The sequence below is a fragment of the Streptomyces nymphaeiformis genome (genome assembly GCF_014203895.1).
Lineage (GTDB): Bacteria > Actinomycetota > Actinomycetes > Streptomycetales > Streptomycetaceae > Streptomyces > Streptomyces nymphaeiformis.
In genome coordinates this window covers 57,672-113,805 of the sequence record NZ_JACHJY010000017.1, presented here as the reverse complement: position 1 = coordinate 113,805, position 56,134 = coordinate 57,672, and the positions used below count along the sequence as shown (strand labels likewise).

At 69.5% G+C, this 56,134-nt stretch carries 47 protein-coding genes and 8 pseudogenes (1 of these 55 running past the window's edge); 29 read left to right on the top strand and 26 right to left on the bottom strand.

The genetic code is table 11. The features are described from left to right. Positions 1–1,322 precede the first annotated feature (1,322 nt). Both GGE06_RS40045 and GGE06_RS40040 read left to right on the top strand, forming a co-directional pair. Entirely contained in the window at positions 1,323–2,081 is a 759-nt protein-coding gene (locus GGE06_RS40045) for an SCO4225 family membrane protein (protein WP_184933124.1), read from the top strand. Between the two features lie 402 nt (positions 2,082–2,483). After that, positions 2,484–3,014: a hypothetical protein gene (locus GGE06_RS40040; protein ID WP_184933123.1), complete on the top strand. Its 531-nt coding sequence runs from the start codon at positions 2,484–2,486 to the stop codon at positions 3,012–3,014. Positions 3,015–3,024: 10 nt separating this feature from the next. Here GGE06_RS40040 and GGE06_RS40035 read toward each other — a convergent pair whose 3' ends face one another. After that, positions 3,025–4,650, bottom strand: a complete 1,626-nt coding sequence (locus tag GGE06_RS40035) for an ISL3 family transposase (RefSeq protein WP_246533053.1) — start codon at positions 4,648–4,650, stop codon at positions 3,025–3,027. Between the two features lie 366 nt (positions 4,651–5,016). On the opposite strand from GGE06_RS40035, the gene GGE06_RS40030 reads away from it, so the two are divergent. Next, positions 5,017–5,754 (top strand): VOC family protein, encoded by a 738-nt coding sequence (locus GGE06_RS40030; RefSeq protein ID WP_184933121.1) that lies wholly within the window; start codon positions 5,017–5,019, stop codon positions 5,752–5,754. Positions 5,755–5,820: 66 nt separating this feature from the next. Here GGE06_RS40030 and GGE06_RS40025 read toward each other — a convergent pair whose 3' ends face one another. Then, on the bottom strand, positions 5,821–6,162 hold the full coding sequence (locus tag GGE06_RS40025; RefSeq protein WP_116163742.1) for a hypothetical protein: 342 nt from the start codon (positions 6,160–6,162) through the stop codon (positions 5,821–5,823). Between the two features lie 192 nt (positions 6,163–6,354). After that, a complete protein-coding gene (locus GGE06_RS40020; RefSeq protein ID WP_184933120.1) occupies positions 6,355–8,361 on the bottom strand; it encodes an NACHT domain-containing protein in 2,007 nt (668 codons plus the stop codon). 426 nt (positions 8,362–8,787) lie between these two features. Here GGE06_RS40020 and GGE06_RS40015 point away from each other — a divergent pair, with 426 nt between their 5' ends. Continuing rightward, positions 8,788–9,081: a putative quinol monooxygenase gene (locus tag GGE06_RS40015; protein WP_116163746.1), complete on the top strand. Its 294-nt coding sequence runs from the start codon at positions 8,788–8,790 to the stop codon at positions 9,079–9,081. Between the two features lie 450 nt (positions 9,082–9,531). On the opposite strand, the pseudogene GGE06_RS40010 reads toward GGE06_RS40015, so the two are convergent. From GGE06_RS40010 to GGE06_RS40000, 3 genes and pseudogenes are all read right to left on the bottom strand, one after another. After that, positions 9,532–9,842: pseudogene (locus GGE06_RS40010) on the bottom strand (transposase); the annotation flags it as partial. 329 nt (positions 9,843–10,171) lie between these two features. Next, positions 10,172–10,843, bottom strand: coding sequence for a DUF2238 domain-containing protein (locus GGE06_RS40005; protein ID WP_184933119.1), 672 nt, complete (start codon positions 10,841–10,843; stop codon positions 10,172–10,174). Between the two features lie 458 nt (positions 10,844–11,301). Continuing rightward, positions 11,302–12,771 (bottom strand): MFS transporter, encoded by a 1,470-nt coding sequence (locus GGE06_RS40000; RefSeq protein WP_184933118.1) that lies wholly within the window; start codon positions 12,769–12,771, stop codon positions 11,302–11,304. 149 nt (positions 12,772–12,920) lie between these two features. On the opposite strand from GGE06_RS40000, the gene GGE06_RS39995 reads away from it, so the two are divergent. Next, complete coding sequence (locus GGE06_RS39995; protein ID WP_184933117.1) at positions 12,921–13,487, top strand: TetR/AcrR family transcriptional regulator; 567 nt, start codon at positions 12,921–12,923, stop codon at positions 13,485–13,487. 724 nt (positions 13,488–14,211) lie between these two features. Here the strand turns inward: GGE06_RS39995 and GGE06_RS39990 are convergent. Beyond that, positions 14,212–14,487 carry a hypothetical protein gene (locus tag GGE06_RS39990; RefSeq protein WP_181924755.1) on the bottom strand — a complete coding sequence of 92 codons (276 nt, stop codon included), beginning with the start codon at positions 14,485–14,487 and terminating at the stop codon, positions 14,212–14,214. Positions 14,488–14,787: 300 nt separating this feature from the next. Here GGE06_RS39990 and GGE06_RS39985 point away from each other — a divergent pair, with 300 nt between their 5' ends. Next, positions 14,788–15,420 carry a M15 family metallopeptidase gene (locus GGE06_RS39985; protein WP_184933116.1) on the top strand — a complete coding sequence of 211 codons (633 nt, stop codon included), beginning with the start codon at positions 14,788–14,790 and terminating at the stop codon, positions 15,418–15,420. 341 nt (positions 15,421–15,761) lie between these two features. On the opposite strand, the gene GGE06_RS39980 is transcribed toward GGE06_RS39985, so the two are convergent. Next, positions 15,762–16,592 carry a M55 family metallopeptidase gene (locus GGE06_RS39980; RefSeq protein ID WP_184933115.1) on the bottom strand — a complete coding sequence of 277 codons (831 nt, stop codon included), beginning with the start codon at positions 16,590–16,592 and terminating at the stop codon, positions 15,762–15,764. A 127-nt stretch (positions 16,593–16,719) separates the two neighbouring features. On the opposite strand from GGE06_RS39980, the pseudogene GGE06_RS43230 reads away from it, so the two are divergent. Next, positions 16,720–17,141 (top strand): annotated as a pseudogene (locus GGE06_RS43230) (transposase); the annotation flags it as partial. Positions 17,142–17,177: 36 nt separating this feature from the next. Here GGE06_RS43230 and GGE06_RS39970 read toward each other — a convergent pair. After that, positions 17,178–18,155, bottom strand: a complete 978-nt coding sequence (locus GGE06_RS39970) for an ArsR/SmtB family transcription factor (protein WP_116163761.1) — start codon at positions 18,153–18,155, stop codon at positions 17,178–17,180. Between the two features lie 89 nt (positions 18,156–18,244). Here GGE06_RS39970 and GGE06_RS39965 point away from each other — a divergent pair, with 89 nt between their 5' ends. Both GGE06_RS39965 and GGE06_RS39960 read left to right on the top strand, forming a co-directional pair. Next, positions 18,245–19,516, top strand: coding sequence for an MFS transporter (locus GGE06_RS39965; protein ID WP_184933113.1), 1,272 nt, complete (start codon positions 18,245–18,247; stop codon positions 19,514–19,516). 239 nt (positions 19,517–19,755) lie between these two features. After that, complete coding sequence (locus GGE06_RS39960) at positions 19,756–20,340, top strand: DinB family protein (protein ID WP_116163767.1); 585 nt, start codon at positions 19,756–19,758, stop codon at positions 20,338–20,340. A 159-nt stretch (positions 20,341–20,499) separates the two neighbouring features. Here GGE06_RS39960 and GGE06_RS39955 read toward each other — a convergent pair whose 3' ends face one another. Beyond that, complete coding sequence (locus GGE06_RS39955) at positions 20,500–21,018, bottom strand: hypothetical protein (RefSeq protein ID WP_116163770.1); 519 nt, start codon at positions 21,016–21,018, stop codon at positions 20,500–20,502. A gap of 226 nt (positions 21,019–21,244) precedes the next feature. On the opposite strand from GGE06_RS39955, the gene GGE06_RS39950 reads away from it, so the two are divergent. Next, positions 21,245–21,676, top strand: coding sequence for a hypothetical protein (locus tag GGE06_RS39950; protein ID WP_147321134.1), 432 nt, complete (start codon positions 21,245–21,247; stop codon positions 21,674–21,676). 83 nt (positions 21,677–21,759) lie between these two features. Here the strand turns inward: GGE06_RS39950 and GGE06_RS39945 are convergent, their stop codons facing one another. Both GGE06_RS39945 and GGE06_RS39940 read right to left on the bottom strand, forming a co-directional pair. Beyond that, the gene (locus tag GGE06_RS39945) at positions 21,760–22,212 is read right to left on the bottom strand and encodes a DUF2690 domain-containing protein (protein ID WP_116163774.1); all 453 of its coding nucleotides are present in this window, start codon (positions 22,210–22,212) and stop codon (positions 21,760–21,762) included. A gap of 433 nt (positions 22,213–22,645) precedes the next feature. After that, positions 22,646–23,101 (bottom strand): DUF2690 domain-containing protein, encoded by a 456-nt coding sequence (locus GGE06_RS39940; RefSeq protein WP_184933112.1) that lies wholly within the window; start codon positions 23,099–23,101, stop codon positions 22,646–22,648. A gap of 485 nt (positions 23,102–23,586) precedes the next feature. On the opposite strand from GGE06_RS39940, the gene GGE06_RS43225 reads away from it, so the two are divergent. After that, positions 23,587–25,686, top strand: a complete 2,100-nt coding sequence (locus GGE06_RS43225; protein WP_376773651.1) for an eCIS core domain-containing protein — start codon at positions 23,587–23,589, stop codon at positions 25,684–25,686. Here the strand turns inward: GGE06_RS43225 and GGE06_RS43220 are convergent. The 5 genes and pseudogenes from GGE06_RS43220 to GGE06_RS39905 all read right to left on the bottom strand — a co-directional run bounded on the left by GGE06_RS43220 (position 25,618) and on the right by GGE06_RS39905 (position 28,663). Next, positions 25,618–26,415: pseudogene (locus GGE06_RS43220) on the bottom strand (IS5 family transposase). The gene GGE06_RS43225 and the pseudogene GGE06_RS43220 overlap by 69 nt on opposite strands. A gap of 227 nt (positions 26,416–26,642) precedes the next feature. Beyond that, positions 26,643–26,807 (bottom strand): hypothetical protein, encoded by a 165-nt coding sequence (locus tag GGE06_RS39920; protein WP_184933111.1) that lies wholly within the window; start codon positions 26,805–26,807, stop codon positions 26,643–26,645. Between the two features lie 286 nt (positions 26,808–27,093). Beyond that, positions 27,094–27,513 (bottom strand): arsenate reductase ArsC, encoded by a 420-nt coding sequence (locus tag GGE06_RS39915; protein ID WP_116163781.1) that lies wholly within the window; start codon positions 27,511–27,513, stop codon positions 27,094–27,096. A 26-nt stretch (positions 27,514–27,539) separates the two neighbouring features. After that, complete coding sequence (locus GGE06_RS39910; protein WP_116163783.1) at positions 27,540–28,280, bottom strand: aquaporin; 741 nt, start codon at positions 28,278–28,280, stop codon at positions 27,540–27,542. Beyond that, the gene (locus GGE06_RS39905; protein WP_116163785.1) at positions 28,277–28,663 is read right to left on the bottom strand and encodes an ArsR/SmtB family transcription factor; all 387 of its coding nucleotides are present in this window, start codon (positions 28,661–28,663) and stop codon (positions 28,277–28,279) included. The genes GGE06_RS39910 and GGE06_RS39905 overlap by 4 nt, the downstream gene beginning before the upstream one ends. A gap of 105 nt (positions 28,664–28,768) precedes the next feature. Here GGE06_RS39905 and GGE06_RS39900 point away from each other — a divergent pair, with 105 nt between their 5' ends. From GGE06_RS39900 to GGE06_RS39890, 3 genes are all read left to right on the top strand, one after another. Further along, positions 28,769–29,287 carry an ArsI/CadI family heavy metal resistance metalloenzyme gene (locus GGE06_RS39900; protein WP_116163787.1) on the top strand — a complete coding sequence of 173 codons (519 nt, stop codon included), beginning with the start codon at positions 28,769–28,771 and terminating at the stop codon, positions 29,285–29,287. A gap of 87 nt (positions 29,288–29,374) precedes the next feature. Continuing rightward, positions 29,375–29,833 carry an SUKH-3 domain-containing protein gene (locus GGE06_RS39895; RefSeq protein ID WP_147321135.1) on the top strand — a complete coding sequence of 153 codons (459 nt, stop codon included), beginning with the start codon at positions 29,375–29,377 and terminating at the stop codon, positions 29,831–29,833. A gap of 138 nt (positions 29,834–29,971) precedes the next feature. Next, positions 29,972–30,463: a DUF4265 domain-containing protein gene (locus GGE06_RS39890; protein ID WP_184933110.1), complete on the top strand. Its 492-nt coding sequence runs from the start codon at positions 29,972–29,974 to the stop codon at positions 30,461–30,463. A 332-nt stretch (positions 30,464–30,795) separates the two neighbouring features. On the opposite strand, the gene GGE06_RS39885 is transcribed toward GGE06_RS39890, so the two are convergent. After that, positions 30,796–31,131, bottom strand: a complete 336-nt coding sequence (locus tag GGE06_RS39885; protein ID WP_184933109.1) for an SCO4225 family membrane protein — start codon at positions 31,129–31,131, stop codon at positions 30,796–30,798. A 323-nt stretch (positions 31,132–31,454) separates the two neighbouring features. On the opposite strand from GGE06_RS39885, the gene GGE06_RS39880 reads away from it, so the two are divergent. The 4 genes and pseudogenes from GGE06_RS39880 to GGE06_RS39870 all read left to right on the top strand — a co-directional run bounded on the left by GGE06_RS39880 (position 31,455) and on the right by GGE06_RS39870 (position 34,379). Next, positions 31,455–31,892, top strand: coding sequence for an HIT family protein (locus GGE06_RS39880; RefSeq protein WP_184933108.1), 438 nt, complete (start codon positions 31,455–31,457; stop codon positions 31,890–31,892). A 502-nt stretch (positions 31,893–32,394) separates the two neighbouring features. Beyond that, positions 32,395–33,195 carry a maleylpyruvate isomerase family mycothiol-dependent enzyme gene (locus tag GGE06_RS39875; protein ID WP_184933107.1) on the top strand — a complete coding sequence of 267 codons (801 nt, stop codon included), beginning with the start codon at positions 32,395–32,397 and terminating at the stop codon, positions 33,193–33,195. A 432-nt stretch (positions 33,196–33,627) separates the two neighbouring features. Next, a pseudogene (locus GGE06_RS43925) lies at positions 33,628–33,735 on the top strand (IS5 family transposase); the annotation flags it as partial. A 32-nt stretch (positions 33,736–33,767) separates the two neighbouring features. Further along, a complete protein-coding gene (locus tag GGE06_RS39870) occupies positions 33,768–34,379 on the top strand; it encodes a transposase (protein ID WP_312883477.1) in 612 nt (203 codons plus the stop codon). Positions 34,380–34,540: 161 nt separating this feature from the next. Here GGE06_RS39870 and GGE06_RS39865 read toward each other — a convergent pair whose 3' ends face one another. Continuing rightward, positions 34,541–34,942 (bottom strand): PH domain-containing protein, encoded by a 402-nt coding sequence (locus GGE06_RS39865; RefSeq protein WP_147321137.1) that lies wholly within the window; start codon positions 34,940–34,942, stop codon positions 34,541–34,543. Between the two features lie 133 nt (positions 34,943–35,075). Here GGE06_RS39865 and GGE06_RS39860 point away from each other — a divergent pair. From GGE06_RS39860 to GGE06_RS39850, 3 genes and pseudogenes are all read left to right on the top strand, one after another. After that, positions 35,076–35,874: pseudogene (locus GGE06_RS39860) on the top strand (IS5 family transposase). Positions 35,875–35,984: 110 nt separating this feature from the next. Next, positions 35,985–36,224, top strand: a complete 240-nt coding sequence (locus tag GGE06_RS39855; protein ID WP_116163801.1) for a hypothetical protein — start codon at positions 35,985–35,987, stop codon at positions 36,222–36,224. A gap of 62 nt (positions 36,225–36,286) precedes the next feature. Next, a pseudogene (locus tag GGE06_RS39850) lies at positions 36,287–37,218 on the top strand (IS5 family transposase). Between the two features lie 4 nt (positions 37,219–37,222). On the opposite strand, the gene GGE06_RS39845 reads toward GGE06_RS39850, so the two are convergent. Continuing rightward, positions 37,223–37,657 (bottom strand): hypothetical protein, encoded by a 435-nt coding sequence (locus GGE06_RS39845; RefSeq protein ID WP_116163802.1) that lies wholly within the window; start codon positions 37,655–37,657, stop codon positions 37,223–37,225. A 169-nt stretch (positions 37,658–37,826) separates the two neighbouring features. Beyond that, a complete protein-coding gene (locus GGE06_RS39840; RefSeq protein WP_116156925.1) occupies positions 37,827–39,035 on the bottom strand; it encodes an IS701 family transposase in 1,209 nt (402 codons plus the stop codon). 70 nt (positions 39,036–39,105) lie between these two features. On the opposite strand from GGE06_RS39840, the gene GGE06_RS39835 reads away from it, so the two are divergent. Continuing rightward, positions 39,106–39,537, top strand: a complete 432-nt coding sequence (locus tag GGE06_RS39835; protein ID WP_116163807.1) for a hypothetical protein — start codon at positions 39,106–39,108, stop codon at positions 39,535–39,537. 165 nt (positions 39,538–39,702) lie between these two features. On the opposite strand, the gene GGE06_RS39830 is transcribed toward GGE06_RS39835, so the two are convergent. Further along, positions 39,703–40,479 carry a hypothetical protein gene (locus GGE06_RS39830; RefSeq protein WP_116163809.1) on the bottom strand — a complete coding sequence of 259 codons (777 nt, stop codon included), beginning with the start codon at positions 40,477–40,479 and terminating at the stop codon, positions 39,703–39,705. Positions 40,480–40,782: 303 nt separating this feature from the next. On the opposite strand from GGE06_RS39830, the gene GGE06_RS39825 reads away from it, so the two are divergent. Beyond that, the gene (locus GGE06_RS39825; protein ID WP_184933106.1) at positions 40,783–41,928 is read left to right on the top strand and encodes an SMI1/KNR4 family protein; all 1,146 of its coding nucleotides are present in this window, start codon (positions 40,783–40,785) and stop codon (positions 41,926–41,928) included. A gap of 72 nt (positions 41,929–42,000) precedes the next feature. On the opposite strand, the gene GGE06_RS39820 is transcribed toward GGE06_RS39825, so the two are convergent. Beyond that, entirely contained in the window at positions 42,001–42,750 is a 750-nt protein-coding gene (locus tag GGE06_RS39820; protein WP_116163813.1) for a transposase family protein, read from the bottom strand. A gap of 94 nt (positions 42,751–42,844) precedes the next feature. Between GGE06_RS39820 and GGE06_RS39815 the strand changes: the two genes are divergently transcribed. After that, complete coding sequence (locus tag GGE06_RS39815; protein WP_281402417.1) at positions 42,845–43,657, top strand: tyrosine-type recombinase/integrase; 813 nt, start codon at positions 42,845–42,847, stop codon at positions 43,655–43,657. A 325-nt stretch (positions 43,658–43,982) separates the two neighbouring features. Beyond that, a pseudogene (locus GGE06_RS39810) lies at positions 43,983–44,953 on the top strand (IS630 family transposase); the annotation flags it as partial. A 60-nt stretch (positions 44,954–45,013) separates the two neighbouring features. On the opposite strand, the gene GGE06_RS39805 reads toward GGE06_RS39810, so the two are convergent. Continuing rightward, on the bottom strand, positions 45,014–45,391 hold the full coding sequence (locus tag GGE06_RS39805) for a nuclear transport factor 2 family protein (RefSeq protein ID WP_116163817.1): 378 nt from the start codon (positions 45,389–45,391) through the stop codon (positions 45,014–45,016). A 383-nt stretch (positions 45,392–45,774) separates the two neighbouring features. Between GGE06_RS39805 and GGE06_RS39800 the strand changes: the two are divergent. The 3 genes and pseudogenes from GGE06_RS39800 to GGE06_RS39790 form a co-directional block, all read left to right on the top strand. Further along, a pseudogene (locus GGE06_RS39800) lies at positions 45,775–46,073 on the top strand (acyl-CoA dehydrogenase); the annotation flags it as partial. Positions 46,074–46,153: 80 nt separating this feature from the next. Further along, entirely contained in the window at positions 46,154–47,845 is a 1,692-nt protein-coding gene (locus GGE06_RS39795) for a serine/threonine-protein kinase (protein ID WP_220378556.1), read from the top strand. A gap of 842 nt (positions 47,846–48,687) precedes the next feature. Beyond that, complete coding sequence (locus GGE06_RS39790) at positions 48,688–49,392, top strand: hypothetical protein (protein WP_184933105.1); 705 nt, start codon at positions 48,688–48,690, stop codon at positions 49,390–49,392. Between the two features lie 233 nt (positions 49,393–49,625). On the opposite strand, the gene GGE06_RS39785 is transcribed toward GGE06_RS39790, so the two are convergent. Continuing rightward, complete coding sequence (locus tag GGE06_RS39785; protein ID WP_246533051.1) at positions 49,626–50,579, bottom strand: helix-turn-helix domain-containing protein; 954 nt, start codon at positions 50,577–50,579, stop codon at positions 49,626–49,628. 91 nt (positions 50,580–50,670) lie between these two features. On the opposite strand from GGE06_RS39785, the gene GGE06_RS39780 reads away from it, so the two are divergent. Further along, a complete protein-coding gene (locus tag GGE06_RS39780) occupies positions 50,671–54,894 on the top strand; it encodes a S8 family serine peptidase (protein WP_184933104.1) in 4,224 nt (1,407 codons plus the stop codon). A 483-nt stretch (positions 54,895–55,377) separates the two neighbouring features. On the opposite strand, the gene GGE06_RS39775 is transcribed toward GGE06_RS39780, so the two are convergent. Continuing rightward, on the bottom strand, positions 55,378–56,134 hold the 3' portion of the coding sequence (locus GGE06_RS39775) for a LacI family DNA-binding transcriptional regulator (RefSeq protein ID WP_116163823.1). 242 nt of this gene lie beyond the right edge of the window; only the last 757 of its 999 coding nucleotides appear in the window; its start codon lies off the right edge, out of view — the gene reads right to left on this strand; its stop codon occupies positions 55,378–55,380.

Sequence of the window (56,134 nt, the reverse complement as noted above, 5' to 3'; positions counted from 1 at the left end):
TGCCCATCATGCGCACGCTCACCGTGCGCGGCACACCGCCAGACCCGCATCCACCTCGCCGGGGGAACGCACCACGTCCGGGGCAAGCCAGGCAACCGGGCATTGCTGAAACTCGGTTACGTCGTCTTCTCGAACACTCTCGCTACTGACCTGCAAAACCAGGCCGCCCGACCGGTGGTTACCCCCTACTAGCGCGGGGATGGCCCCCACGTCTTGTGAGTCGGGTCGCCCGGAATTGGTTGCTCCTGGCCCGCGTGGGGGTGGTTTCGGGGTGTGGTGAGTGGTGGTGGACGTGGCTTACCGTGGCGAAGTCTGCTTATCACCACACCCGCCGCGGTTGTTCCCTGTTCCTGTGGGGCTGGTCCTTCGACGTCGGCGAGTTCGAACGCGGTTGGCCGACTGCTTCCCGCTCGTACGAAGATGGCCCCGACCCGATGGCGTTTTCCGTTGGCCTCTTCCTCTGCTCCCGGCATCCGCGGTGTTGGTCCCTTGGCCTTACCCATGACCTTGCCCAGGACGAGCTGCCAGTCGTAGTGCTTCCTGCCTGCACTGGGATGGTCTTCGACGAGGGATCGAAGTCGCGGGCGGGGGCACTGCTCATCGCGCCTGCGGGGATGGTCCCAGCGGCGAGGGCGCGCGGTCCAGACGCAGGCGGGCTGCTTCCCGCTTACGCAGGGCGACCCGGCCCGACCCGGGTGCCGTGTTCGTTTGCGTTTCCGCGTGCATCCTTTGACGGCCCTGGTGCTCGCCCCCGGCCCTTCCTCGCCGCTCTCGCCGTCTCCCGGGCTGCGGCGTCTCACTGCCGTTCTGGCCATGCCCTTCCCGGGGTCGGCACCGCCTGCCGCGGGGCTCCTGCTGCGCCTGATCCGTCTGCGCTCCCTTGGCTCGGTGCCTGCCTGGCCTGCCTCGCTTTCCGCCAGGGCTTTCCCGCCTGCACTGCCACCCCCAGCCGCCCGCTCTTACGTCCTCGAATGCGTTTGTACCCTCGGCCGGGTCGCCCACCGTCTGGCCTCCCGTACAGCCTCGCCCCGGCTGGCCGCCGCCCTGGCCATGTTGAGACTCGTTGAACTTCCCCACCCGGCGCTTACCGGTTTCCTGGACCTACTCACCTTGTCTCCCGCTCCTGGCGTGCTGTTCTGTGGACGGTGCCAGGCCGACGAACGGAACTCGGGGACGTTGCTGAGCCGACCACCGCAGAGTGAGGTCTTGCGCAGGTGCGTGAGGATGATGCGGTCCTGCCGGTGAGTACCCGTACTCATGCCGGAGCACGACCAGTGGTCCACGGTGGAGATCATCAACGGGACGACCCGAGGAAACCACCGATGCCGACTGCGTCCCACCCCCGCCGTGTCCCGCGCCTGCGCCGACTTCTTGCGCTTGCTTCGGGCAACCGGCTCGCCCGGGGCTATCTGGCGGTATTCGCCGTTTCCTTCACTGTCATGTTCCTCTTCCCGGAGAGCGACTTCGCCGGGAGCCCTCTGTTGCTGACGGCGACCCTCTCCCTCCTATGTGTGTTTCTCCCCCTCGACCCCGGTGCCGGGATCGAGGGGGCGGCCGAGGTGACGGCGGTCGCGGTCTTCGCCGTATGGCTCCTCCTGTGCGCCCTCGTGAACGCTGCCGTGCTCGGCGCCCTCGCCACGAGGGCCGCGACTGCCGCACCGGCCGGCGCGCGTGAGCCCCTCCCGCGCGCCGCGCACTCGGCCGAGCGGAAGAGAACGGACATGACCGGCCCTGCGCGCCCTCGCCCGCAGGGGGTCCGGGCTTTGCTGGCGCCCGCGGTGGACAACTGGCTCGCGCGTGGATACCTCGCCGTGGTCGCGGTGGCGCTGGGGTTCTTCCTGTGCGCCGCGTTCGTACTGCCGGACCCCGGGTTCGCCGGGATCTGGCCGCTCATGGCCACGGCGCCGTTCAGCATCCTCGCGATGGCGGTGTCCTCGCCCGTTGAGTACTACTCCTCGATCGCCTGGTTGAGCCCGTTGATCTTCTCCATCGGGGTGGCACTGTCCGGGCTGGTCAACGCCGTGCTGCTCGGCCTGCTCGCACGCAGGCTGCGGTCGCGGGAACCGCGCCCGGCCGTCTGAGGGAAGCGCCGGATCAGCCGACCGGGCCCAAGGCGTGCCGATTGAAGAGGCGCATGTTGCGCCGCAGAGTCCGGGGATTCACGAGCAGGGCGTGAGCGGCGACGAACCCGCGGCAGTCGTCCGACCCTGACTCCTTCCGTGCATTCCGTCAGCTCGGGAGCTCCAATTCGTCGGAAGCGATGCCGCTGGGAGGTTTCTCGTTGCTGGCGGCAACCGGCTGTGGAACGAAGAGGGCCACGGCCACCCTTCACCCCGCTTGGTCCGGATTCAGCGGAGTGGGTGGTTTCAGGGCTGTGGCGGATATTTCGTGACGGTCCCTGGTGGCGGTGCGGCCAGCAGCCAAGTCATGCTTGATCGCTAGCGCCGGGGCATGGGTCCGGCATGGCTTGATGGGGGTCTGCGGTGGTGGTCAGTGAGCTGGTGCGCGCAGAACTGGGTCGGGTCGATTGGGCTTCGTTGGAGTGCGGCTGCGGCGATTCTGCGGAGCACGTGCCTCTTCTGATCGAGGCGATCATCACTGCTGAGACGCCCCGGGACATGATCGGGTACACCCTCGACGATCACGTCGAAGCCGACACGATCATCTTCGAGTGCACTCCGCCCACGGTTGGTGTGATCATGGCCGCGCTGACGGGCGATCTCTCGTCACTCGCCCGGGACGTGCTCCTGCAGACGTTGTTGTTCGTGGCTGCGGGTTCCAGCGGCGATGAGCCGGATCCAGAAGGCGAGGGCCTGGGTGGTGGATGCAGGCGCCACGCTCAGGAGGGGTTCTGGCAGCTCGTCCAGATCGGGCTCACGGGTAGCGCCGAAGACGCCGAAACGGTGGCCGACATCTGTGAGTACTTCCGACTCGGCGGTGACAAAGCCGCGTTCTACCAAGCCCAGCTTCGCGCGCGTATGCGTTCGAAAACCAAGCGTGGACGGCGTACCTGACGCGGGCAGTTCACGGTGGTTGAGCGAGGACGAGGGTCCGCAGGAGCGCGAAGGAGGCCCGGCCGTATGACCGGCGCTTGATCAGCTTGATGCGCGTGACCTGGCCTTCGACGGCGCCGGAGCTCCAGGGCAGGGTGAGGCCGTTGACAACAGCGTCCCAGTCGTTCTGGAGGAATGCGGCGAAGCCCTGGACCGGCTGTGGTCCCTGGTCGAGGGCTCGTGTCATCCAGCTTGTGAGGTCCTGACCTCGGCGTTCTCGGGCGATGGCGCTGAACTCGTGGGCGAGGTCGCGGGCGGTGGCCAGGTCGGGGCAGGCATCCAGGATGCTGTCGAGCTGGTCGCGCTGGCTATCGGTCAGGGTGTCGGGGTGGCGCATGATCCAGGTGGTGATCCGGCGTGGGCTCGGAATCGGCCGTGCGGGTTCGGGGGCGGCGGTGCCGGCGCGGAGGGTCGCGATGTACTTGGTGACCACGACGCGGCTGCCGCGGTAGCCGCGTTCCCGGATCTCGCGGAAGAGGGCAGCGGCGTTGGTCGCGCCGCCGCGGAAGCGGTGTTGCAGGTAGGGCTTGAAGCGGTTGATGTGGCCGTTGGGGCGGCGCTCGCGAGCCGAGGCGAGGATCTGGTCGAGGTCGGTGGTGAGGTAGTGGCGGACGGTCTTGCGGTCCCGGCCCAGGCGGTCGGCGATTCGACTGATCGTCCAGCCGCGTTCGCGCAGTTGGTGGATGTCGCTGTGCCATTGGCGGACGCGGGCCAGGAGCTGGCCGTCCGGTGGGTCGCTCGGATCGGGTGGTCCAATCAGCGCAGCCAGGGACGCCGGGTCTGAAGGCTCCTGCGGCTGGTCCGTCTCGGCGTCTTTACGCAGGCAGACGCGGTGTTGGTGGGCGGTTCGTTCGACGGCACGGGCCAGCGAGTGCAGCAGGTGCCACCTGTCTGCGACCTGGATCGCGTCGGGTGCCGCGCGGGCGGCGGCCTGGCTGAAGGTGCTTGACCGGTCCCGGCAGATGACCTCGATCTCGGGGTGGTCGGCGAGCCAGGAGATGACGGTGTCTGCGGTGCGGTCGGGCAGGAGGTCGATGGGCCGGCGGGTTTCGACGTCGATGAGGACGGTGCCGTAGGTGGCGCCCTTGCGGAACGCGAACTCGTCGATCCCCAGCACCCTGACCTGGGCGGACGCTGGGTCAGGAAGTCGCCGGAGTTCTCCGAGGATCACGTCCCGGCTCGTCCGCACCGGCAGGTAGCCGGCGAGCCGGGCACCGGCTCTGCCGCCGACGGCCAGCCCGATCGCCTGCACCATCCGGGCCAGGGCCGTGGTCCGGCGTCGGTACCGCGCGGTCAGGCTCGGCACTTGTTCCGCCATCGTCCGGCGGGAGCACAGGCCGTTGTCGCAGAAGAACCGGCGGACCCGCAGACGCAGCAGCACCCGCCGACCGCCCAGCGGACGGTCGGCCAGACGCCTCATGTACGTGCTGTGTACACGCGACGCCGACCCGCCGCACGACGGGCATGACACCGCCGGCTGCCGAGCACGCAGGTCGATCCACACCACGTTCCCGACGACTTCCACGGCGTCGATGGCCAGTCCCTCGACGTCAGGCCACACCAGATCCCAGAACTGTTTGTCCCGCACGAACACCATGCTGATGAAGGGACATTGCCGGGCATGACGGATGTTTGGAACTGGCCTTCACGAAATATCCGCCACAGCCGGTTTCAGCGAGCGTCGTGCGTGTTGCCGGCTGGAGTCGCCCGCTCGTGGAGTGTGCGGGCCGAGTCGGCCGGCGCGGGCTTGAGCAGCCTTCCATCGGTCAGTGGTGTCAGCGAGTTGCCGGAGCTTGGGCCGTGCCTCTGACAGGTCGGATACGAGCGGCGGCGGGGCTCGCCTTCGTGCACAAGGACTGGCCCTCGGCGGAAGTCCCGGCGAGCGCGACCGTAGTCAGCACCTGGTCGAGCACCTGTCTGATCGCGACGGCGCGGGTCGGCGGCAGCTTTTAGGATCTGCGGCATGGCAACACGACTCGTGCAGATCAACATGAAGGCCCAGGACGACTCCGCGCTCGGCCGGTTCTGGGCGGAGGCACTCGGTTGGGGTGTCGACAGCGAGGCACCCGGCGTGACCAACATCGAACCCGTGGGCTTCGCCTACCCCGACCCCGTGGCCGTCTGCATCGACATCGTCGCCAGCCCGGAACCCAAAACGGTCAAGAACCGAGTGCACCTTGATCTGGCCACCACCTCGACCGCCCACCAGGTGGAGTTGGTCGCGCGCCTGAAGGATCTCGGCGCGACGCTCACCGATGTGGGTCAGGGCGACGTTCCCTGGACGGTCATGGCCGACCCGGAGGGCAACGAGTTCTGCGTCCTGGAGCCTCGCCCGATCTACCAGGACACCGGGCCGATCGCCGCGGTCGTGGTCGATTGCACCGACCCACGGGAGATGGCCCGGTTCTGGGGCGAGGCGATGGACTGGACGCTGCACGAGGTCACCGACGACCACGCGACCATGCGCTCCGCCCAAGGCGTAGGCCCCTACCTGGAGTTCCTCCGCACCCCCGATACCAAGAGCGTGTGGAACCGCGTCCACCTCGACATCCGCCCCTACCCCGGTGACGACCTGGCCGCAGAGGCAGCCCGACTCCGCGCCCTGGGCGCCACCGACCCTGGTATCGACCAGTCCGCAATCTCCTGGACGGTTCTGGCGGACCCGGAGGGCAACGAGTTCTGCCTCCTCACGCCTCGCTGACCTTGAACAACGGATCCGGCCGGTTCCCGGTGATCCAGCGCGCGTCCACGTCCAGCCGTGTGGTGGTCACACGGCGTGGTTGATCCATCGCCGGAGTGCGAGATGGGTGGTGTCGTCCAGCCGGCACAGGGCCTCGATGGCGTCGAGGTCGCCCGGCAGGGGTGCGATGCCTGCGGTGGTCAATGTGGCGTGCAGCTCCAGCCGGCGGCGGTCGGCCGGCTCGAGAGGAGCGGACAGGCGGCTCTCCGGGTCCGGTGCGGGCAAGTAGTAGTCGCAGACCTCCATGGCACTACGGGCCGCCGACGTCCACTCCGGCCCGCTGTCGTCGACGAGCGCGGCGGGGAAGCGGTACGGGTCGAGATCGTGCAGCATGGCGGTGCCGGTGGTGAAAACCTGAGAACCAGTCACGGGTGCCTCCTCGTTCGTCATGCCAGTGCACAAGACGACGGGGACGGGAGGGGCGGCAGTTGCGGTGTACCCGGTACTCCACCCGAATGTCCCCTACGGCATCTCGTCACATGAGCGATGAGCCAACAGGTCCTACTGGCCGCTGGGACGGCCCTGTGCATGCAGAGTCGACCCCACCTTCCGCGACAGCGGTCACACGCCCACGCGGCCTCGTTGTCCGGCCAGGTAGTCCTGGAGTTCGCGGTGCCGGAACTGGTAGGCGGCTCCGGCAGTGCGCAGTATCCCGGCCTGGTGACACGCGTGCAGGAAGCGGCCGAGCCGCCATGGCAGGATCCTGCGGGCCAGCACGAGGAAGACCACGTAGCGGAGCGACAGCGAGTTGGAGATGAGCCCGCCGACGAACGCGAGGGGCAGGAGCGTCAAGGCGAGGCCCCGCCAGCCGGCCATCCCGTAGCCGAGCAGGGCGAAGATCGCCACGAGGTCTCCCAGGAACAGGGCCCAGGAGATCGCATCGCTGCGCACCAGAGCGCGGGGCCCGTCTCGTCGTTCGTCGGGTGTGACAGCAACGCCCATGGCGCCACCCAGCATCAGCCCGAAAGCTGCCGCAGCCGTCGCCCAGCCGGCTGCCGAGTCCGTCGAGGTGTCGAACAGCCCGAGGAGCACGAGAGGGACGGAGCCCAGGGTGCATCCCAGGGCGAAGCGGCGTGGTCGCAGAACCATGCGGTCGTCGCCCTCCCACAGGTCCGGCCTGAATGCGAACAGAAGGGCGAGCAGCGGCAGGAAGGAGAAGCCGAGTTGTTCCCAGGAAGTCGTGGCCGCCCGGACGACCACCGCGAGTTCCAGCACTCCGGCCCAGGCGAGGCAGGCCCACAGGATCGCGCGCTTGGTACGCCGTGCGCCGACCATCGGCCACAGATCGGGCAGCACGAGGTCCGTGGCCGAGAGCGTGCGCCCCTCCGCCTGCCGGCCGTTGCGATTGTCGTCGAGGTAGGAGGCCAACACGGTCAGCCAGTGTCCGGCCGGGCCGTTGGGGTCTACGGTCCCGTCTCCCCGCGCCGCCAGCACCGTCGGGACGTAGAGGCCGAGCAGGTGCTGGCGGAGTGTGCCGGATTCGGCCAGAGGCAGGAGGTCCGCGGGACTGCGTCGATAGTGGCCTTCGGCGGTTCGCTCCTGGTAGACCGCCACAGCAAGGGACAGGCGCCACGGCGTCGCCAGCGCCTGGCGCAGCCGGACGGCGGCCGGCGTGTCCGGAACGGGGCTTGCCTGCGGAGCGGTGGTCAAGGCGTCGAGCACGGGCTGCCAGCGGCTCAGTCCCGCCTCGGTGTCGGCCACGCTTCTCTGGAGGAACGTGCGGCTCTGCTCCGCGTCGACCGGCGCCAGCCGCACCACGGTCGTGGCCCGCAGATGCGCCTCCGCGCTGACGAGGCCGTCGTAGACGCCGCGTCGACACGTGACGACCGCGGCGGCCGGTTGCGTGCCGTGCTGCCAGTTGTTGAGCAGGCGCACCAGTCCGGCGGCTCGGCTGGAGTACGGAGCGGTGCCCGGCGGGTCCAGTTCGTCGAGGCCGTCGACGACGGGAAGCACGAGGCGTGCCTCCACCAACCGTCGTGCCGGCCCGCTGCCGACGCCGAACGCTGTCACCAGGTGTTGGACAAGCCATTCCTCCAGATCCTGGCCAGTCCACGACGCGGCTGCCATGCGCAGGGCGACGGCCTGTCCGGGCTCCCTGTCCCGTGCGAGGTCGAGGACCATCGACAGGGCTGCCAGGGACTTTCCGGTCCCGGCATCGTCCGTGACGTCGGCGCCGGTGATGACCACACGCGGCGGTGAGAGGCGATGGTGCAGTGCGGTCAGGTCGCTCAGTCGGCCCTCGGCCGGCGCTCCTTCGACCTGGCCGTGGACAAGCGCGGTGTAGGCGAGGTCGATACGGCCACCCGTGCTCCCGTCCAGCCACCGCACGTACTCGGCCTGCTCCCGGCGTACGACTTCGCCCGCCAGCCGGTCGGCCGACTGCTCCGCGTCCAGCGGCGCAACCAGGGCATAGGCCAGGCCCGCTACGCCTGCCAGCGCTCCCACGACACTGGCGACGGGATCTGCGACGTCCCAGCCGCCCAAGATCCCTAACGCCAGAAGCCACATCGCGACCGCGCCTGCCCCCGACCACAGCAGGCGGCGCTGGAGCGCTCGCCGTATCCCCATGCCCGAAATCTTGTCGAACCGAGGGCGGGAGGCGCCAGCCCGTCGACGCGATGCCGGCGAGCGAGCAGGGGCGGGGTCGGATGCTGATGGGGATTCCTGAAAACGGCTGTGACCGCGCTGGGCAGCTGCAAGTTCACAGCCGAGAACGGCAGCGGGCCCGGACCCCCGTGTTCGCAGAAGGACGGTGTCTGATGACCGGCGGGGCGCTGACACCCTATGGTCGGAGGAAGGCAGCGGGACCTTCGAGGGCGCCCGCCTCTCCAGAACACTCGAAGAGCGCGCGGCTGCCACGCTTCGCACCGCCGGGCGCGGGCGTGTTGTGGCGGCTGAGCCGGCGGCGTGGGTACGAGCGGCGGCGCATTGTGGCGTACGGCGCGCAGACATAGACTCGCGCGTCCCGGAAGTACGCCTCGAACGGAGCACCCCATGCCCAAGGTCACCGCGATCGCCCTGCTCAAGGCTGCCCCTGGTGCCGAGGGCAAGGTCCGTGAGCAGGCCCTGTCCTTGGTCGCGCCGTCGCGGGCCGAGTCGGGCAACATCAGCTACCAGGCGTACGTCCACCCCGAGGACCCGAGTGCGTGGCTGGTGTTCGAGGAGTGGGAGGACCGCGCTGCGTTCGAGGCGCACCTGTCGAGCCCGCATCTGACCGAGGCGCTTGCGGCGGGTCCGGGACTGCTGGTCGGCCCACCGGCCGAGCACGTGTTCACCACTGCGGAGTGACCTGACTCTGGCGGCCACTTGAGCCCCCGTCATCTTCTTCGAGGTCTTGTAAGAGGGCCGCTGGCCTCCGGGCGCTGAGGGCGTCGGAGACGCTGACCAGGGGACCGGCCGATGCCCGGCCGGGCGGTAAATGCCCGGCCGCTTGCGGGCGGGGCGGCTCGCGTAGCGGGCTATGCGATCCCGGCCGTTGTAGGGGCGAAGGGGCTCTTCGGCTGGGCGGGGTGGGTTTCCCCTCCGGCAGCCGAGACGGCACGGACAGCCGGCCTGTGGACGGGGCTGGCCGTCGGTGTTGCGCTGTTCCTCTGGTGGGTGATTCTCAGGGTTCGGCTTGAGGTCGGCTCTGATGGGATCGTGGCGGTCGATCCGTGGGGAACTGACCGCTGGGGCTGGACGAGGTGGCCTCGGTGCGGCTGGGTGCGTGGGGTGCGGAGTTCCATCACGGAGACGGCTTCAAGACCACGGCCTATGCGCTGAGCGAGCTGGCCGGGGTTCGTAGAAGGTGCCGTCGCGGAGCATCGCGAAGAGGACGTCGGCCCGGCGTCGGGCGAGGCAGAGCAGAGCAGGGCCTGGGTGTGGTACTTGCCCTGGGCGATCTTCTTGTCGTAGTGGGCCCGGAACGCCGGGCCGCCAAGGGTGGCGAACGCGGAGGGGAAGAAGGCTCCTTTGAGCTGCTTGTTTCCTCTCCTGGAGGGTTGTTCGCCGCGGATTGAGGAGCCTGAGCTCCGGGTTGCAGGGGCGAGTTCTGCGTAGGCGGCGAGGTGGCGGCGGTCGTCTCGTCCTCGCCGTCGATCGCCCGCAGCGTGTGCGGCATCACCCGAGCCCCGCTTCACGCACGCGGGGAGTGCCCCCACCCTCACCGTCAAAGGCACCCGCCTCGCCCACTGCACCCTGCACCCTGCACCCGCGTGGATGGTCCTGTGGGGACCGCCGCGCCGATACCCGCATAGGCCCTCCGCAGAATTCGCAACATGCCGAGACCACACCTCTACGGAAGGCCTGGTGCTCAGCCCGTTCCCGGATCCCGTACGGAAACGTGAGGCACGGGAATGCGCAGGGACGGGTGTCCGTCAGGTGAGGGAAGGCCGCTCGTTCAGTTCCGTGCCGGGAGCGCCAGGCGGGTGAGAGCGCGGTCGTGAAGGCGGCTGAGGAGGAGCAGGGAGCAGATGGCGCCGATCAGGGCGCAGAACATGTCCCACTGGGTGTCCCACACGTCGCCCTGGGTGGCCAGGAACGCGTCTGCGGCCTGGCCGCCGGTCACGGCCGCCAGCCATTCCAGCATTTCGAAGACGGCGCTGAAGGCGAGGCAGGCGCAGACGGTCAGCGGGGCGAGCCAGCGACTGCCGCGCAGCGGCGAAGTGCGGACGAGGAGTTCGCGTACCAGGATGGCCGGGACGAAGCCCTGCATGAGGTGGCCGAAGCGGTCGTAGGGGTTGCGCTCCAGACCGAACCAGTCGCGCACCCAGTCGCCGGCCGGCACCTCCGCGTAGGTGTAGTGCCCGCCCACGATGAGAACCGTGGCGTGTGCGGCCAGTAGGCCACACAGCAAGCCGCTCAGCGGGAACCGCTTGCGTAGCAGGATCACCAGCGGCAGGCCCAGCATCACCCACACCGTCTCCAGCACCCAGGTGGTCGGGTCTGCGGCGCCGAGCGCGGACACCGTGAGCGCTGCGGTGACGGCGAGCGCGAGAACGGCCGGCATCCGGCGGCCGGAGGCCGGTCGTGCGTCCGGTGCAGGGCTGAAGGTCGGGTGGATGGCGGACATCGCCGGCTCCTCGTGTCTGGGGCTGTGCCCCGTATCCTCAGGCCTGCGACGAAGACCCGGCATGAGTGCGCGTACTCAACCACTGTGCTGCAGTACTCGGTTGGACCTCATCGCTCCACGCGGGGTTCGGATTCGCGCACGCAGAGATAGGTGCATCCAGCCAGTCCGTTTCTGGACCAGGCGCATTGAAGTTCAAGATCTTCCACCCGTCTGATCGCATCTCATTCAGGGCGCCCAGCCGAACCCATGGGGGCCTCGCTCCCCACGACATCCCAGGGCGCATACGGACCCCAGGCAGAGTTCACGCCACCCTCGGCCACCCGCGGGGATGGCCTCACCGGCTGCTCCCCGCGCCCGTGGGGATGGTCCCGTCCAAGTCGAGATCGGACGGGTGCTCCCACCCCTGCTCCCCGCCCTCGGCGCGCAGACCCTTCTGCCGGCCAAGGCGGTTGTCATGGTCAACGGCTGTTCGCGGGCGCCTCGTTCGAGGTGGTGACCACATCTGGATCGGTGGAGCGTTGCGGCGCCGTGGAGCCTTCCGTGGGCTTGGACCTCGTCAGCCACAGGCCGGTGAACACGGCGGTGGCCAACGTGACGATGCCGGCGGCGAGGAAGGCGCTGTTGAGGCCGGTCTCGAAGGAGGCGCCGCCGGATTGACGGATGCGGACGACGGCTCCGAGTAGCGCCACGCCGAGCACCGCGCCGATCTGCCGGGTGGTGCTGCTGATGCCTGATGCGAGGCCGCCTTCCTGCGGGTCGACTGCTTGGATGGCGGCGCCTGTCAGTGGGGACATGGTCAGGGCGAAGCCGGTGCCGACGACTCCCAGCCGCCACCACACGTTCCCGTAGCCGGTGTCGGCGTGCACCAGGCCGAGCGCGAGCAGTCCCAGGCCGGCCAGGGCCAGGCCGGTGGTGACCACGATGCGGAAGCCGTACCGGGCGGCGAGCCGGCCCGCGTACGGGCTGACGATCACCATGGCGAGGGATACCGGCAGGGTCTGCAGGCCGGCGCGCAGGATCGAGCTGCCCTGGACGTACACGAAGAACTGGGAGAAGAAGAACGACGAGCCCATGAGCGCGAACCCCACCACGACCATGGCGGTGTTGGACACGGTGAACAGGCGCTGCCGGAACAGTCGCAGCGGCAGCATCGGAGCGGAACGACGCGTTTCGACGGCGACGAAGGCGGCCAGGAGGATCACCGCGGCGGTGAAGCTGCTCAGGATCACCGGCGACGTCCAGCCGCGGGCACCACCCTCGATCAGCCCGTAGGTCAGCGCCCCCACTGCCAGAACGGACAGCACCGTCCCCGGGACGTCGATCGCAGGGGCGCTCGGATTGCGGGTCTCTTCAAGGGTGCGCAGACCGGCCAGCAGAAGGATCACGCCGATGGGCAGGTTGACCAGGAAGATGGCGGGCCAGCCGAAGGCGTCCGTCAGCACGCCGCCGGCCACGGGGCCTGCGGCCAGACCGATTCCACTGAATCCGGCCCACAGCCCGATCGCCTTGATCCGTTCTTGCGGGACGGGATAGGCGGCGACGAGCAGGGCCAGCGAGGCAGGGCTCAGCGCCGCGGCCCCGATGCCCTGCAGCACCCGGCCGGCGATCAGCCAGCCGAGCGAGGGCGCGAGGCTGCACACGAGCGACGCGACAGTGAACACCGCGACGCCGGTCAGGTACACCCGTTTGCGGCCGAACCGGTCGGCGAAGACACCGCCGGACAGCAGCAGCATGGCGACCAGCAGTACGTACGCGTCGACGATCCATTGCAGACCGGTCAGCTGAGTGTGCAGCCGGTGCTGCATATCGGGCAGTGCTGCTCCAACAACCGTGTTGTCGAGCAGGACCATGAATTGGCCTAAGCAGGTCACAGCGAGCAGCACGGCCCGGTTCGGGCAACTGCCTGCGGTCGCATGCGATGCAGCCATGAGAACCCCCTCGATCGATAGTTGCGCCCGGCCACGGTCGACGTGGGTGGGATGCACCCGAGCGCCCTAAAGCAGTCATTGACTGCGTTAGGTGACTGTAAGGAGGGTCGCCTCACAAACGCAAGTCCTGACTGCGTTAAGGTGAGGGTATGGACGAGCGACAGCGAGCCCGGCGGCCCGGCGGACGCAGCGCCCGCGTCGGCGCACAGGTGCACCAGGCCGTCACCGACCTGATCAGCGAGCGCGGCTACGGCAACTTCACCGTCGGCGAGGTCGCAGCCCGCGCGGGCGTAGCCGACAGCAGCGTCTACCGCCGGTGGGGCAACCTGGAAACCCTGCTCACCGACGTGGCGCTCACCCGCCTCAACGCGCAGTCACCGATGCCCGACACCGGGAGCCTGTCAGGCGACCTGCGCACCTACGCGACCCAAGTGGCCCGCGAGATCACCGGACCCGACGGTCCGGCGGTACTGCACCTGGCCGTCGCCCTGTCGAGCAGCGGTCAGCAGGGCCTGCAGGCCGGTGCCGACCTCCGCGCCGAACGCACCCGGCAACTGCAGTCCATGCTCGATCGCGCCCGTGACCGTGGCGAGCGCGCACCCGACGTGTTCGACGTGCTGGACCACATCCTGGCCCCGATGTACATCCGCGTCTTGTTCGGAATGGTCCCGCTCACCCCGGACTACATCGACGGGCTGGTCGACCGATTGCTGTGACCTCAACCCGGCTCCTTATCTGACCACGGAGGTCCCTCCCGCGAGGCGGGTCGCCTCCTTCTGCGGGCGGTGAATGACCGGGTACGCCTTTCATCCCGCGGGTCAGCTGCACTCGGCGGCGAAGCCATCACCTGCGCCGGATACAGACAGCGACTCAGCGGCTTCGGCCTGGATGCGGCCGGGTCGGCAGCGTCCGGACCGAGGAGCCGGGCTCCGACAGGACGTGGAGCAACTGCTGGTTGTGCGCAGCCAGTCGGTTTACTACGCGCACCAGGTGCTCGCCGGACTTGCCCTTCACCGTGAACCACGTCGCCCAGCGCCTCGGCGACTGCGCGCTTCGCCGAGGACCGGTCCGCGAGCCGCTCGCACGGCGGGGTGCCGAGCCGGAGCCGGGCTGGTTGAGAGGTGTTCTGACCAGCAAGATCCCCCGGTCTGTGACGGCCAGGGCCGCCCGCTCGCTTTCGCCACGACAGGCGGCAACACCAACGACTGCACCCAGTTCGCCGCTGTCTTGGAAGCGATCAGGGTGCCCGCATCGGTCCGGGACGGCTATGGGTCCGGCTCATCACGTCATCGCCGACAAGGGCTAAAGATCGAAGACGATCCGCACCTTGCTCCGTCGGCGGGACATCGCCCACGCCATTCCCGAGCGGGCTGACCAGGTCCGCAACCGTACCCGGCGAGGAAGTCACGGAGGCTGCCCGCCGGCCTTCGACCGCGAGGTCTACAAACACCGTAACGTCGTGGAACGCTGCTGTAGCCGCTCCAAGTAGAGGGTGTGGACACCGGCGCCGAACTCTCCTTGAAGCCGTTCAAGGTCGACCTCCACCATGGCTTCAACGATGCGCCTGGTCGAGGCGATGGTCACACCTCCCGAGAACCGCAGCTCACTGGCGAGGCCGGCGAGGTCCAGCGCGCTCTCCTCGCGGGCTTCGTCCGTGCCGAGGAACGCACTCGGGCTGTCAGCACAGACGTCGGCGAAGGAACCGAACTTGCTCACGCAGACCACGATCCGCGTCCCACAGATCGTCGCTGCCGCCGATACGGGCACACGCCCGTACTTTGCTGGAGCCCTGTGTGCCCTGTTCGGACTCGCATCGGATCCCGAAATCCTTGGGGGCAGCGTCGCAGGTCAGGAGCGTCGACGCAGGGGGCTGCGAGCGATTGCCGGTTCACGGCCGCCTCCGCGATCGATGGCAGGTTCTTCTGGCCTGTATGTCCGGCGGTGGGGGGGGCTGGTCGTACCGACACACGCCGGGCGGATTTCGCCGTAGGGCCGCGGCGTTTAGGCTCAGGTTCCATGATCTTGCTGAGCGATCCCCAGGTGGTCGGTATCCCGGTGCAGGACTGCGGCGAGCCTCTCGCAGAGATCGCCTCGGTCCCGGCGATTGCACTGGACTCCCGGGAGCGAGACGAGGATGGGGCATACGGCCGGGTCAGGACCGGCGTGCTCGAACGTCTGAGTTCGGCTTCGGAGAGGCTTCCCAACGGCGTCAGGTTCCTCGTCATAGAAGGGCATCGCAGCAGCACTGAGCAGGCGCGGCGTTTTGCCCTCTACGAGGACCGCATACGCCGCTCAGGCATCACCGACCCAGTCGACCTGCGGCGCCGGGCCAGCGCCTTCGTCTCCCCGGTCGAGGTGGCGCCACACTGCGCCGGGGCGGCCCTCGACCTGACGCTCATCGATGCCGACGGCGTCGAGCTGGACATGGGCGGTGCCGTGAACGGCCACCGCACGGGAGACGAGAAGTACTGTCCACTGGACGCTCCGGGACTGTCCGACCGAGCACGCCGCAATCGCGACCTCCTGGCCCGAACCATGGGCGACGCCGGTTTCGTCAACTACCCCACCGAGTGGTGGCACTGGTCCTATGGCGACCGGTACTGGGCACTGGTCACCAAAGCAGACAGCGCCATCTACGGACCAGCCTGACCACCTCGAACCGGCGAGACCCCAGGACACGGTCACCGACATCCTCTGGAGAGGCTGGGGCCTCGACGCCTCTGCATCCCTGGCCAGGTCACCTGGGCACTTCGAGACCGGTCGACCTCCAGCCCACTGCCCGGCCCGGTCAGTTCGGTTCCTGGATGCGGCCAACTGCCGCGCAGCGTCGTCGTACGGGTCGATCTCGCCTACCCCGAGTCCTCTCCCCGTCCTGGTCCTGTCCGCCCGGCGAACGCACCCCGTCGGCGGCGGCGACCAGGCCGCCCCCGCAGGCCCGTGCATCAGCGGACTTCCGCACAGGCGACACAGCCGCGGCGCGCCCGCGGCGGTCAGCAGTAAGGGGGCTGGTTGGTCAGGGAAGCGGCCACTCGCATCCACACGCCGAACAGCCGATAGAGGTCGGGCAGTGTGCCCTGCGCCTGGACGGTCCGGCTGTCTGACGACGTGACGCCTGGAATTCCCAGGAGCGTCGAGGCAACGGAAGCCGACTGCCAGCGGACCGTGAGGGCGGAGGGGGCCGCTGCGACGGCTGGAGCCTTCGGCGGTACGGCGAGACTGGCGGCGACCGCCTTCTCGATGGCCGCACGTGCTTCCTCCGACGGCCGCAGATCTGCCGAGAACCGGTCCCGCGCATACTTCACTGCCACGGTCCTCACCGAGGCGTCCCATTCCGTCATCTCTGTGCAGGCGCAGTCGTCACCGGTGAGGACCGTCACCGGCACACCGATGGCAGCCGCGGTGGCATGGGCCAGGCCGATCTCACCCACGGGCCGGTCGTCCAGCCACATGTCTTCGATCTCGTGCCCCATGAAGCTGTGGCTCAGTACGCCGAGAGCACCGGCCCGTGAGTGGTAGCCGACGAAAACCGCAGCGTCGTGCTCGGGAGCGAGGCCTTCGAGCATGAGCATCTGCTTGGGTTTGCCGCGAATGAGGCGCGCTGTTGGGTGCAGTGCCTCGGGCACGAGGTTGCGCATCGGGCCGTGCGCGTCGTTGACGGTGATGTCGGTGGCACCGGCCGCGACGGCACCGCGGATAGCGGCGTTGACGTCCTCTGCCATCATCAGCCGCCCACGCTCGTAGTCCCGGCCGCCAGGCTGGACATCGTCGGCATCCACCAGCCCAGTGATGCCCTCCATGTCCACACTGATGTAGATCCGCACCGCGCAGTCTCCTCAATCTTGATCGTTTCAGGAGACGTCGGCCGTTCTTGCTCTGGTTCCTCCACCAGTTCACGATCATCCGGCTCCCGCCGGGGCCAGCACGCTCGTCAGCTCAGCTGGACGGCATGACCGGGGCAAGGCGGGCAGCAAGCACCGCGGCATCGTCGACGTCCACGGCGTGCTCCTGGCCGCCGGCGTGACCGGTGGCAACCGCAACGACGTCACCCAGCGCCTGCCCCTGATCCACGCCGTACCGCCCATCCGCGGCAAGCGCGGATGACCCCGTCAGCGCCCCGGCGTCCCCTACGCCGACCGCGGTTACGACCACGACGTCTACCGCTGCCAGGCCCGTGAGCTGGGCATCCGCCCGCTCATCGCCCGGCGCGGCACCGAGCACGGAAGCAGCCTGGGCAAGAACCGCCGGGTCGTCGAAGCGGCCTTCGCGCTTCTGCGCTGGTTTTGCCGACTGCGTATCCGTTGCGTATCCGCTGGGAAATCCGCGCCGACGTCCACCAGGCCTTCCTCACCCCCGGCTGCGCAATCGTCTGCCGGCGGCACATCAAAAAGCAGTGCGGACCCGAGCCCTCAGCCCGCACCGGCGACCAGTGCCTCGCCGAGCGGTGTACGTCGGTAGAGCACCGACCGTCCGGACCGGGCGCGGACGAGCAGCCCCGCGCCTCGCAGGATGGCGAGGTGATCTCCTACCGCGCCGGGTGCCATGGCGAGGCTTCGGGCGAGGTGGCTGGTACTGGCCGGGGCGTCCAGCGCCATCAGTAGCCGGGCTCGGGCCCGGCCGACCAGAGCGGTCAGCGCGTCCGGTTGGGGGACGGTCTCCTGTTCGCCCCACAGGGCGGCGGTGCCGCGGGCACGATAGACCAAGGTCCTGGGCCAGGGGTCCTCATGGTGGGCGGCGACATGTCCGACGAAGACCGAAGGGATCAGCAGGAGCCCGTCGCCGGCGAGGCGGACTGTTCCGCCCCGGAAGAAGCTGATCTCGATACCGCCGGCGCGCCAGGCGATGCCCGGGTGCAGGCTCTCGATGGTCGTGGCCCAGCCGTGTTCGCCGATCACACCCACCCGGTGCACGACATCGCGCTCACAGATCGCGCGAAGTTGCGGCCAGTCCGCGGCGAGCAGATCGTGCCACGCCTGGTCCATCGCCTCGGCGATCCTGGGGACGGCGTCCGTCGAGTCCAGCACCGCGCGTACGCGGGGATCACGGGCGGACGGGCCGGTCGCGGTGGCGGCGAATTCCTGGCGGGCCGCTTCCAGCGGTGTGGCCCGGATCACGGACAGGTCGTCTGTCCAGGTCTGGTTGAGGCCGCGCGGGGGCGGGGCGACGAAGTTCGGTCCGCCTAGCGGGGCATGCAGGGCGAGGGCGGCGTCCAACTCGGTCTCGCGGCGAAGCCGTTCGAAGACCGGCATGAGCCGGGTGGCCCAGGCTCGCGGCAGCGGTCGGTCCAGGCCTGCGAGCGAGCGCAGCAGCAGGCAGAGGTCCAGCGCGGGCGACAGTGCGAAGCGGCTGCGCAGCAGGTCCTCGACGGAGACTTCGAAGCGCAGCACCCGGGCATATTACCGCGGGACGTCTGCTCCGATTCGTCCAGCGACGAATCATTGGTGAGTGCCGTGGGCGTACGGCGAGGGTGGGCGTCATGACCAAAACCGCCGAACCCGCGCAGGGCGACCGCCGTGCCACCTACCGGGAGGTGCTGGCCGAGCCGCGATTCCGGCTGCTCTTCTCGACCCGCACCGTCGCGATCACTGCGGACTCGCTGCGGATCACCACGTTCTCGGTTCTGATCTTCGAGGCCACCGGCTCCGCGCTGTTGAGCGCACTGGCCTTCGGCATCGGCTTTCTCCCGCAGTTGTTCGGCTCGCTGCTGCTGGGCTCACTGGCCGACCGACTGTCGCCCCGCGTGCTCATCGCCGGCGGCTACGCCTTGGAGTGCGCCGCCGCCCTGCTGCTCGCCCTGGTGCGGATGCCGATCGCGGCAAGCCTCGGTGTCGTGGCGCTTGTCGCCCTCGCCACACCGGTGTTCAGCGGCGCGTCGAGTCGGCTGGTCGCGCAGTGCCTGGAGGGCGACGCCTATGTACTGGGCCGTTCACTGAACAACATCGCCGGCTCCGGCGCGCAACTGTTCGGCCTGGCGCTGGGAGGTGCGGTCGTCGCGGTACTCGGCCCACACCGGGCGCTCGCGGCAAGCGCCGCCCTCTACCTCGGCTGCGCACTTGCGATCCGCATCCGGCTGCCCCGGCTGCAGCCGGGAGAGTTCGGCGGCACACCCGGCAGCGCTCGGGGCGACGGCGGGGCCGTCCGGGCGAGCCTGCACGGTGCCGGCCTGCTGCTGCGCGGACACGCGGTGCGACGACTGATGCTGGCCCAGTGGCTACCGCCCGCGTTCGTAGCGGGCGCGGAAGGCCTGATCGTCGCCTACGCGGGAGGACGCCACTTCGCGCCCGGCTGGTACGCGGTGCTGATGGGCTGTCTGCCGGTCGGCATGCTCGTCGGTGACCTGCTGGTGGGTCGACTGCTACGGCCGGTCACCCGGGAGCGGCTGGTAGTCCCCTTGATCGCGCTGATGGGACTGCCGCTGGTCGGCTTCGTTGCCGAGCCCGGAGTGGGCGTCTCGTCCTGTCTGCTGCTGCTCTGCGGTTTCGGATTCGCCTACGGTCTCGGCCTGCAACGGCCGTTCCTGGACGCCCTGCCGCAGGACGGCCAGGGCCAGGCCTTCGGACTGCTCGGCTCCGGCGGCATGACGCTTCAGGGCGTCGGGCCGGCCTGCTTCGGCTCGGTGGCCGCAGGCATCGGAACAGGCGGCGCAATCGCCCTGGCAGGCGGCGCGGCGGCGCTTACCGCCGGCTGGATTCTCACCTGGCGCCCGCCCACCTCCCCGGCCCCCGTCCCTCACTACTCAACGGGATGAGAGAACGGCACCGAGCAGCATGCGTGGAGTACTCCTGTGCAGTGATCGTCGCAGGTCGGGTCGGCCGCGAGCCGTCAAGTACCCCACCCCCACCCCCACCCCACCCTCACATCTCGCTGACAGACCAGCAATCCCGTGAGCTCATCGTGTAGTGAGTTCTCAGCCTCGGCTCTGCCGGCCGTTGCGGACCGCGTACGGGATATTGAGACCACGAACAACCCATGGAAGGTTCATGCCGCATGATCGATGAATTCGCGAAGGACAACCTGCACGGGAGACTGCGGCGGGACCGCGAGGCGCTGCTCTGGAAACTCGACGGCTTGTCCGAATACGACGCCCGACGACCCTTGACGGCGACCGGGACCAACCTCCTCGGCCTGGTCAAGCACGTGGCCACCGTCGAAGCCAGGTACTTCGGCGAGGTCTTCGACCGTCCTTTCCCGGAACCGCTGTGCCGGTGGCAGGACTCCGACGGCAGCGATCAGTGGGCGACCGAGGACGAGACCCGCGATCAGATCATCGGGTTCTACCGGCGCACCTGGGAACACTCGGACGCGACGATCAACGAGCTTCCCCTCGACGCCCCCGGCCACGTGCCGTGGTGGCCGGAGCCCTATCCCAACACGAACCTGTTCGCCGTCATGGTCCACGTTCTCGGCGAGTCCGTCCGGCATACCGGACACGCCGACATCCTGCGCGAGGGCGTCGACGGCCGGACCGGGTTGCGTCCCGAACACGAGAAGCCGATCGACGAGGCAGCCCGTGCCGCGTACCGCGCGAAGATCGAGCAGGCCGCCAGGTCGGCCGCATCAATCAAGGCTTAGTCGGGCATGCGGGACTGACCGTCCTGAACATCGTCCGGCTCGGACAGCCGTCCGTGCAGGCGCCCCGGGCCCGGTCTTGCAGCGGCCGGGGCCGGGGCGTTTCGCGTCGTCGCCACGGCCGTATCCACCAGTGGCTACACGCTGGGCACCGCCCGTACGTCAGCCTTGCTCGGCAACCATGGCCTCGAAGGTCTCCCGCATCATGTGATCGATGACTCCGGGCTGTCCGGCCATGGAGTCGAAGAGGTCGGCGAGCAGCCACAACACGAAGCCGTGTACCAGAGCCTCCTCCGGCGGAATCTGTCCGAACCGGTCGCGCCACGCCACGGTGTCCATGCCCATCGCCGCGGCCATGAGGACGCCGGTGACCATCGGCACCTGAGCCGGGTCGGCCATCTCAAAGGCGGGGAGCCTGCGGATCACAGCGGGGATCAGGTCGCTGAGCGGATCAAGCCGATCCTCGCCCCTGGGCTGTTCGGCGATCAGGTATCCGGTCAGCACGCCCACCAAGAAGACAGTGCCGCGGGACACCTCCTCACGCCCGTACGCGTCCACAGCGGCCTTGACCCGCTGCTGCGCCTCCTGGCGGGCCTTGGCCGAAGTCCGCTTCTCCAGGACCCGGTACGAGTCCCACGCCGCACGGATCGCCTCATCCACAACTACGCCGTCGCTGGTCATGGAGCGACCGTAGACGAGACGACGCCCTGCCCGGGATCCCCTTTGCACCGAGCCGGCGCAACGCGCATCCCTGGCCGGCAGCTCAGCAGGAGCCGTGCCTGCGGGCGCGGTGGACGTGCGTGTCGCGTGTGTGGGCGGCAGCCGGGCGGGGGAGAACCTCACCGCCCCGCCCGTGCAGCGAGTCGACGCAAGGGGACAGGGACCAGACCGAGCGAAGGGTGACGACATGCCCAGGCGAGCTCTTGCACCGACGAAGGTGCACGTCTGCCCCGAGTGCGGCACCACGACCAAGGCGAGCCTGCGCAGCGGCTGCCTCCACGAGCACCCGACCCCCAGCCGGCCGGGCCTCTGCCCGAAGTCCGGGGAAGTGGTCCTGCCCGTCAAGGAGTTGGAGAACAGCTACGAGTGCGCCTGCGGCGCCTGGTCCCGTGTCACCTACAAGAAGGCCCTCGCCCAGCACCTCATGCCCGAAGGCGAGCGGTGCCCGCTGTCCGGAGAACCGCTACAGGCCCCCGCCGTTCGCCCCGTCGTGGACGGACTGCTGCGCCTGGTGCCACCCGCCCCGAGCCGCGGGTGGGCGCAGCCGGTCACTGGCAGGAGCGGCGCCAGCGTGTACGCGATCCCCGCCGGACTGCCCGGCCACGGCCGACGCCGCTGACCACTTCCCGGCTCCCGGGCCGCTGCTTGGCAGTAGGCGCTGGGGGCCGTGCGGCCGTGTGGCACCCCTGGTCGACGCAGAGCTCAGTACGAGGACGTGGTGTGAGTGCCGGACTCGTTGTAGCCGGTGCTGTCCGAGGCGTGGCCGGCGGCGTAGGAGGTGTAGCCCGCGTCGTTCAGCATCGGGCTGAAGCAGTACTCCTGGCCGTTGGGCGCGATGCTCGGGCCGCCGCACCACTGGGTGGCGCCGTCCTGGTTGCGATTGACGTAACCACCGAAGTTCGGGCCGTCCGAGTAGACACGGACCCAGGTGGTCCGGCAGGCGGTGCTGTAGCGCAGTTCGACGGTGCCGACCCGGGCGCCCTTCGCGTACAGCGCACTGGAGGCGGCGGTAATGGCGCTCGCGGAGCAGCCGGAGGTGATCGGATCCTGACCGTCGTAGCCCGCGGCGGACGCCGAGCCGGTGAAGACGGTGGCGAAGGCGGCGGACACGACGGCGAGAACGGCCGTCCGCCTGACGAGTGTGGGTACGCGCATGGATGCTCCCGGGGATTGTGCGGCGGTTCAGGAGAACCGGCCGCGGATGACGGGTGGTTGCGTTCGGCGTCAGTAGGAGCCGGTGATGGTCTGGTCCCAGTCGTAGCCGCTCGCGTTGGCGGTTCCACCGCACGTCACTGCGAGTACGGCGGTGAAGACGGCGGTGATGGCTGTCATGGCTGTTCGCTTGAGGAGCATGTGGCGGTCCTCCAGGTGGCGGGGAAAGAGTGCCGGACGCTTCGGTCCGTGGATGGTCCGGTGAGACTGGAAGGCCGCGGTCGCCGTGTTGCGACGAGAACGGTGGGGAGTGCCAGGACCGCCCGCCGGTAGCCATGCAGGCCGGAGGGCGTACGGCAGAAGCCTCATCCGTCCTAGGACGGCGGTGGGACGGGAGCGGGACGGGAGTGGGACGCCGCGCCACGAGGGCGGGGGATCAGTAGGTGGTGGTCACCGCCTCGTTGCTCATGACTCCGTTCTTGACGGCGTATCCGTAGGCGTAAGAGGTGTAGCCGGCGTCGTTGAGCATCGGGCTGTAGCAGTAGTACTGGCCGAGGCTCCCGCTCCACTGGGAGGAGCCGCAGCGCTGCACCGCATGGTCCTGTGTCCTCTGCGCGTAACCGTGCAGGTCAGGCTGGTCGCCTTGGATACGCACCCAGGTGGTGCGGCAGGAGGGGCTGTAGCGCAGTTCCACGACGCCGATGACCGTCCGGCCGTCACGGTCCAGGATGTGTGCCTCTCTGGCCGTGTACGCGTCGGACGAGCAGCCGGAGGCATTGGGGTCGTCACCGTCACGGGTGAGGGCGTGCGAGGTGCCGGTCACGCCCAGTGCCAGCGTGAGCGTGGATGCGGCGATGACCGCTGCGCGCTTGATCGTGGTGCTGAATGCCATGAGGGCTCCTTGGCGGTGGGGGAGGGCGACGGGCCGGGGAGATCGGCCCTCGGTCGGCGCGTGTCCACGCAGCCGACGGCCGTGTCTGGTGAGGACCCTGGCACGTCGGATCGGGCCCGTTCCAGAAGCCCATGTCCCTGGGACGTGACGCGACGTCTCAGGGACGGTCCCGACGCGCTCGGTACCTCGGGGAGCAGGTCACGTGTGCGCCGGGGCCGTTGCCACGTCAGGACGCGTGCGGCCTCGCCGATGGGACGTGTCCCGTCGGCCCGGCAGCGGAACGGGACGGAGAACCGTGGCTTCGCCCAAGCACTGCCGGCACGGCGTGAACGTCCAGGTCGTCACGGATCCCGCCGGGCGAGTCCTCGCGCAACGTGACGTCGCTGCTTCGCACCACGGAAGTCTGCCCTCCCGGCCCTCCCGCACTGCCCTCCGGCACCTGCCGCGCCACCCGCCCGTCCTGTAGGCAGGAGGGGTTGGAATCCCTGGAGGAAGAGGCCGCCGTGCACGACCGCGACAACACCCGGGCGACGGGACCCCACAGCAGCCCCGCAAGGGCCGACCGGCCCACCCCGGACACGGCGCTGCAACGGCTCCTCGCCCTCCACGGCACCGCCGGGAACGCGGCCGTCGTCCAACTCCTCCGCCAGGCCGGACACGCCCCCGCGGGCCAGGAGCAGCACCGGCACGGCGCCGGCTGCGGCCACGGGCAGCCCGCGCAGGTGCAGCGGTCCGCCGTCCACGACGTCCTGCGCTCCGGCGGGCAGCCGCTCGACGCCGCCACACGCACGGACATGGAGGCCCGGCTTGGCGCCGACTTCTCCGACGTACGGATCCACACAGACTCCGCTGCCAAGGCCTCCGCCGCCGAGGTAGGCGCCCGCGCCTACACGTCCGGCAGCCACGTCGTCATCGGCGAGGGCGGCGCCGACCGCCACACCCTCGCCCACGAGCTCACCCACGTCATCCAGCAGCGCCAGGGCCCGGTCGCGGGCACCGACAACGGCTCGGGCCTGAAGGTGAGCGACCCGTCCGACCGCTTCGAGCGGGAAGCGGAGGCGAACGCGACGCGCGCGATGAGCGGGGCGGCTCCCGTACAGCGGACCGCACGGGAGCCCGCCACCGGCTCCGGGACCGGCCACGACACCCAGGAGCCGCAGATCCAGCGGAAGTCGGTGTTCACGTCGGTCAGCCCGCGCGAGCAGGACGCGCAAAGCCCCATCAAGACGCTCAGCAAGGCGTTCAAGCCCTACTTCACGGCCGCCGGTCTCCAGGAGGAGTACGAGTTCCCCGGACTCAACCTCAAGAAGCCCGGCGACTACCCGGACACCTACGCCCGGGCCGGCAGCGTCACCGCCGAGATAGACCCCGCCTCGGCCCGCAAGGCGGACGGCTCCAACCGCAACAACAACGTGATCTCCCCGTACGGCCATTTCGGCGTCATGGAACGCGGCCTGTTCGACCGCCCCTCCCGCGCCCAGGCCTACGACGGCGGCCATCTCATCGAGCACACGCTGATGGAGGGCCAGGACGCCGACGTCCACGGCAACCTCGCGCCCCAGGAGAGCAAGCACTTCAACCAGGGCCTCATGCGCGGCTGGGAGAGCTTTCCCGAGCACCTCATGCACGGGGGCCACCCGTTCACCTACAAGGTGGACGTGGACTACTCCGACCACACCTACGTGCGCACCGGCCAGCAGATCGTGGACGCCGGAGTCATCACCAAGCTGCACTTCAACGCCATGCCCCAGGCGAACCAGGTCGCGCTGGCCGCCGAGAGGGTCACCTTCCGGCGCTGGGTCCCCACTCAGTGGAAGGGCAAGGTCGAAGGCATGCCCGACGCCCAGACCGGACTCCCGCAGAACCTGCCGCTCACCACCCTGACCAACGGCGCCCATCTGCGGAACCTCGCCCCGACCCACGCGGACGCCCAGGGCATGGTCATGGATCCCACGAACACGCCCGGCGCCCCGCACACCACGGTCCCCGGCCGGCCGAACGCCCTCGTCCGCCAGTACTCGGGAACCCTGGGCGGCCACATCGAGACGGCCGCTCTCGTGCCGAACAACCCGGGCCTCATCACCGTCGGCGGACAGCCGAGTGTCACGGCCCACATGTACCAGCCCGAGCCCCAGGACCTGCGTGACCAGCAGCAGGCCACGACCCAGCCCTCGGGACAGCCCGCCCCCACCCCGCTTGCCGCGGCCATCCCCACGCAGGTCGCCATCCTCAAGCGGGACCTGTCGATCACGGACCTGACCAACTCCCTTGCCGGCCTCAGCACCACGAAGGTCAACCGGGGTCGCGGAAGCGGCGGTCCGGTCCGTGTCAAGAACCCCGCCACCATCGACGCGGAGGCCAAGAAGCAGAGCCCGGAGTACGCCCACCTGCGCAAGACGAGCTATCTGCCCTCGCAGGCGGCGGGCGTCCTGTTCACCAAAGCCGTGATAGCCGCCGTCGAGTCCAACGCAGGCCGGCCCCTGAACAGAACTCAGCTCCAGACCGTCATCGCCGGCTCACGGATCAACAAGAGCGAGGGCCGAGACCTGGCCCTGTTCACCTTCGACCAGCGCACGAAGGACTGACGCCGCCGCCTCGCCCCACAGCTTCACCTCCGCCCGCACCGTACGGCCTGAGTCTCTGCAGTACTGCACAGAAGTCCGTGCTCCGGGGGCGGTGTCCTTGCGGGCGATCTTCGGTGTGATGTCGCGGGCCCGGAGCGGGCGTCGGTACTTGTCGTAGTCGTAGTCGTAGCCGCGGTCGGCGAACGGTCGACCAGGTCGGTGGCGGGGACGGCTGTGCCGCCTGCGGATGTGGGGTATCGCGTCCAACAGTGGCATCAACTGGGTGACGTCGTGCCGGTTTCTGCTGGTCAGCGGCATGACGAGGGGCAATCCATGCCGGTCGGTGATCAGGTGGTTCTTGCTGCCGGGGCAGCCGCGGTCAACCGGCGAAGGTCCGGTGTGAGCCCCCCTTCAAGGGCCGCACCTGAGAGCCGTCGATCGCGGCGTCGTCCATGTCCAGCAGGTCAGCCCTGCGGAGTTCCGCCGAGAGGATCTCGTGCAGGCGGGCCCACACGCCGGCCTCGGTCCAGTCCCGCAGACGTCGTCGGCACGTCACCTCGCTGCAGCCGATCGTCTCGGTCGGCACGTCCGCCCAGGTCACGCCCGTGCGCAGGACATAGAAGACCCCACGCATGGCCGCACGGTCATCCGCCGGCAGTCGGCCTGGGTACCGCCGACGCCGCGTGGGCGAGGTGGGAGCAGTGGAGGAACGCGTTCCCCCAGGTCATCAGGCACAAGATCATCCGGCACACTTGGAACCTTGCCGCTCGCCGGCCCGATGGCCAAGGCCCTGAGCCCAGCCCATTCTGGAATGATCGGTTGCAGGAGCGGGAGGGCGACGAATCAGGCTCTCGCAGGGAACGGCCCGTGCTCCGGTCTGCCGGCGATCGTTCTCCTCCGGCTCTTCCTCGTCGTGCCCCGCTCATTTCCGGCCGAACGAGGGATGTACCTGTGTCGAACGGAGACCAGGGGGCGGCTCAGTCGGCGAGTGCGCGCGCTCGCATCTGCTGCATCATCAGGACCTGAGCGCGGACCCTGTTGTTGGCCCGCCTCCTCGTGAAGCCGGTCAGCATCAGCAGCATCATGAGAGGCAGCAGCCCCGGAACGAAGTACACCCACCGCCAGGCCCCCTTCAAGAACACGGACGGCCCCACAGGCTTCTCCCTCCCCAGCGCGCTCCGTGTTTATCCGAGCGGACGCCCCCCCCGGGTTACGGGACCGATCGTAACCGTGACCCGACATCCCGAACCCGGCCCTGCCTTTCTGAAATGATCAGTAAAGGGGCACCCTTACCCGAGCTGCTTCGGGGTGAAGAGGCCGCCGTGCCAGATCCTGCGGTGACTCACAGGAAAAGGCGGGTGTCTACGGGGCGCGGGATCGACTCCGTCAGGTGGGTTCGAGTCCACGCAACGCTGCGTGCGGCGACACTCATGCACGGGCCTCGATGCCGAGCTCGCCCAGCAGGCCGCGGATGCGTTGCTCGATGGCGTCGCGGATCGGGCGGACGGCGTCCACGCCCTGGCCGGCGGGGTCGTCGAGCTTCCAGTCGAGGTAGCGCTTGCCGGGAAAGTACGGGCAGGCGTCGCCACAGCCCATGGTGATGACCACGTCGGAGGCCTGTACGGCTTCGGTGGTGAGCACCTTGGGTGTCTCGGCGGAGATGTCGATGCCGACTTCCGCCATGGCCGCGACGACGGCCTGGTTGACCGTGTCGGCGGGGGAGGAGCCGGCTGACCGGACCTCGACCCGGTCGCCACCCAGGTGGGAGAGGAAGGCGGCGGCCATCTGGGAGCGGCCCGCGTTGTGGACGCAGACGAACAGTACGGACGGAATCGCGGACGCGGTCATGGTCGGACTTCCTGTGGCGGGGTGGTTCAGCGGCGGGCGGTGGCGAGTTCGGGCTCGCCTGTCGCGGCGGGCGCCGTGGCGGGGGTGGTCGTGGAGCGGCCGAAGAGGGCGACCGCCAGGGCGACGCCGGCGCCGGCGCCGATGAGCTGGGCGGCGATGAACGGCGACACGGAGCCGGGGGCGATGCCCGCGAAGGTGTCGGAGAAGGCCCGCGCGATCGTCACGGCCGGGTTGGCGAAGCTGGTGGACGAGGTGAACCAGTAGGCCGCGCCGATGTACGACGCCACGAGAACCGGGCCGAGACGCTGCTGGGCCGTACGGCCAAGGCCGAGGACCAGGAGCACCAGGCCAGTGGTGGCGACGATCTCGCCGAGCAGGAGGTGACCGGCTGACCGGTCGTGCGTGGAGAGCCGGACGAGGGGTTCGGAGAACATCGCGTTCGCCAGCATCGTCCCGCCGATGCCGCCGGCGATCTGCGCGGGCACGTAGGCCGCGACGGCACGCAGCTCCAGACCGTCCCTGTCGCGGCGTCCGGTCCACCACACGGCCAGGGTCACCGCCGGGTTGAAGTGCGCCCCGGAGACCGGGCCGAGCAGGGCTATCAGCATGCCGAGGCCGAAGACCGTCGCCAGGGAGTTGGCGAGCAGTTGGAGGGCCACGTCGTCGGTCAGTTCGGTGGCCTGGATGCCGGAGCCGACCACGACGGCGACGAGAGCGGCGGTGCCGATCAGCTCGGCCAGGGCGCGGCGCCCCAGGGAGGGCGTCATCTGACCGCTCCGGCCGGTTCGGCAACGGCCGGCGCCTGGAGAAGGGACGAGAGGCGGGCCAGGGCGGCGGGCAGCACCCAGTAGTAGACCCAGGTGCCCCGTCGTTCGGAGCCCACCAGGCCCGCTTCCCTGAGCACCTTCAGGTGATGGGAGATCGTCGGCTGAGACACGTCGAACGGGCCGGTCAGGTCACACACGCACGCCTCGCCACCCTCGTACGAGGCGATCAGTGAGAGCAGGCGCAGCCGGATCGGGTCCGACAGGGCCTTGAACATCTTGGCCAGGTCGACGGCGTCTTCCTCGCCCAGCGGCTCGCGGACCATCGGGGAGCAGCATGCCACCTGGTCGTCCTGCCCGATCACCGGCAATTCTGATTTCGACATGTGTCTATGTTGACAGTCATCTAATCCAGTGGCAACCTCGATCTCGCCAGGCTGTATCGATAAACATCGAAACAGCGTCGGATCGTGAAGATCAGGGAGACCGCCATGTCCCGCGTCCAGCTCGCCCTCCGCGTCGCCGACCTCGAAGGCTCCGTCGCGTTCTACTCGAAGCTGTTCGGCGTCGAGCCCGCCAAGCGTCGCCCCGGATACGCCAACTTCGCCGTGACCGAACCGCCCCTGAAGCTGGTGCTCATCGAGGGAGAGGCCGGCGAGGACACCCGTCTCGACCACCTCGGCGTGGAGGTCGAAGACACCGAACAGGTCACCGCGGCCACCACCCGGCTGAAGGACGCCGGACTGGCCACCTTCGAGGAGAACGACACTTCGTGCTGCTACGCCCTTCAGGACAAGGTCTGGGTCACCGGACCGGGCAAGGAGCCCTGGGAGGTCTACGTGGTCAAGGCCGACGCCGACACCCTGACCAAGAACACCGAGACCGCCCCCGACGCCTGCTGTGGCACCACGGCATGCTGCACCCCCGACGAGCAGGCCCTCGCCTCGACGAAGACGCCGGAGCGGCCGGAGCGAGCGAAGGCAGCCGCCGGCTGCACCTGTGGAGGCTGAGCCTAGGATCTGCCACATCCGTGCCAGATCGTGCGGGGACTCACGGGGAACGAGGGGCGTCGACATGCTCAGGGAAGTGCGCACCGGATGAGTGACGAGCGGAGCAGAGCGAGGGAGGAATCCCTCGGCAGGGCGTTCGCCGGTGCCTCGCACGTCGAGTGCGGCCCCGTGGACGTCGATGCGGCCCGCCTGGCCTACCAGGAGGCGGGTTTCGACGTCACCGACGAGCTCGTGGAGTTCATCGGGACGTACGGCGAGACGACGGTCTTCTGGCCCTCGCACGTCACCGGGGACGAGACGTCGCTGACGGTCTCGGTCGAGGAGGCCGCGGAGGCGTTCGCGCCGAACGTGCGGTACTTCGAGAAGCGTCTCGGCATGTCCGCCCTGCCGGTGGGCATCGCCTTCGAGACCGAGGAGATGGTTCTCCTCGGGGAGAACGGTGACATCGTCCTCGGTGGCGACGCAGGAGTCCAGCGGGTCGCGCACGGGTTCGAGAAAGCCGTGCGGGCCCTGATCTCGGGCGACTGGGACATGACGTTCTTCTAGTCGCCGGAACCCGCTTCGCGGATTGAGGCAACAGGCTGTGACGGGTGCCCCTGGCGGTCGGGCTGGTCACCCTGGCGACAGGGCCGGCCACAGGGTGCGGCAGGCCCGCTTCGCATGGGGGCCGATTAGCCTGTGGCCATGTCGCAGAAGTACATCGTCCACGAGGAACCGGCGGTCCGTACGGCTTCCCAGCGCATCGCGATGGCCGACCTGGCTCCGTTCGGCTTTCCGGGCCTCCACGAGCAGGTATGGCTCGGGGGCTGCGAGGACGGCCTGTTCGTCATGCAGTGCGTGCCCTTCCGGATCTACGGGCTGAACCTCTTCGACGTGGTGCGCTTGGACGAGGACGGCATGCTCGTCGAGGTCGTGGAGAAGGGCGGCCACCGCACGCTGCGGGCGCTGCTCGAGGCGGGCCTGGAGCCCCAGGTCTTCGAAGAGGTCGCCGGCGGCATCGCCTCGCGGGCCCGGAGCGGGGGCTTCGCCGTCGAGTGGAGCGGCGACCGCCACGCGGCGATCGACGTGCCCGCCGGCGGGGACTCGGCTTCCCTGGTGGCGTTCATGGACGCGCACGAGGAGGCCGGGACGCTGTTCTGGGAGTGGAGCGAATCCCAGCCCTTCCAGGGCCCCTGACGATGCCCCTCGCCCCAGCCGTATCGCCGGGACGGGCCGAAGCCAGGCGACTCGGTCGACCGCGAGTCACTGGGACATGAGGTTCTCGATGACCTCACCGTCCTCCGCACGCAACTGACTCCACGAGGCAGCGACGTCACGCAACCTGTAGTGGACGGGCGAGGCGAGAGCGTGAAGACGACGCACCCGTCATTGTCCTGGCCGGCGACGATGCGAGGGGGCGGGATGCCTTTCTCGCCTGTGTCGCAGAAGCTGTTACCCGCGTGGAGGAGGTGACCCGTGCTCCTGGTGGGTCGAACGGCATGACGCTTTGTGGAGTCGGGGGAGGGTTTTCACGTGGTGGTGCGGCCCTGCTGCATCACGTTTCTCCGGAGTGCCTGGTAGCCGAGGCCGATGAGGAAGGAGTGGAGCAACGCGGCGAGGGCCAGCGCCGCGAGGAAGTACCCGAACGCCAGGCCCGAGTCGCCGTTCGCGAAGTCGGGGAGGAGCAGGATCATGCTGGTGGGCGCGGTGAGCAGGAGGACCCAGAGGGGCGCGAAGCTGCTGTCCGTGGTTGCCGAGGCGAACACCATGGGGAGCGCCGCTATGGCCACCAGGCCGAGGTAGACCAGCGAGGCGGGGTTGGCGAACGTAAGTCGGACGAGTGTGCGGGGGTAACTGTCTCGCATGATCGATTCCTCCTGGGCGGATCGGTTCCGCCGTGTCGACGAGGGGTCCATCGTGCGGCGGGGCGGCCCCCGGCGCCTGAGTAGCGCTACTCAAACCGCTGTGGGGGCCTGCGCGTTGCGGGCCGTGTGGCTGATCACGCCGGCCGGCCACCCTGCTCTCCGCTTGCATGCGGATGGTCCCGCCTCCCGGGCTGTAGCGGTTGCGGGCGGAGGTTGTTCGGCTCTATCGAGCAGTAGTGGCTCTGGCGCAACTTCCGTGATTCCGTCGGTCAGCCAGTACTCCATCGCGTGACGTGCCGGTGGCTCGTGGAAGCGTCGTCCGTATGTTGTGCATCTTCTGCCGGCTCATCCGCGAAGACCGCGCACACTGGGTGGCCCGTGGGCCCCGGGCGTGTGCGTTCACCCCGCTCAACCCTCTCGCTCCGGGGCACACCCTGGTGGTGCCGACGTCCCATTTCGCCGACCTCTTTGACACGCCCGGCGAGGTACTGGCCGAGACGACGGCGCTGGTCCAGCGTCTGGCCAAGGCGATGCGGTCCGGGCTGAACGCGTCCGGAGTGAACGTCCTCAGCGCGAGTGGTCCGGGCTCGGAGCAGTCGGTGCCTCACCTGCACTTCCACGTCGTTCCGCGGTGGCCGGAGGATGGCATCTCTACCTGGCCGGCCGGCCAGTCGCAGCATCGGTTCGCCGGAGATCCAGCTTCGCGAATCGCCGACGCACTGGCCGCAGAGGCACGTCACACAAGTCGAACCAGAGCCTGACGGCAGCACTGACTCGGCCATCGCCGTGACGTTGGGTGGCAGCCGCACCTCGTCACCCAGGCTCTCTACCTTTGATCTTGGCCGGTGCTCCGGCGTTTACGCCGGGGGTGAAGGCCGTCTCAGGACGGCTCTGACCCGTACGTGAGCACGGGGCAATGGCTGCTGTTCTTCCGAACTTGAGGAGTGCTGGTCGAACGGGAGTCACCTGAACTCCCGACCCGATCGGTCTTCCCCCGCCGTCGTGACCTCCGCGTCCATCACATCGAGCGGCAGCATGACCGCGCGCACCGGGTGGACGTCACGTCGCCGAGGTGCCCGGCCGCACGGCGAGGCCAGAGCACCCACAGGCACGACGCCTGGCGTACCGCCGCCACCAGCGTCCTCGCAGCAGTGCGCAGCTTGTCACCCGAGCGGTGGGAGGCGAGGACGTCCGCAATGGCCGACCGGCGGCGGCTGTGAAAATCGCTGTCCGATCACCGGAGCACGGTGATAGACACCCGGCGTGGAAAAGAATCTTGAGTTCCCCGACCTGTTGCGACTGATCGATGAACGGTCGACCGCCTTCCGCGCCGTGGTCGCCGCCGCGCCCGGTCTCGACGCACAGGTGCCGACCTGCCCTGGGTGGACGCTGTTCGATCTGGTGAAGCACCTGGGCGGGGGCGACCGCTTCTGGGCCGCCATCGTCGGCGCGGGGCCCGCCGACGCGCCCCCGGCCGAGGCCGTCGCCGCGCGCGCCGCGCTGGAAGTGCCGCAGGAGCGTGAGGCCCTGCTGGCCTGGCTGGACGGGTCGACGCAGCTTCTGCTGGGCGCCCTGCGCGCGGCGGGACCGGAGAGCGGTTGCTGGACGTGGTGGCCCGCGTCGCAGTCACCGCAGACCGCCGGCGGCACCGCCCGGCACCGGGTCCAGGAGACCGCGGTGCACACCTACGACGCCCAGCTCGCCGGGGGCGCCCCGCAGCCGCTGCCGGTCGAGCTGGCACTCGACGGTGTGGAGGAGTTCCTGTTCACCGTCTGCGCAACGCCGAGTGCCTGGCCGCACAAGCCCACGGCCTTCGACTTCCACGCCGCCGAGGGTCGCTCCTGGCGCCTCACCGTCGACGGCGACGGCGCACGCACCACCCGCATCCCCGCGCCCACCGCCGCGACCGGCGAGGACTCGGACACAGTCGGCGCCTCCGTCCACGGCACGGCCAGTGAGCTGGTCCTCTACCTGTACGACCGGATCCAGGCCGACTCCTTGCACGTTGACGGAGACGCAGGGCTTCTCGACCTGCTCCGCGCCTGGGAGCCGGAGGAGAAGTAGGACATAGCGGAGGCGGTTGGCCGCGCCTCGAACCGGTAAGACACGACTCTTCGCCAGGTTCGTCAGTCGCGGCACCGGGCTCAAACCCGCGAGGCGGCCTCGGGGCGTCACCAAGCCGACCGTCTACCTGGAGGGCAGTGCGAATTCGTCCGTCCCAGCGACCACGAGAAGCGACGCGACTGCCGTCGTCCCGATCTCGTCGAGAAGTCATTCGATCGGGTGACTGCGGCGGCTGCCGTGCATGAGAGCAGGGCCTCTCGGTAGCTCGAAGGGTGTCGAAGCCAACATGCGGTCCAGGAGGCCCTGTTGTCGCATTTCTACGGCAACGCGGGAGCGGGGCCCACTTCGGCCACTCTCGCGTGTGACTGTCTGGCTCACAGGTTCGGGAACGCCAGAGACCACGGGGCGCGCGAGCGTCGGTATCCCACCGACATGTCGGACGCCGAGTGGGCGGTGGTCCGGCCACTGCTGCCGGTGCCGGGCTGGCTGCGGGGCCGGGGCGGGCAACCGGAGGCTTATTGCCACCGCGCGATGCCGGACGCGATCCGCTACCTGGTCGACAACGGCACGAAGTGGCGGGCCATGCCTGCCATTTCGGGCCGTGGGAGCGGGTCTACGCGTTCTTCCGGCGCGGGCGCAACCACGATCTGGTCCGAGAGTTCCACGACCGGCTCCGCCGCCTGGTCCGCGAGCGGGCCGGGCGGGACTCGGAGCCGGGCGCGGGCGTGATCGACTCGCGGTCGGTCAAAGCGGACGCGGTCGTCGGCTCTGACAGCCGCGGCTTCGACGGCGGCAAGCTGATCAACGGCCGCAAGCGGCACGTCGTGGTCGACACCCTTGGCCTGCTGCTCGCGGTGATGGTCACCGCAGCGGATGTGGGCGACCGCTCCGCGGCCCAGGTCCTGCTCACCCAGGTCACTGCCGCGCACCACCTGCTGGCCCTGGTCTGGGCCGACGGCGGATACACCGGCAGCCTCGTCGAGTACTGCCTCGCGGCCCTCGCCCTGGTCCTCGCCATCGTCAAACGCAGCGACGGACATGCGCGGCATCGTCGTGCTGCCCAAGCGGTGGATCGTCGAGCGGTTCTTCGCCCATCTGATGCGAAGTCGCCGTCGCGTGCGCGACTTCGAGCGTTCCATCGCCAGCGCGGAGGCGATGGTCTACTGGTGTCGGCGTACACGTGAACGGGCTCTGTCTCTGATCTTGTGATGTTGGGCAGTCGACCTGCTTCCGCACCCGCACTGGCAACAGAGCGGTCCCCGAACACTGTGCAGCTGCGACCAGGAAGCCTTCGGACACGCGACTGCGACGAGGTGCCGGCGGTACGGCACCCCTGCCGCAGCAGTCACGCGCAGTTGAGGCAGTCGGTGACGTGGGTGGCGTGCAGGGACTTGATCAGGGCGAAGTCGGCGTCGACCGTACGGCTGGAGTATGAAGCGAGGGCACCGAGTCCCACCTGCTCACCGTTTTTGAGAACCAATCCAGGAGCCTGCGCCGGTGCCAATCCAGGGCCCTCCCCGGTATCGACCGTGCCGATCGCACACCACGGAACGACTTTCGAGCGTCCCAGGCCGCGTGCGGTGAGACCCGTGGAGTCGATCCGCACGCCCATGACACAGCTGCGGAACGCAACCCAGACACCGCCCGCGCCACTCACGGTGTAGATCACTGTGCCAGCAGGATCTGCGGCAACCGCCCCACTGATCAACGCCCCAGCGCCCAGCAGGGCAAAGAGACTCCCCACCATGAACAGGACTATCTGCTGCCCCGGCCTACGGAGAGTCTGGGTGGGCATCGGGCTCGATGAAGGGGACTCCATGGCCACGACCTTAAGAGGTCATCTCATTTGGCCGGTCGGTAGGCTGCGGGCTGTGGTGGGGATTGTTGAGCGGCTGGTGCCGGACGAGTTGTGGGAGCTGTTCCAGCGGGTGGTGCCGGAGGCTCCTTCGCGGCCCCAGGGTGGTGGTCGGCGGCGGCACGGTGACCGGGAAGTGCTGGCGGCGATCGTGTTCGTGGCCACGTCGGGCTGCACGTGGCAGCAGTTGCCGTCTGCGTCGTTCGGGCCGTCGGGAGCGACGGCCCACCGGCGTTTTTCGGAGTGGTCGAAGGCCAGGGTGTGGGCCAAGCTCTATCGTCTGGTCCTCGACGAGCTCGGCTCCCGGGGTGAGCTGGACTGGTCGAGGTGTGCGATCGACTCGGTGAACATGCGGGCCTTGAAAAGGGGGGCCTGACGGGTCCGAATCCTGTGGACCGGGGCAAGTACGGGTCGAAGATCCATCTGATCACCGAGCGGACCGGTCTGCCCATCTCTGTCGGGATCTCGGCGGCGAACCTGCACGACAGCCAGGCGCTGATCCCGCTGGTGAAGGGCATACCACCGATCCGCTCCCGCCGCGGCCCCGGCGACGTAAGCCGGGAAAGCTCCACGGCGACAAGGGCTACGACTACTCTCACCTGCGGCAATGGCTACGCGAGCGCGGTATCACCCACCGCATCGCCCGCAAGGGTGTCGAGTCCTCGCAGCGGCTGGGCCGTCACCGCTGGACCATCGAGCGCACCATGTCCTGGCTCGCCGGCTGCCGCCGCCTTCACCGACGCTACGAGCGTAAAGCCGACCACTTCCTCGCCTTCGCCGCCATCGCCTGCACCCTCATCTGCTACCGCAGGCTCGCAAGATGAGATGAGTACGCGTACTCAGGTACACGAAGCGCTGAGAGTGGAACCGTGGCTGCGTGGACGCTTACTCGCATGCGCCAGGCCGAACCCTGTTACCGCCGATCATTACCGGGATGGTCCTTCTCGGCATCCTCGCGGTCCTTCGCGGCGTTGGCTGGCTCTTCTCCTCCAGCCACCAGTGCAAGGGAAGGAACAACGACGCGGACTACAACACGCCGGGCGAAGCGATTGCCTCCGGGCTCGCCCACACCGGTGAGGACGTGTATCGATGGACCGGGTCAGCGGCGGTCGTGGTCTTTGTCGGCATGTGTGGGTGGGGAGTGATCGCTTTCATAGCCTGCCGACGGGGTTGAATCGCTTAGGACTTGTCCGGCCGATCATGTGACTGCTCCGTGCCCAAGTCGTTCCTGTGAGCATGGGGCGGGGCGATCTGAGTGATGCCGAGTGGGAACGGCTGCGGCCGTTCTTGCCGGTCAGCAACGGGCGTTGCGGCAGGTGGCGGGATCACCGGCAGGTGATCGACGGGATTCTGCACCGGGTGCGGACCGGGGTGTAGGGGCGTGACCTTCCCGAACGGTTCGGACCGTGGAAGACCGTCTACGAACGCCACTGTCTGTGGTCGGCCGACGGCACCTGGGAACGTCTGCTCCAGCAGGTCCAGGCCGCGGCCGACGCCGCAGGCGAGATCGACGGGGACATCTCGGTGGACTCCACTATCGTCCGCGCGCATCAGCACGCGGCCGGCGCCCGCACCGATCCGCCTCCGGCCCCGGCATCAAAGGGGGCCGCAGGCATGGAACACCAGGACGAGACGCCCTGGCAGAGTCTCATCGCCCGCCTGGTGGAGGTGGTGCTGGAGGCGAGGGCCTGGGCCGGTCGCGGGGCGGGTTCACCACCAAGCTCCACCTGAGCGCGGACGGCCGCTGCCGCCCGCTGTCTCTGATCGTCACCCCAGGTCAGCGAGCTGATTGCACCCAGTTCAAGCCGGTCCTGGAGAAAATCCGGGTGCCGAGACCGCGCCTGGGACGGCCACGCAAGAAGCCCGACAGCCTCGCGGCCGACAGGGCCTACAGCAACGGCCCCATCCGCGAGTACCTGCGACGCCGGGGAATCCGACACACCATTCCGGAGAAGACCGACAGTCAGGCGGCCCGCCTGCGCAAAGGCGCCCGCGGTGGACGGCCGCCCGGCTTCGACGAGGACCGCTACAAGAAGCGCAACACCGTCGAGCGGGCGATCAATCGCCTCAAGCAGTCCCGGGCGGTCGCCACTCGCTACGACAAGCGCGGTTACGTCTTCCTCGGCACCGCCACCGCGGCGGCCGTCGTGATCTGGCTTCGGACCTGAGCTCTTACGCGACCCAGCAGTAGACGCTCTGGTTCTGACGCCGGGCGCTGCTGACGAGGGCAGCGAGATCACCCACGATCGCGTCGGCGATCTGCGTGTCGATGACCTCGCCGTCCTCGGCACGCAGCTGGATCCACGAGGCGGCGACATCGCGCAATCTAGCGTGCTCAGCGTCCGCAAGCGCTGCGGACAGGCGAGGTGAGAGCGCGAAGACGACGCACCCGTCATTGTCCTGGCCTGCGACGATGCGAGGCTCACCAGCCTCGACCAGTTCCTGGAAGCTGCCGCCGACCATAAGACATTCCCACTCCAGCACGGCTTCTTCGGGATCGAAGTTGCCGAAGGAGAGCGACTCGAATGCCCGTCCCGGCCCAGACTGGATAGCCAGGCTCGCTGACGTGTCGTCCGGCGCCACGAAGAACTTCACGGTGATGCTCACCCGGGCATCATGCCCGACTGCCGACAGCCATGATCGGCCGGACAAGTCCTAGTAGTGCTTTGTTAGGTGGTGTCGTAGGGCTGCCATGGGACGGTCTGTCGGCAGGTGGGGCAGGTGCCGGTCCAGGTAGCGATGAGCTGTTGGAGGAGGTCCAGGGCCTGGTAGAGGGTCAGGCCCTGGCAGGGGCTTTTGGGTGTCTCCGCTGTTCGGTCAGGAACAGGTGGGCGGCGGTGACGAGGGTGACGTGCCGGTGCCAGCCGGCGAACGAGCGGCCCTCGAAGTGGTCCAGGCCCAGGGCTGTTTTCAGCTCGCGGTAGTCGTGCTCGATCCGCCACCGGGCTTTTGCCAGTCGGACCAGATCCCTGGCGGGGATGTCGGCGGGCAGGTTCGAGATCCAGTACTGCACCGGTTCGCGCTCGCCCTCGGGCCACTGGGCGATCAGCCAGGACAACCCGATCGTGCCGTCGGCGGCCGGTTTCGGGCGACGGCCCGCGAGCCGGACGTGCAGGAACACGAAGTGCGAGCTCATCGCCGCCTTCGATCCCTTGCGCCAGGTCACGGTCCGGCCGCGGCCGCGACCTGCGGCCAGTACGTGCTCGCGCAATGACACGGGTCGGGTGCGGTAGCGGGGCAGCGGCCTGGGGCCGAGCCCGCCGTATTCGGGCTGGTGCGGCACCGCGTCCTGGCCGTGGGCGGTCATCTCGCCCTTGGCCTGCAGCACCCAGGCCAGGCCGCGTTCGTCCAGGCCATGGCGGAAGTCGGCGTTCGCGCCGTAGCCGGTATCGGCGACCAGGACGGCGGGCCGCAGCCCGGAGCCGGCGAGTTCGTCGAGCATGTCCAGGGCGAGCTGCCACTTGGGACGGTGGCGCTCGTCGTCGGGGATGCGGCAGGCCCGCCTGCGGGCCTGGGCGTCGGGACCGTCCCAGGCGGCGGGCAGGAACAGGCGCCAGGACAACGGGCACGAAGCCTCCTCGGAGGCGGCGTGGACACTGACGCCGATCTGGCAGTTGCCGACCTTGCCCAGGGTGCCCGAGTACTGCCGGGCCACCCCGGGCGAGGAATGGCCGTCCTTGGGGAAGCCGGTGTCGTCCACCACCCACACCTGCGGCTGCACGACGGCCGCCGCCCGCCACGCCAGCCGGGCCCGCACGTCCCTGACCTGCCACGTCGAGGTCGTGATGAACTGCTGCAGCTGCTGGTGATCGACACCGAGCCGTTCAGCCATCGGCTGCATCGACTTCCTGCGGCCGTCCAGCAGCAGTCCCCGCAGATATAACGCGCCCTTCGCTCTCTGGTCCCGACGCACCAACGGCGCGAACACCTCCGCCGCGAACTCCTCCAGCCGGCCCCGCACCGCGGCAAGCTCCCCAGCCCTCATACAGCCAGCGAACTACCAACCACCCACCACGACAAGACCACCTAACAAAGCACTACTAGGAAGCGTCCTTTTGATCCTTGACCGAGTGTGCTTCGACCTGTGCCTGACGACGGGGGTGCTGCGGATGCGGAAAACGAACAAGCGGAAGGTGTCGGCCTTATTGGCCGTGGTCCTGGCGGGGGTCCTCTCGGCCTGCGGCGAGCAGGAGCCCGATCCGGAACGGGTCGCATCCTGGCGGGAGGACTACTGCTGGGACCTGTCGACCTGGCAGCGGATCACCCACGACCCGCCTGTGAAGGGCTACGGTAACGAGCCCGTACTCACCGCTGCGGCGGTGATCTCCGCGGCGAAGGTCATTGATCGCGAGCACCTCGACCACGAGGGCAGCCACATCCTGTACGACACGGTCGAGGCGGTCTCGCACAACGACCAGGACGCGGAGAAGCGAGTGTCGGAGTACTGCGCAGAGGTGGGCTTCGAGACGCTGATGAAGTACGACTAGGGCGGAATGAGGATACGGGCCGCGAAGGAGGACGAAGGGTGCGCGGCCGCACATGCTGCTCTTCAGAGCTTCATTCGGCAAACGTGACCTTCGACGATGCCTGAGCTGTAGGGCCGGGCAAGGCCAGACGCCACCGGGTAGAAGTCCTGCCGCAGGATGGCTGATTCAGCATGAGCTTGCAGGAGTGACGGTGACAGGGCTAGGCACCTGGTTTCCGGGGCGTGGCAGGGTGAGGAGAAAGCACTGGTCGACCGTTTGGGCGGTATCGGTCAGGAGAGCGGAGATAGTGGTGGTGCGTTTGTCGTGTGTCACCTTCCTGACGGTCAGTCGGCCCAGGGGCCTCGTCCGGTCGAGCGCGCGCCGGGCCTGCGTAACGGTCGTCAGGTCGTCGTCCAGGCCCTCCAGAACCTCCCTCGCGCCGCGGGCCAGGTGGCCGACCTCGCTGCTGGGTAGGCAGGCGGTGGTCTCCCGGGTGGTGACGTCGACGCGCCAGGTACGGTCGGGGCCGAGAGTGTACGTGAAAATGCCGCAGGCGGCGATCCGGTCGGAGCCGCCGCCCAGCATGTTGACTCTTTGGTAGTCGGTCGCCTTCTCGACCACCGCAGTGAACTTCTTGTGGGCCGCGTCGTAGGTGATGACGGGTGCCTCGGTATGCTTCCCGATGAGGGCGGTGAGTGTGGCGGGGTCGGTGGCGGCGCTCGCGCGGAGCGCTCCGGCCGACTCCAGGGCCGCGCGGTTGATGAGGTCGTGGAGCTCAGCCTCGGCCGCCGTCCGGTTCTTCTCAGTGGTGTTGCCGGTGCTCCACAGAACGTACCCGACCACGGTCACGAGACTTACGCCGACCATGATCAGCAGAACCAGGAAGACCAGGCAGCCACCGGTTATGGAGCGCTCGATCCGCTTCTTGACCGGCGTGCCGCCGACGGGTCCGGGTGAGGTCATAGTCCGAGTCTCCTACGAACTCGTAGCGTAGTTTCGCTGATTGGGCCTGACGGGGCGCGAACGGTGGCGCGATCTGGCCCAGCGAGCGGCTTCGGGAGGAGCGCGCGACGCGGACGAGGAAGCCGGTTTGCCGCACTGCGGCCTCTTCGCAGCACTCGGGCTGGATCCAGTCCGGCAGCGGGGTAAAGCTGAGGCAACTCGCTGGAACAGCTCCCACAGCCCGTCCGGCACCAGACGCTCAACGTTTCCCGCCACGGCCTACAGCCCACTGAGCCAATTGAGATGACGTCTAAGGTCGGCCCTATGACATCAGACCTGGTCCAGGACGCATGGAATCGCATCGACGCGTGGCTGCGCGAGCACGCGCCCCGCACCTTTGCCACGCTTCGGCCGCCCGCAGGAGACGAGGAGATCGCAGCAGCGCAACAGGAACTGGGGGTCACATTTCCTCCAGACCTGGTCGCTTCACTCCTCCGGCACAACGGGGCGCTGGAGGGCCCTGAAGCTTTCCGCTTCAGCACGGGCGACCGGTTGCTCGGAGTGAGCGGAATCCTCGGGGACACCGGGTTCTTGCGCGGCATCGACCAGGGCCTCGATGGGGAGACCGAGGGCTACTGGCTTCACGACTACGTGAAGTTCGGTTCTTACGACGTGACGTCGGACGGTCTTCTGATGGATTGCCGTACCGGGCGGGACTCCTTCGGTGTGATCGGACGGTTCTTCGACGAGACCGGCACCAGTTTCGGGCAGGCCGACTCGCTGGGTGAGTATCTGACCGAACTGGCCGGCACGCTGGAGCGCGGCCAGGACGCCGGTGTCGTCACCTTCAACGGCCGGCTGTTCTGGGAGGGGCGTCCGCCTGCCAGGCCGCAGTACAGTGCCGACGAGCCCCTTTCCGCACCAGATGAGCAGCTGCCAGAGCTGAACCTGTCCTACAGTCCCACCGACCTCCTCCACGTGAGCCACCTGGACGGGCATGAGGAACTCGGTGCGCTGATCGCAGTTCTGCCGTACGAGCAGGTGGTCGATGCCGCGCGGAAGCAGGCGCGCAGACTGGCGGTCGAAACGGGCCTGAACAACTATCCGGAGGTCAAGACAGCCCTGGACGCGTGGGAACGCGGTGTGGCCCCGCCGCAGCCGGACCAGACCGGCCCCCTCGCCTTGCGACTCCGCGCGGTGCTCGCACAGGCCGACACCGGCCGAGACCACACACGCAGGTGGGCCGCGGAGAAAATAGCCCTTGGGATCTGGGGGTCCCCGTACAGGTCCGTGTGCGAGAGCGCGGAGATCCGGAGTCACTTCACTCTCGACTGGCGTGCGGACCTGCATGCGGACCTGGGCAATCAGCCCCTGCCACCGATACCTGACGACCGATTCTGGGGGGCGCTGCGCAACCCCGCCATCGACTCCAGTTGGTACGCGGCCCAGTACGGCCAAGACCAGGACTGACGCCAGGGGTTCGGTTCCGGGTGAGCGCCTCATGTGGCGGTTATCGCCAGACGAAGCACTCACTGGGGATCGTCACCGTTGCCGCTCCAGCGTGAGGATGGCCTTGACGATTGACGTCATGCGGTTGGGGCTGCACCGGGACCTGCGGAAGATCCGCCAGGACTTCAGGATCGCGACACCGCGTTCAACGGGCGCTCGTGCTGCGGCCAGCGCCCGGTTGAGGGTCTTTTCGGTGGGAGTGAGTTTCTGGAGTGGCTTGCGTTTGATGCCGGTGGTCAGCCACGGTCCTGCGCCTTGGTAGGCGAGGTCGGCCAGGATGGGAACGCCCTGGCGCTCGCAGATCCGGATGATCCGGTGGGTGCGGGCGGCGGTCAGGTCGTGTGTGCGGCCCGGCAGGGCGGGCGAGAGCCACAGCAGCCGGCCGCAGGGGTCGGTGACGACCTGCACGTTCACGCCGTGGCGCCGGTGTTTGTGGGAGTAGTCGGCCCGGCCGTCGCCGACCCGGTCGCACTCGGCGAGGGTGCCGTCGAGCAGGATGAAGTCGGGATCGTGCTCGCGCAGCGTCTTGAGCAGACCCGGTGCTCGTTCGGCGAGCATGTCGACGACCGCGCGGGTGTAGGCGTGGGCGGTGGACTCGCTGATCCCGAACCCGGCGGCGATCTTCGCCAGAGTCGTGTGCTCTCGTAGGTACACCAGTGCCACCATCGCGCGCTGAGACGGACGGAGCTTGCAGGGCCGGTCGCCCTCACGGGTGACGATCAGCATGGTGACCCACTCCACGAGCGCATGCGGCAGGTCAAGTGCGGCAAGATAGGTGACCAACGAGGCCCCCGAGCAACGTGATCAAGGTGTCAGACATCTCGATCAACAGCTCGGGGGCCTCCTTCGTTGCGCTTCACGGCCCATCACCCGATCGGTGGCCAACTCGAAGAAGCTCAATGAAGTGCTCAACACGGCAGTGGAGAAAGGGTACTTCGCGGAGAACCCCCTCAACGGCCTCCGGTGGAACGCTCCGGCCGTCAACGAGGAGGTTGACCCGGCTGCAGTTCCCAACCCGGCACAAGTTGCGCGGCTCCTCGCGGCAGTCGCTCAGCAGCGCGGGCGGGGCCCTCATCTGAAGGCGTTCTTCGGTTGCATGTACTACGCGGCGATGCGGCCGGCGGAGGTCATTCACCTCCGGCTTGAGCAGTGCCATCTTCCCGAGACCGGGTGGGGCATGCTCAACCTGTCGGGTGGTGTCGTCACCGCAGGCAAGGAGTGGACAGATGACGGCGCGGTGCATGAGGTGCACTCGCTCAAGCGTCGCGCGGCTACCGCGACTCGGCCCGTGCCCATCCCGCCGCGGTTCGTGCGTGTACTCCGTGCACGCATCGACCGCTTCGGTGTGGCACCGGACGGCCGGCTGTTCCGGAATCAGGCCGGCAACTACGTGGACCCAGCGGCCTATGGCACGACGTGGGCGCGGGCTCGGGAGTACGTGCTCACGCGCATGGAGCTCGGCTCCGGGCTGGCCAAGCGGCCCTACGATCTCCGGCACGCCGGCATCTCGTTCTGGTTGTACTCCGGTGTGGACCCAGCCGAATGCGCTCGCCGCGCGGGTCAGAGCATCGAGGTTCTCTTCCGCCACTACGCCAAGTTCCTGGACGGCGTGCGGGAGCAGGCCAACCGCCTCATCGAGCAGTCCATGGAGGAGTGGGAGCGCGTCAGCCGAGGTGAGGCCGCGGGCTGAGTCGGAGTTTTGGTCCGTGACTGGTCCGGAAGCGCTGGTCAGGAGTGGGATACCGGTGGGAGGAACTGGGAGTTTCAACGCAAACTCGGCTTCGCCCTGGGAGGCGCGAGCGAGAGGCGCCTGACGGGCAAAAGCCCAGGTCAGGAGCCTCTTTTTGTGCCTCTAGAAGAAGCCGAGCTTCTTAGGCGAGTACGACACCAGCAGATTCTTCGTCCACTGATAGTGCTCCAGCATCATTTTGTGGGTCTCGCGGCCGATGCCGGACTGCTTCGTCCCGCCGAAAGCAGAATGTGCGGGCTTTGATAAAACTCCGACTGGAGGCGCGGTGGCTGAGCCTGTCCGTGTACGCAGACTGACCGACCAGGAGGGGCAGAAGCTGCAGCAGATCGTGCGCCGGGGCAGCACGAGTTCGGTGCGCTATCGGCGCGCGACGATGCTGCTCGCCTCGGCGGGTGGGAACCGGGTGCCGGTGATCGCCCAGCTGGTCCAAGCCGACGAGGACACCGTGGACGATGCGATCCACCGCTTCAACGAGATCGGCCTGACCTGCCTGGACCCTCAGTGGGCGGGAGGCCGTCCCCGCCTGCTCAGTCGTGATGACGAGGACTTCGTCATCCGGACGGCCACCACTCGCCCCAGCAAGCTCGGCCAGCCCTTCACCCGCTGGTCGATCCGCGAACACGCCGCCTACTTGAGCAAAGTGCACGGAGGTGTCATCCGCATCGGACGTGAAGCCTTACGGTGCCTACTCCGGCGCCGTGGCATCACCTTCCAGCGCACCAAGACCTGGAAGGAGTCACCCGACCCTGATCGCGACGCCAAGCTCGGCCGGATCGAGCAGGTGCTGGAACGCTTCCCGGACCGGGTCTTCGCCTTCGACGAGTTCGGGCCCCTGGGGATCCGGCCCACCGCAGGCTCCTGCTGGGCCAAGCAGGGCAAGCCAAACCGGCTGCCGGCGACCTACCGCCGCACCCGCGGCGTCACCTACTTCCCCCCTACGTACTTCCACGGCTGCTACTCCGTGGGCGACGACCGCCTGTGGGGCGTCAACCGCCGCCGCAAGGGCACCGCCAACACCCTGGCCGCGCTCAATCGATCCGCGCCGCCCGCCCCGACGGCGTTCCCATCTACATCATCCTGGGAAACCTCTCCGCCCGCACCTGCGCCGACATCCGCCGCTGGGCGAAGAAGAACAAGGTCGAACTGTGTTTCACCCCGACCTACGCCTCCTGGGCCAACCCGATCGAGGCCCACTTCGGCCCGCTGCGGCAGTTCACCCTGGCCAACTCCCACCACCGCAGCCCCCGAGCGCCGAAGGGGGCAAGTTCAGGGGAAGGGCAGCGGCAGAAGGATGACTCAGGAGGCGGACGGCCCGATCTCCCCCGCAAAGACGATGACCTGGTCGATGAGGCTCCGTCGCAGATGGACGACGTCCGTTCCCGCCAGCCGGGGGCCTCCATCAGGCGTGGTGAAGACCCACTGGTACCGGGCCCATTCGTCAGGCATGTCCACCGCTGAGCAGCGCACCATCGTGCCGGTCCCCGCCGGGTGGCGCCGGATGTCCAGCACGAACCGCTCGACCGCAGCGATTCCTTCGCTGCGGCCCAACGGCCCCCAGAAGACCACGTCTGAGGTCAGAGCCTGGGAGAGCAGGGCAGTCACATAGTTGTCGTCCGAGGCGTTGAACGCGGAGATGAATGTGTCGATCGCGGAGCGTGCGGTCTCTTCCTGCATGCCCCAGTAATACCAGCCGTTTCGCGTGCGCTCGTCCCGCGAGCCGCCTTCCGGTCACGGTGAACCATCCCGGTCATAAAACTAGGTGTAAACACGACCCCTGCCTGCGTGGGGCGAGGGAGAGGCGCCTGACGGGCAAAAGCCCCGGTTATGCACCTCTTCCCATGCCCCTAGAAGAAGCCGAGCTCCTTCGGCGAGTACGACACCAGCAGGTTCTTCGAGTGCTGGTGGTACACGCCTCGTGTGGCTGCTGACCAGCAGGAACGACCACGATGCGGGCAAGCCGTAGGCGGCTGGTCCGCGTATGGCCCGGATCTTGGTCGGCACGGAGCGGACCCCTGACCGATGGTCTGTGGCGACGGTGAGCCGAGCGACGGTGAGCCGAGCAGAGCCGCGACCTGGACCTGCTGTTCGCCGTCGGCCGGCTCTTCGGGCTGGTCGTCCACGCCCAGTTCGTCCGGGAGCAGATGGTCCTGACCGGCCTCGACGCGGACCTGCTCGACGAGCTCTTCGCAGCCCTCGTCCGCGACTGATCCGCGCACGCCGTCGAGCTCCACGGAAAGACTCCGTGACCGAGGCGCAGCAGCAGTGGGCGCTCGGCGCGGTCCGCCGCCCGGTCGTCGACACGGAGCGCTCGCCGCGCGTCGAGGTGCTGTCCGGCGCGTACGAGATGGCCCGGTAGCCGCCTTGCCGCACCCCGCGCCGGGTGACAGGCCGGGCCCGCTCCGGCCTGTCACCCGAAACCGCCTACGATGACCGCCCATGAGCACGAATCACGACCGAAGACCCCTGGTCGACGGACGCTTCCGACTGATCTCCCGACTCGGCAGCGGCGGTATGGGCACCGTCTGGCGCGCCCGCGACATCGCCCTCGACCGCGACGTCGCCCTCAAGGAGGTCCGCCCGCCCGACCCCGCCGTCGAGGACGCGAACCCCGGATTCGCCGCGCAGCTGCGCGAACGCGCCGTCCGCGAAGCCCGCGCCCTGGCCCGGGTGTCGAACCCGCACGTCGTGACGATCCACCACATCGTCGAGCCACAGGACGGCTCGCACCCGTGGATCGTGATGGAGCTCGTCGAGGGCAGTTCCGTGCACGACCGGCTCGCTGCGGGCCCGATGCCCGTCCCCGAGGTGCTCGCCCTCGGCCGCCAGGTCCTCTCCGCACTGCGCGCCGCGCACACCGCCGGCATCCAGCACCGCGACGTCAAACCCGCCAACGTCCTGCTCCGCCACGAAGGCGGGGCCGTGCTCACCGACTTCGGCATCGCCGCGTTCGACGGCGCCACCTCCCGGCTCACTTCCACCGGCGACCTGATCGGCTCGCCGGAGTTCATCGCCCCCGAGCGGGTCCGCGGCGAGGAGGGCAACCCGGCCTCCGACTTGTGGTCGCTCGGCATGCTCCTGTACGTGGCGGCCGAGGGCCACCACCCGCTGCGCCGCGCCACCGGCCTCGCGACCGTGGTCGCGGTGCTCGACGACCCGATCCCCGTGCCGGTGCGGTCCGGCGCGCTGGGTCCCGTACTGACCCGGCTCCTCGTCCGTGATCCGGCGCAGCGGCCGGACGGGGCGCTCCTGGACCGGCTGCTGGCGGAGGCGGAGGGCGGCGCGGCCGCGGCTCCTGCTTCCGCCGCTGTTCCTTCCGCCCCCGTCGCCCTTCCTGCCGCCCCCGGCCCGTACGCGCCTGCGCCCGCGCCGTACCCGCACCCCGCCTACGGCCCGCCCGCCGCGCCGGGCGCGGGCTTCGGTCCGCCGACGCTGCCCACCCCCGCGCCCTCGAGCCCGCGCAAGCGCGCCGCAGGCGTCGCCGTCGGCCTCGCGCTGGCGGCCGCCGTGGTGATCGGCGTCGTGAATCTGTTCCCCGACGGCAACGACGGTGGCGACGGCAGCGGCGGGACCTCCGGGGCGAAGGGCGGCGTCTCGCCGACCGGCGCCGTACGTACCCCTGGCCAGAGCTCGGGCACGGCCCCGGCCGCCTCCGCCTCCGCGCCCGCGGTCCGCGGCAGCCTCCTCACCACCGCCAACGTCCGTGCCGTCATCGCGGAGCTCCGCCGGGCGAGCGGCACCACGACGATCAAGGATCTGACGGTCTACGAGGAGTACGCCCTGGCGAACATCCCGACCCGGCCCGGCGCGAAGACCTACGACGCGTACGAGTACCGGGCCGGCGTGGCCAGGAAGACCGGCCCCGGCGGCACCATCAGCGCCGACGACGCCGACGAGCAGCCCTTCGACGTGTCCACGATGCCCTGGGACAGCCTCCCCGCGCTGATGAAGCGCGGCGAACGCGACCTCAAGGTGGACGACCCCACGATGCGCTACGTGATCGTCGACCGCTGGACCTTCAACGACGACCGTCCGACACTGCGCTTCTACCTCAGCAACGACTACAGGGCCAGCGGCTATCTCGCCGCCGACGCCTCCGGCAAGGTCGTGTCGACCCTGCCCGCGTCCTGAGGTCACCGCCCTTGCGGATCGTAGCTGTCCGCAAGGGCTCCAACGCTCGGAGCATGCCGCAGACACAGACGGACAGACGTATCGACGTGCAGACGATCCTGGTCACCGGCGCCTCCGGGGCCGTCGGCCGCCAGGTCGTTGCCTACGAGGTGTTCCTGAACGCCGCGTTCGCCGGGCACCCCGGACCGGCGACCGACCAGTGGAGCGACCGCTGGTTCTGCCTGTTCCACCAGAAGGGCACCCGCTGCCCCGACATGGAGCGGTGGACGTCACCGCGGGCTGCGGGCCGGTCGACGTCCGGCAGACGTGGAAGAACGGCAACACCGCCGGGAAGTACGACCGCAGTACGTGTACTGCTGCCCGCGCCGCGGCGTCGAGGCGAAGCCCCCGACCGGTGCCGCCGCCGACATCGTCGACTCGTCGATCGAGGCCTCCCGGATCGGCGACCGCGCCCGGTCGCTTGCGGAGAAGACGATGGCGCGCACACGGTCCGGCCTGGAGAAGTACGGCACCGCCCTGGTGCCGGTCGAAGGAGGGGACAGGGAAGCAGCCGTTCGGCGCGGACCGGCCGATGCGTACCTGTACCGGCAGGAACGAGACCGGTCTCCTCGTCCCCGCCGGAGGCACCTGGAACGACGACGCCTGCCTGACCGATCAGCCGGCCCGGACCGTGACGACCCGGGAGACCACCGGTGTCGTCGTGCCGCCGCCGTTCATCGCCGAGCTGCGCGGCTGCGGCAGCAAGCACCGTCCCGTCGCCGAACCCCCCGCCCGGTGTGCGCCTCCGGGAACCACACGGCCTGGTCCAGCCCGCCCTGCGCGTCGAGGACTGTGGCTTCCGTATGCTCCAGGCCAAGGAGTACGCCGCCGCGATGGCGTTCCCGGACACCTTCCGGTGGCGCGGGTCGAAGCGGGGCCGGGTGCGGATGGCGGGCAATGCGATGCCTTGCAGCATGGCGCGCGACCTCGTGGTCGGCGGCGCCGAATCCCGACACCGTTCCTCCCCCTCTTCATCCGAGACCACCACCACGAACGCCGGAAGTGCCCATGGCCCTCCGCATGCACGCGACCCACAACGGCTGGTCCACGAACACCTCGATCAGCGATGGGACCGCACACCGGGCGGCACCCGCCGCACCCTGGCCGGTGCATTCGCCATCATCACGCCTGCCCTCGTACTGCCGGGTACCACCTACTCGGAGCCACGAGCGCTACGGCGCGCCTTGTACTCGTGGGCGTTCAACAAGAACGCAGGGCCTGAGGAGCCGAAGGAGGAGTGGCGGAAGGCCCTGGAACGGATGAAGCGGAACTCCCCGCCTGTCAGCGCCCTCGCGGAAGCGGACGTGCTGCGACGGGCGCTGGACGCCCTGTGCCGCAAGCTGGACGGCAAGAAGGCCGCGGCCGAGACGGCACGACGCAAGCGTGGCTGCCCGGCCGGCAGAGGTCGTTCGCCTCCGGCTCGAGCAGTGCCGTCCACCCGAGACCGGTTGGGGCATGCTCAACCTGTCCGGTGGCGTGGTCACCGCCGGCAAGGACTGGACGGATGACGGCGCCGTGCAAGAGGTGCACTCGCTCAAGTGCCGCGCGGCTACCGCTACCCGGACCGTACCCGTCCCGCCGCAGTTCGTGCGTGTCCTCCGTGCGTACATCGACCGCTTCGGCGTGGTACCGGACGGCCGGCTGTTTCGGAACCAGGTGGTCCGGGGACGGTCCGGGTGCCTCCCAAGCGCTCCTGGCCGTGGGCGGGGCCACCGCCAGGAGGCCCTGGCCCGGCGGCAGGTCAGATCCAGCCGCGGCGGGCCGCGACGACACCGGCCTGGAAGCGGTTCACCGCGCCCAGAAGTTCGTGGAGGCGACTCATGCGCCGACGCATGGTGCGGACCGACCAGCCGAGCTGGCGGGCTATGGCCTCGTCCTTGAGACCGCTGACCAGCAGGGTGAGTACCAGGCGATCCTCCTCGTCGAGCGGGTCCTCGGCGGGGGCGTCGAGCGGCAGCGCCTGTTTCCAGCACAGTTCCCAGTAGTCGGTGAGGGCGTCCAGCAGGGTGGACGGCCGGATGACCGCCGCGCGCACGCCGTCGAGGTCCAGGGAGAGCGGCATCAGCGCCAACCGGCGGTCCGCGATGGCCAGTTTGATCCGCAGCCCCGGCATCACCCGGGCCTGCTCGCCGCGGCGTACGAGTCCCCGGATGTCCTCGAGCACCCCCGGCCACTCCAGCGCCTCGGGGGCGTAGACCGCGCGGTAGCGCACGCCGCGCCCCAACGCCGTGCTCTCCACCGGGTTGGAGGTGGTCAGCGCGTACGGTGGCCGGTCCAGTGTCATGACGTCCTCGCGCGCCTCCTGCTGGAGGCGGACGAACCAGCGGCCGAGCGCCTCGCGACCGGTGGTGATCTCTACTTCCTCCTCTCCTGCGGTGCCGGCCTGGGCCGCCGCGAAGAGGCGGGACAGCTCGTCCGCCGCCGAACGGACCCGGTCCAACTCCGCTGTCCTGTTTCGTATCAGGGACTCGACCGCGGCTCCTGGCTCGATCGCCGCGTACCGGCGGCGGGCCCCGGCGAGCCGCCCGACCAGGCCGTGGTCGTGCAGCCGGTCCAGGGCCCTGGCGGCGCGGAGGGGGGAACAGCCGAGGTCGGCGGCGAGCTCGGCCGGGGCCGCCGTACGCCGGGTCAACACGGCTCGGTAGACGCTCTCGTCGAACGGATCGATGCCTGCCGCGGTGAGCTCGTTCGTCATGTGCGGATCCTGGCCCACCTGTGCCAGGTGCAGCAATGGGCCATCAAGATCCGTTGTACGGAGCGTGACTTCGGCGCTAGGACTTCTCCCCATGGCCAAGAACCCACGTAGAAGCCGACGTCTGGTGGCCGCGACGGTCACCACCGTCGCGCTGGCCGGGACGCTCACCGCGACACCCGGCACCGCGACCGCGACGCCACCCGACCCGACCCAGCGGGTCATCGTCGAGCTGTCCGGAGACGCCGCCGTGGCTGCCGCCCCCGGCGGCTCGCTCACCTCTCTGACCGCCGGCACCACCTCCGCCGTCGGTGACGCCCGACGGGCCCTGGCGGCACGGCAGGACGCCTTCGTCGGGACGGTACGGCAAGCCGGGCTGCACCCGGCCGCACCCCGCCGACTCGGTCTGCTCGTCAACGCCGTGGCGATGACGGTTCCCGCCTCCGAGAGGGCGCGGCTGGCCGCGCTGCCGGGCGTCGTCGCCGTCCGTCCCGACACCCGGATACAGGTGCGCACGGACGTCAGCGTCCCGCTGACCGGCGCGCCCGAGGTCTGGAAGCGCGAGGACCCGGCCGGGGTGAAGGCCACCGGCAAGGGCACCGTCGTGGCGGTCCTGGACAGCGGCGTGGACTACGGCCACCCCGACCTGGGCGGCGGCTTCGGCGAGGGGCACAAGGTCGTCGGCGGCTTCGACTTCGCCAATGGCGACGACGATCCGATGGACGACAACGGCCATGGCACCCACGTCGCGGGCATCATCGCGGGCAGGGCGGCCAAGGAAGGAGGCGTCACCGGCATGGCGCCCGACGCCCGCCTGCTCGCCTACAAGGTCACCGGTGCCGACGGCAGCGGCTACACCTCCGACATCATCGCCGGCATCGAGGCCGCGGCCGATCCGAGCAACCCCCACCCGGCCGACGTCATCAACATGAGCCTCGGCGGCCCCGGTGACGGCACCGACCCGCTGGGCCGCGCGGCGACCGCCGCCGTGCGGGCCGGAGTGGTCGTCGTCGCGGCGGCGGGCAACGAAGGACCCGGCAGCGGCACCGTCAGCACACCGGCTGCGGCCGACGGCGTCATCGCGGTCGGCGCCTCCACCAGCGGGCTGCGGGTCCCCAGCGCGTACCTGGCGGGCAAGGAGCCCGAACTGATCCAGACGTACCGAGGCGTCCTGTCCGCGAATCCGCCCCCGAAGCCGGTCACCGCGCCGCTCGTGGACGTCGGCGCGGGCACCGCCGAGGACTGGAAGCGGGTCGGTGACGTACGGGGCAAGATCCTGCGGGCCGACATGCTCGTCGCCCCCAGTACGGACGTCCTGAGCCAGAGCGACATCGACTGGGCACGCGAAGCCGAGGAACGCGGCGCGCTCGCCGTGCTCGGCGGCCTCGCGGTCCAGGACGGACCCGTGCTCACCGCCACCCGGGGAACCGTCGGGGCCCGGGAGACCCCCGCCCGCCCCGACCTCACCCGCACCGCCGCCTCCGGCGACTCGTTGCGCATGGACCGCCTGGTCGTCATGGGCATCGACACGACCCAGTACGCCCAGCTGAGCCGTGAACTGGCCGCCGGAAAGGTGTCCGTCACCCTGCGCGGCACCGACTCCACCGACGAGATCGCCTCCTTCTCGTCGCGCGGACCCGGCACCGGCTTCGGACTCAAACCCGACCTGGTCGCACCCGGCGTGGAGATCCGCTCCGCGGTTCCCACCTCGATGTACGAACCCGGTGTCTACCGCATGTCGGGCACCTCGATGGCGAGCCCGCACGTCGCCGGAGCCGCCGCCCTGCTGCGCCAACTCCGTCCCGACCAGGACCCCGACGGGATCAGGTCCGCGCTGGTCGGCACCGCGAAGGAGCTCGCCGGCGCCGGCCCCACCGTGCAGGGCAACGGACGGCTCGACGTGGCCGCCGCGGCGTCGGCCACCCTCACCGCCCTTCCGACGAGCGTGTCGTTCGGCCTCGCCGACCTGGCGGACCGGACCGTCGGCGGCACCGCGAAGGTGCGCCTGTCCAACCCCGGCGGAAAGCCGCTGACCGTCACCCTCAGCAGTACCGGGCCCACCACCGTGTCCCCGCCCCGGGTGACCGTCCCCGCCGGGGGGTCGGCAACCGTAGACGTCACCCTGCGCGCAGACCGCCCGGCCACCGACACGGAGATCAGCGGCCGGATCACGGCCACCCCCGCGCGAGGCCCGGCCCTCCGGGTGCCCTACCTGCTCGTCGTCCGGCACCTGGTCGTCCAGGCGTCCCCCGACCCGAGCGACGGCCGCTCCACCGTGCACGTCGCCGCCCCGGCCGCCCTGAACGCGCCGCCGGAGATCAGGGTCACGCCGCCGCACGGCAAGGCCTTCACGCTGCCCACCACCATGAACGGCGCCGGCTACTACCAGGCCGACGTGACCGGGAAGGCGGCCGGCGCCTACCGGTTGGCCGCGCGGGCCACGACCACCGACGGCCGGCGGATCACCGGAACCGGCGCCTTCGAGGTCACCCCCGCCGCCGGCCGCGGCGATCGCTGGGAGCCCATCGGCCCGAACAGCGAGGCCGGTCACGTCGCGCTCTCGCCCGCCCGGCCCCGGCAGGCCGTCGTGACCCAGTTCCGGAAGGCCGCCCCCTGGCTGACCACCGACGGCGGCGCCCACTGGCGCCAGGTGGGCAGGCTGCCGGTCGCCGACGGCAACGGCACCGGAGCGGTCGTGGTCGACGCCCGCCGCCCCGATCGCTGGTGGTACGCCGTGAACACGGCCGCCGACCCCACCCGCCGCGGCACGATCCTGCGTACCGACGACAACGGCCGCACCTGGCGCAAGCTCGACGTGCCCGACGCGCACATCGACGAGTTCGTCGCGGACGAGCAGACCCGTACCCTCGCCGCGATCATCGACGGCACGATGCTGGTCAGCACGGACGCGGGCGACAGCTGGGCGGCGTACCCCACCGGCGTGACCGGCGACGTCCGCGACGCGACCCTCGTCGGCGACGCCCTGTACCTGGCGACCTTCGACAGCGTCTGGCGGATCGACGGCGTCGGCAAGGGCGACCCGGGTAGGGCGCACCTCGTCCTCGACGAGCCCGTGAACACCGTCCGCGGCCTGGCAGCCGACTCCACCGTGGTGGCGGCCTACGTCCCCGGTACGGGCGTCCGCGGCTCCTACGACAAGGGCCGCACCTGGTCCACCCTGCTGCCCCTGGCGGAGGGCGGCAACGGACTGTCCGCCTCCGGCGGCGACCTGTACCTGCGCGCGCTCTTCGGTGCCGGACAGGTGAGCCACGACCACGGCAAGACCTGGAAGCCCGTGCCCGCCCCCTCGAAGGCCGCCATCGCGATGGACTACGACCGCTGGGCCGACGGCTCGGTGACCGTGTCCAGCGAACAGGACGGCCTGTACCGCGGCTCGGCCGACGGCACCGGATACCGGAGGATCGGCGTTCAGGGCCTGACCGCCTTCGCCCTCGCGGCCGGCGGCGACCAGCTGCTCGCCGGAACGGTGAGCGGCACCTACCGCACCACGATCCCCGTCTCCGGCCCCGAGTGGGGTCAGAGCGGAGCGGAGGGCATGACCGGTCGTCTCACCTCGCACATCGCCGTCTCGCCGAAGGACACCAAGGTGGTGTGGCAGGTTCGGCGCACCGCGACCGGCCTGTTCGAGGTCTCCCGCAGTGGTGACGCCGGCCGGACCTGGCAGGTGAAGGGCACGTCGTCGGAGATCCCGACCTCGATCCTGGTGCATCCGGCCGACCCGGAGCGGGTGGCGATCAGCTTCAGGAGCATCTTCGGCCACGGGCTGTTCTCGACTTCCGACGGAGGCAGGACATGGAAGAACCTCTTCCACGAAAGGTCCTTCGACGCCATGGCGGGTGACCCGCGCGACCCGCGGCGCCTCTGGCTCGGCAACGCCTCGGGCCTCTACCGTTCGGACGACGGCGGCGTCACCAAGACCAAGGTCGCCGAGGGCCCCGTCTCCGCGATCGTGATGGACGGCCGACGCCTGGTCGTCGGCGGATCGTCCGTCCGGGTCAGCACCGATGACGGCAGGACTTTCCGCACCGCCGACACCGGCCCGCTCGCGGTCCACGTCTCGGACCTGCTGCGGGTGAACGGAGCGCTTTACGCGGCCACCGCCCGCTCGACCGCGTCCGGACTCGTCCAGGGCGGCCGGGGCGTACTGCGCAGCACCGACAACGGCCTCACCTGGGAGAACATCTCGAGCGGTCTGCAGAACACCGACACCACCAAGCTGGCCGCCGCCCCCGACGGCCGCACGCTCTACGTCGGCGCGGTCGACGGCGGGGTACACCGCCTGAAGCTGCGCCGCTGACCCACGACGCGTGTGACCGTATGACCGGCGCGAGCGTCGACCCGGCCCGGAACTCCCGGGTCCGGTCGATGCTCGTGCGCGTGGCACGGGCACAGCGGAGCAGGCCTGCGACCGACCGCTGGTACCTGCTGCCGTTCCACGTCATGTCGGTGGGCCCGGTCGTCGGACCCACCGACATGACGGTGACCGTCAGCGTTCTGCTCGGGGCTTCCGGCACCTCGGACGGTGGATCCAGGGCTCCGGCATCACCCCGCGAAGAGGGTCAGAAGAAGCCGAGCTTCTTGGGACTGCACCCCTGGAGGATGTTCTTGGTCTCCTGGCGGTACAGCAGCGGCACCCACGCCGACCAGCGAAAAGGGCGGCGCGTACGGCGGCGAATGGACTCGGTCTGCCACCGGGCGGGCGATCCCGGTCAGGCGTCCTCGGCGGACTCCTCACGTCTCACGCCTCGTCAGGCACGCGAGTGGCGGCCCCAGCGCCCGGCTAGGTGCCCGGCACCGGTCCCGTGGAGGCTCGGATCACCAGCTCCGGGTCGAAGAGGAGTTCGCCGGTCGGCACCTCGCGGTTGCTGACCAGGGCGAGGACGCTGCGGCCCACCTCCAGGGCGAGCCGGTCGGCCGGCTGGCGGACGGTGGTGAGCGCGGGGTCGGTGAACTCGGTGACGGTCGAGCCGTCGTAACCGACCACCGAGACGTCCGCGGGCACGGAGAGCCCCTGCCGCCGGATGCCCCGGATGGCGCCGAGGGCCATGTAGTCGCTGGCGGCGACGATGGCGGTGGCGCCCTGCGCCACGAGGGCCGCGGCGGCGGCCTGCCCGCCTTCCACGGTGTAGGACTGTCGGACGACCCACCGTTCGGCGTCCTCGGCGCCACGCCGGGCCATCGCCTCGACGAAACCGCGCACCCGTCGGTCGGCGGGCCGGTTCCCGGCGGGGCCGGAGGCCATGCCGATGCGGCGGTGGCCGAGCCGGTGGAGGTGGTCGACGGCCAACTCGGCGGCGAGGGCGTCGTCGGTGGAGTAGACGGGAACGGGCACGCCGTCGGCGAACTCGCCGTTGATGCCGACATAGGGGACGCGACGCTGGCGCAGCAGCTCGTAGCTCTCGGTGTCGGCGCCCTCGACCGTGTTGGAGGCGGAGAGGAAGACCACGGCGGCCACGCCCTTGTCGATGAGCGCGGTGAGGAAGTCCAGTTCCTGGACGCCGCCGGGGAAGACGGGGCACAGGACGGTCTTGAGGCCG

What these genes read in the sequence shown, in the direction of transcription:
- GGE06_RS40045 (WP_184933124.1), top strand. Translation starts at nt 1,323, where the DNA reads ATGCCGACTGCGTCCCACCCCCGCCGTGTCCCGCGCCTGCGCCGACTT.
- GGE06_RS40035 (WP_246533053.1), bottom strand. Translation starts at nt 4,650, where the DNA reads ATGGTGTTCGTGCGGGACAAACAGTTCTGGGATCTGGTGTGGCCTGAC.
- GGE06_RS40030 (WP_184933121.1), top strand. Translation starts at nt 5,017, where the DNA reads ATGGCAACACGACTCGTGCAGATCAACATGAAGGCCCAGGACGACTCC.
- GGE06_RS40020 (WP_184933120.1), bottom strand. Translation starts at nt 8,361, where the DNA reads ATGGGGATACGGCGAGCGCTCCAGCGCCGCCTGCTGTGGTCGGGGGCA.
- GGE06_RS40015 (WP_116163746.1), top strand. Translation starts at nt 8,788, where the DNA reads ATGCCCAAGGTCACCGCGATCGCCCTGCTCAAGGCTGCCCCTGGTGCC.
- GGE06_RS40005 (WP_184933119.1), bottom strand. Translation starts at nt 10,843, where the DNA reads ATGTCCGCCATCCACCCGACCTTCAGCCCTGCACCGGACGCACGACCG.
- GGE06_RS40000 (WP_184933118.1), bottom strand. Translation starts at nt 12,771, where the DNA reads ATGGCTGCATCGCATGCGACCGCAGGCAGTTGCCCGAACCGGGCCGTG.
- GGE06_RS39995 (WP_184933117.1), top strand. Translation starts at nt 12,921, where the DNA reads ATGGACGAGCGACAGCGAGCCCGGCGGCCCGGCGGACGCAGCGCCCGC.
- GGE06_RS39985 (WP_184933116.1), top strand. Translation starts at nt 14,788, where the DNA reads ATGATCTTGCTGAGCGATCCCCAGGTGGTCGGTATCCCGGTGCAGGAC.
- GGE06_RS39965 (WP_184933113.1), top strand. Translation starts at nt 18,245, where the DNA reads ATGACCAAAACCGCCGAACCCGCGCAGGGCGACCGCCGTGCCACCTAC.
- GGE06_RS39960 (WP_116163767.1), top strand. Translation starts at nt 19,756, where the DNA reads ATGATCGATGAATTCGCGAAGGACAACCTGCACGGGAGACTGCGGCGG.
- GGE06_RS39955 (WP_116163770.1), bottom strand. Translation starts at nt 21,018, where the DNA reads ATGACCAGCGACGGCGTAGTTGTGGATGAGGCGATCCGTGCGGCGTGG.
- GGE06_RS39950 (WP_147321134.1), top strand. Translation starts at nt 21,245, where the DNA reads ATGCCCAGGCGAGCTCTTGCACCGACGAAGGTGCACGTCTGCCCCGAG.
- GGE06_RS39945 (WP_116163774.1), bottom strand. Translation starts at nt 22,212, where the DNA reads ATGCGCGTACCCACACTCGTCAGGCGGACGGCCGTTCTCGCCGTCGTG.
- GGE06_RS39940 (WP_184933112.1), bottom strand. Translation starts at nt 23,101, where the DNA reads ATGGCATTCAGCACCACGATCAAGCGCGCAGCGGTCATCGCCGCATCC.
- GGE06_RS39915 (WP_116163781.1), bottom strand. Translation starts at nt 27,513, where the DNA reads ATGACCGCGTCCGCGATTCCGTCCGTACTGTTCGTCTGCGTCCACAAC.
- GGE06_RS39910 (WP_116163783.1), bottom strand. Translation starts at nt 28,280, where the DNA reads ATGACGCCCTCCCTGGGGCGCCGCGCCCTGGCCGAGCTGATCGGCACC.
- GGE06_RS39905 (WP_116163785.1), bottom strand. Translation starts at nt 28,663, where the DNA reads ATGTCGAAATCAGAATTGCCGGTGATCGGGCAGGACGACCAGGTGGCA.
- GGE06_RS39900 (WP_116163787.1), top strand. Translation starts at nt 28,769, where the DNA reads ATGTCCCGCGTCCAGCTCGCCCTCCGCGTCGCCGACCTCGAAGGCTCC.
- GGE06_RS39895 (WP_147321135.1), top strand. Translation starts at nt 29,375, where the DNA reads ATGAGTGACGAGCGGAGCAGAGCGAGGGAGGAATCCCTCGGCAGGGCG.
- GGE06_RS39890 (WP_184933110.1), top strand. Translation starts at nt 29,972, where the DNA reads ATGTCGCAGAAGTACATCGTCCACGAGGAACCGGCGGTCCGTACGGCT.
- GGE06_RS39885 (WP_184933109.1), bottom strand. Translation starts at nt 31,131, where the DNA reads ATGCGAGACAGTTACCCCCGCACACTCGTCCGACTTACGTTCGCCAAC.
- GGE06_RS39880 (WP_184933108.1), top strand. Translation starts at nt 31,455, where the DNA reads ATGTTGTGCATCTTCTGCCGGCTCATCCGCGAAGACCGCGCACACTGG.
- GGE06_RS39865 (WP_147321137.1), bottom strand. Translation starts at nt 34,942, where the DNA reads ATGGTGGGGAGTCTCTTTGCCCTGCTGGGCGCTGGGGCGTTGATCAGT.
- GGE06_RS39855 (WP_116163801.1), top strand. Translation starts at nt 35,985, where the DNA reads ATGGTCCTTCTCGGCATCCTCGCGGTCCTTCGCGGCGTTGGCTGGCTC.
- GGE06_RS39840 (WP_116156925.1), bottom strand. Translation starts at nt 39,035, where the DNA reads ATGAGGGCTGGGGAGCTTGCCGCGGTGCGGGGCCGGCTGGAGGAGTTC.
- GGE06_RS39830 (WP_116163809.1), bottom strand. Translation starts at nt 40,479, where the DNA reads ATGACCTCACCCGGACCCGTCGGCGGCACGCCGGTCAAGAAGCGGATC.
- GGE06_RS39825 (WP_184933106.1), top strand. Translation starts at nt 40,783, where the DNA reads ATGACATCAGACCTGGTCCAGGACGCATGGAATCGCATCGACGCGTGG.
- GGE06_RS39805 (WP_116163817.1), bottom strand. Translation starts at nt 45,391, where the DNA reads ATGCAGGAAGAGACCGCACGCTCCGCGATCGACACATTCATCTCCGCG.
- GGE06_RS39795 (WP_220378556.1), top strand. Translation starts at nt 46,154, where the DNA reads ATGAGCACGAATCACGACCGAAGACCCCTGGTCGACGGACGCTTCCGA.
- GGE06_RS39790 (WP_184933105.1), top strand. Translation starts at nt 48,688, where the DNA reads ATGCTCCAGGCCAAGGAGTACGCCGCCGCGATGGCGTTCCCGGACACC.
- GGE06_RS39785 (WP_246533051.1), bottom strand. Translation starts at nt 50,579, where the DNA reads ATGACGAACGAGCTCACCGCGGCAGGCATCGATCCGTTCGACGAGAGC.
- GGE06_RS39780 (WP_184933104.1), top strand. Translation starts at nt 50,671, where the DNA reads ATGGCCAAGAACCCACGTAGAAGCCGACGTCTGGTGGCCGCGACGGTC.